Origin of the sequence: Dysgonomonas sp. 521, from assembly GCF_010501055.1 — a bacterium.
GTDB lineage: Bacteria > Bacteroidota > Bacteroidia > Bacteroidales > Dysgonomonadaceae > Dysgonomonas.
Genome location: NZ_QVMO01000015.1, coordinates 1 through 57,671, shown reverse-complemented (window position 1 = coordinate 57,671; position 57,671 = coordinate 1). Strand labels below are relative to the sequence as shown.

Annotated in this window: 49 protein-coding genes and 1 pseudogene (1 of these 50 running past the window's edge); 32 read left to right on the top strand and 18 right to left on the bottom strand. The window is 41.5% G+C overall.

The features are described from left to right. The 4 genes from D0T84_RS06870 to D0T84_RS06855 form a co-directional block, all read left to right on the top strand. On the top strand, positions 1-1,222 hold the 3' portion of the coding sequence (locus D0T84_RS06870) for a YifB family Mg chelatase-like AAA ATPase (RefSeq protein ID WP_163307144.1). 323 nt of this gene lie to the left of the window's left edge; 1,222 of the gene's 1,545 nt are visible here — the last part of the coding sequence; its start codon lies beyond the left edge, outside the window; the stop codon is at positions 1,220-1,222. 67 nt (positions 1,223-1,289) lie between these two features. Beyond that, positions 1,290-1,901, top strand: a complete 612-nt coding sequence (locus D0T84_RS06865) for a DUF4254 domain-containing protein (protein WP_163307143.1) — start codon at positions 1,290-1,292, stop codon at positions 1,899-1,901. A gap of 21 nt (positions 1,902-1,922) precedes the next feature. Further along, positions 1,923-2,960, top strand: coding sequence for a glycosyltransferase family 9 protein (locus tag D0T84_RS06860; protein WP_163307142.1), 1,038 nt, complete (start codon positions 1,923-1,925; stop codon positions 2,958-2,960). Continuing rightward, complete coding sequence (locus tag D0T84_RS06855) at positions 2,957-4,075, top strand: glycosyltransferase (protein ID WP_163307141.1); 1,119 nt, start codon at positions 2,957-2,959, stop codon at positions 4,073-4,075. Before D0T84_RS06860 ends, D0T84_RS06855 begins: the two co-directional genes overlap by 4 nt. 5 nt (positions 4,076-4,080) lie before the next feature. On the opposite strand, the gene D0T84_RS06850 is transcribed toward D0T84_RS06855, so the two are convergent. The 4 genes from D0T84_RS06850 to mutS form a co-directional block, all read right to left on the bottom strand. After that, positions 4,081-4,797 (bottom strand): glycosyltransferase family 2 protein, encoded by a 717-nt coding sequence (locus D0T84_RS06850; RefSeq protein ID WP_163307140.1) that lies wholly within the window; start codon positions 4,795-4,797, stop codon positions 4,081-4,083. Positions 4,798-4,809: 12 nt separating this feature from the next. After that, entirely contained in the window at positions 4,810-5,469 is a 660-nt protein-coding gene (locus D0T84_RS06845; protein WP_185155705.1) for a porin family protein, read from the bottom strand. An 8-nt stretch (positions 5,470-5,477) separates the two neighbouring features. Then, positions 5,478-6,419 (bottom strand): UDP-glucuronic acid decarboxylase family protein, encoded by a 942-nt coding sequence (locus tag D0T84_RS06840; RefSeq protein ID WP_163307139.1) that lies wholly within the window; start codon positions 6,417-6,419, stop codon positions 5,478-5,480. 154 nt (positions 6,420-6,573) lie between these two features. After that, a complete protein-coding gene (gene mutS, locus D0T84_RS06835) occupies positions 6,574-9,156 on the bottom strand; it encodes a DNA mismatch repair protein MutS (protein WP_185155706.1) in 2,583 nt (860 codons plus the stop codon). A 416-nt stretch (positions 9,157-9,572) separates the two neighbouring features. On the opposite strand from mutS, the gene D0T84_RS06830 reads away from it, so the two are divergent. The 3 genes from D0T84_RS06830 to D0T84_RS06820 all read left to right on the top strand — a co-directional run bounded on the left by D0T84_RS06830 (position 9,573) and on the right by D0T84_RS06820 (position 10,992). Beyond that, positions 9,573-9,959, top strand: coding sequence for a DUF6249 domain-containing protein (locus D0T84_RS06830; RefSeq protein ID WP_255495238.1), 387 nt, complete (start codon positions 9,573-9,575; stop codon positions 9,957-9,959). Between the two features lie 2 nt (positions 9,960-9,961). After that, a complete protein-coding gene (locus tag D0T84_RS06825; RefSeq protein WP_163307137.1) occupies positions 9,962-10,507 on the top strand; it encodes an RNA polymerase sigma factor in 546 nt (181 codons plus the stop codon). 128 nt (positions 10,508-10,635) lie between these two features. After that, positions 10,636-10,992, top strand: a complete 357-nt coding sequence (locus D0T84_RS06820; RefSeq protein WP_163307136.1) for a hypothetical protein — start codon at positions 10,636-10,638, stop codon at positions 10,990-10,992. Positions 10,993-11,085: 93 nt separating this feature from the next. On the opposite strand, the gene D0T84_RS06815 is transcribed toward D0T84_RS06820, so the two are convergent. From D0T84_RS06815 to D0T84_RS06805, 3 genes are read right to left on the bottom strand one after another with little or no spacing between them, the layout of a single operon-like run. After that, complete coding sequence (locus tag D0T84_RS06815) at positions 11,086-11,367, bottom strand: GNAT family N-acetyltransferase (RefSeq protein WP_163307135.1); 282 nt, start codon at positions 11,365-11,367, stop codon at positions 11,086-11,088. A gap of 49 nt (positions 11,368-11,416) precedes the next feature. Next, positions 11,417-12,001, bottom strand: a complete 585-nt coding sequence (locus D0T84_RS06810) for an LEA type 2 family protein (RefSeq protein ID WP_163307134.1) — start codon at positions 11,999-12,001, stop codon at positions 11,417-11,419. Between the two features lie 31 nt (positions 12,002-12,032). Beyond that, positions 12,033-13,079, bottom strand: coding sequence for a DUF2027 domain-containing protein (locus tag D0T84_RS06805; RefSeq protein ID WP_163307133.1), 1,047 nt, complete (start codon positions 13,077-13,079; stop codon positions 12,033-12,035). Between the two features lie 98 nt (positions 13,080-13,177). Here D0T84_RS06805 and D0T84_RS06800 point away from each other — a divergent pair, with 98 nt between their 5' ends. The 5 genes from D0T84_RS06800 to D0T84_RS06785 all read left to right on the top strand — a co-directional run bounded on the left by D0T84_RS06800 (position 13,178) and on the right by D0T84_RS06785 (position 16,034). Then, on the top strand, positions 13,178-14,398 hold the full coding sequence (locus tag D0T84_RS06800; RefSeq protein WP_163307132.1) for an S-adenosylmethionine:tRNA ribosyltransferase-isomerase: 1,221 nt from the start codon (positions 13,178-13,180) through the stop codon (positions 14,396-14,398). A 431-nt stretch (positions 14,399-14,829) separates the two neighbouring features. Continuing rightward, the gene (locus tag D0T84_RS06795) at positions 14,830-15,042 is read left to right on the top strand and encodes a hypothetical protein (RefSeq protein ID WP_185155704.1); all 213 of its coding nucleotides are present in this window, start codon (positions 14,830-14,832) and stop codon (positions 15,040-15,042) included. After that, positions 15,035-15,205, top strand: coding sequence for a hypothetical protein (locus D0T84_RS22425; protein ID WP_185155703.1), 171 nt, complete (start codon positions 15,035-15,037; stop codon positions 15,203-15,205). The genes D0T84_RS06795 and D0T84_RS22425 overlap by 8 nt, the downstream gene beginning before the upstream one ends. A gap of 2 nt (positions 15,206-15,207) precedes the next feature. Further along, a complete protein-coding gene (trxA, locus tag D0T84_RS06790; RefSeq protein WP_163307131.1) occupies positions 15,208-15,678 on the top strand; it encodes a thioredoxin in 471 nt (156 codons plus the stop codon). 5 nt (positions 15,679-15,683) lie between these two features. Further along, on the top strand, positions 15,684-16,034 hold the full coding sequence (locus D0T84_RS06785; RefSeq protein ID WP_163307130.1) for a MarR family winged helix-turn-helix transcriptional regulator: 351 nt from the start codon (positions 15,684-15,686) through the stop codon (positions 16,032-16,034). 60 nt (positions 16,035-16,094) lie between these two features. Here the strand turns inward: D0T84_RS06785 and guaA are convergent, their stop codons facing one another. Next, the gene (gene guaA / locus D0T84_RS06780; RefSeq protein WP_163307129.1) at positions 16,095-17,615 is read right to left on the bottom strand and encodes a glutamine-hydrolyzing GMP synthase; all 1,521 of its coding nucleotides are present in this window, start codon (positions 17,613-17,615) and stop codon (positions 16,095-16,097) included. Positions 17,616-18,413: 798 nt separating this feature from the next. On the opposite strand from guaA, the gene D0T84_RS06775 reads away from it, so the two are divergent. The 5 genes from D0T84_RS06775 (at position 18,414) to D0T84_RS06755 (ending at position 22,507) form a co-directional block, all read left to right on the top strand. Beyond that, on the top strand, positions 18,414-18,743 hold the full coding sequence (locus D0T84_RS06775) for a zinc ribbon domain-containing protein YjdM (RefSeq protein ID WP_163307128.1): 330 nt from the start codon (positions 18,414-18,416) through the stop codon (positions 18,741-18,743). A gap of 12 nt (positions 18,744-18,755) precedes the next feature. Then, positions 18,756-19,538, top strand: coding sequence for a DUF4274 domain-containing protein (locus D0T84_RS06770; RefSeq protein ID WP_163307127.1), 783 nt, complete (start codon positions 18,756-18,758; stop codon positions 19,536-19,538). Between the two features lie 3 nt (positions 19,539-19,541). Then, positions 19,542-20,033 (top strand): imm68 putative immunity domain-containing protein, encoded by a 492-nt coding sequence (locus D0T84_RS06765; protein ID WP_163307126.1) that lies wholly within the window; start codon positions 19,542-19,544, stop codon positions 20,031-20,033. Positions 20,034-20,096: 63 nt separating this feature from the next. Next, positions 20,097-20,921 (top strand): MBL fold metallo-hydrolase, encoded by an 825-nt coding sequence (locus tag D0T84_RS06760; RefSeq protein ID WP_163307125.1) that lies wholly within the window; start codon positions 20,097-20,099, stop codon positions 20,919-20,921. Positions 20,922-21,295: 374 nt separating this feature from the next. Next, complete coding sequence (locus tag D0T84_RS06755) at positions 21,296-22,507, top strand: cofactor-independent phosphoglycerate mutase (protein ID WP_163307124.1); 1,212 nt, start codon at positions 21,296-21,298, stop codon at positions 22,505-22,507. A 374-nt stretch (positions 22,508-22,881) separates the two neighbouring features. On the opposite strand, the gene D0T84_RS06750 is transcribed toward D0T84_RS06755, so the two are convergent. Together D0T84_RS06750 and D0T84_RS06745 are read right to left on the bottom strand one after the other, a co-directional pair. Beyond that, positions 22,882-23,487, bottom strand: coding sequence for an FKBP-type peptidyl-prolyl cis-trans isomerase (locus tag D0T84_RS06750; RefSeq protein ID WP_163307123.1), 606 nt, complete (start codon positions 23,485-23,487; stop codon positions 22,882-22,884). A gap of 111 nt (positions 23,488-23,598) precedes the next feature. After that, entirely contained in the window at positions 23,599-25,140 is a 1,542-nt protein-coding gene (locus tag D0T84_RS06745) for a glycine--tRNA ligase (protein WP_163307122.1), read from the bottom strand. A 584-nt stretch (positions 25,141-25,724) separates the two neighbouring features. On the opposite strand from D0T84_RS06745, the gene D0T84_RS06740 reads away from it, so the two are divergent. Beyond that, complete coding sequence (locus D0T84_RS06740) at positions 25,725-28,421, top strand: TonB-dependent receptor domain-containing protein (RefSeq protein ID WP_163307121.1); 2,697 nt, start codon at positions 25,725-25,727, stop codon at positions 28,419-28,421. A 13-nt stretch (positions 28,422-28,434) separates the two neighbouring features. On the opposite strand, the gene tsaE is transcribed toward D0T84_RS06740, so the two are convergent. The 4 genes from tsaE to D0T84_RS06720 all read right to left on the bottom strand — a co-directional run bounded on the left by tsaE (position 28,435) and on the right by D0T84_RS06720 (position 33,708). Continuing rightward, positions 28,435-28,851, bottom strand: coding sequence for a tRNA (adenosine(37)-N6)-threonylcarbamoyltransferase complex ATPase subunit type 1 TsaE (gene tsaE, locus D0T84_RS06735; RefSeq protein ID WP_163307120.1), 417 nt, complete (start codon positions 28,849-28,851; stop codon positions 28,435-28,437). Between the two features lie 94 nt (positions 28,852-28,945). Continuing rightward, positions 28,946-30,490, bottom strand: a complete 1,545-nt coding sequence (locus tag D0T84_RS06730) for a PglZ domain-containing protein (RefSeq protein WP_163307119.1) — start codon at positions 30,488-30,490, stop codon at positions 28,946-28,948. Positions 30,491-30,649: 159 nt separating this feature from the next. Then, positions 30,650-31,783: a glycoside hydrolase family 18 protein gene (locus tag D0T84_RS06725; protein ID WP_163307118.1), complete on the bottom strand. Its 1,134-nt coding sequence runs from the start codon at positions 31,781-31,783 to the stop codon at positions 30,650-30,652. A gap of 464 nt (positions 31,784-32,247) precedes the next feature. Continuing rightward, positions 32,248-33,708, bottom strand: coding sequence for a tryptophanase (locus D0T84_RS06720; protein ID WP_163307117.1), 1,461 nt, complete (start codon positions 33,706-33,708; stop codon positions 32,248-32,250). Between the two features lie 697 nt (positions 33,709-34,405). On the opposite strand from D0T84_RS06720, the gene D0T84_RS06715 reads away from it, so the two are divergent. The 3 genes from D0T84_RS06715 (at position 34,406) to D0T84_RS22420 (ending at position 36,081) form a co-directional block, all read left to right on the top strand. Beyond that, positions 34,406-34,777, top strand: a complete 372-nt coding sequence (locus tag D0T84_RS06715; protein WP_163307116.1) for a carboxypeptidase-like regulatory domain-containing protein — start codon at positions 34,406-34,408, stop codon at positions 34,775-34,777. 1 nt (position 34,778) lies between these two features. After that, positions 34,779-35,834 carry a TIGR04133 family radical SAM/SPASM protein gene (locus D0T84_RS06710; RefSeq protein WP_163307115.1) on the top strand — a complete coding sequence of 352 codons (1,056 nt, stop codon included), beginning with the start codon at positions 34,779-34,781 and terminating at the stop codon, positions 35,832-35,834. Between the two features lie 76 nt (positions 35,835-35,910). Then, complete coding sequence (locus tag D0T84_RS22420; RefSeq protein WP_185155702.1) at positions 35,911-36,081, top strand: hypothetical protein; 171 nt, start codon at positions 35,911-35,913, stop codon at positions 36,079-36,081. A gap of 304 nt (positions 36,082-36,385) precedes the next feature. Here the strand turns inward: D0T84_RS22420 and galE are convergent, their stop codons facing one another. The 3 genes from galE to D0T84_RS06695 all read right to left on the bottom strand — a co-directional run bounded on the left by galE (position 36,386) and on the right by D0T84_RS06695 (position 39,450). Continuing rightward, the gene (galE, locus tag D0T84_RS06705; protein ID WP_163307114.1) at positions 36,386-37,420 is read right to left on the bottom strand and encodes a UDP-glucose 4-epimerase GalE; all 1,035 of its coding nucleotides are present in this window, start codon (positions 37,418-37,420) and stop codon (positions 36,386-36,388) included. 68 nt (positions 37,421-37,488) lie between these two features. Beyond that, positions 37,489-38,034 (bottom strand): hypothetical protein, encoded by a 546-nt coding sequence (locus D0T84_RS06700; protein ID WP_163307113.1) that lies wholly within the window; start codon positions 38,032-38,034, stop codon positions 37,489-37,491. A gap of 351 nt (positions 38,035-38,385) precedes the next feature. Then, a complete protein-coding gene (locus tag D0T84_RS06695; protein ID WP_163307112.1) occupies positions 38,386-39,450 on the bottom strand; it encodes an LD-carboxypeptidase in 1,065 nt (354 codons plus the stop codon). Between the two features lie 202 nt (positions 39,451-39,652). Here D0T84_RS06695 and D0T84_RS06690 point away from each other — a divergent pair, with 202 nt between their 5' ends. The 6 genes from D0T84_RS06690 to D0T84_RS06665 all read left to right on the top strand — a co-directional run bounded on the left by D0T84_RS06690 (position 39,653) and on the right by D0T84_RS06665 (position 49,550). Next, on the top strand, positions 39,653-39,796 hold the full coding sequence (locus D0T84_RS06690) for a hypothetical protein (protein ID WP_163307101.1): 144 nt from the start codon (positions 39,653-39,655) through the stop codon (positions 39,794-39,796). Between the two features lie 168 nt (positions 39,797-39,964). After that, complete coding sequence (locus D0T84_RS06685; RefSeq protein ID WP_163307111.1) at positions 39,965-42,187, top strand: glycoside hydrolase family 3 C-terminal domain-containing protein; 2,223 nt, start codon at positions 39,965-39,967, stop codon at positions 42,185-42,187. Positions 42,188-43,294: 1,107 nt separating this feature from the next. After that, on the top strand, positions 43,295-44,242 hold the full coding sequence (locus D0T84_RS06680; protein ID WP_163307110.1) for an ROK family protein: 948 nt from the start codon (positions 43,295-43,297) through the stop codon (positions 44,240-44,242). Positions 44,243-44,552: 310 nt separating this feature from the next. Further along, a complete protein-coding gene (locus D0T84_RS06675) occupies positions 44,553-45,284 on the top strand; it encodes a 6-phosphogluconolactonase (protein ID WP_163307109.1) in 732 nt (243 codons plus the stop codon). 114 nt (positions 45,285-45,398) lie between these two features. Continuing rightward, positions 45,399-46,712 carry an MFS transporter gene (locus D0T84_RS06670; protein WP_163307108.1) on the top strand — a complete coding sequence of 438 codons (1,314 nt, stop codon included), beginning with the start codon at positions 45,399-45,401 and terminating at the stop codon, positions 46,710-46,712. A gap of 390 nt (positions 46,713-47,102) precedes the next feature. After that, on the top strand, positions 47,103-49,550 hold the full coding sequence (locus D0T84_RS06665) for a glycoside hydrolase family 9 protein (RefSeq protein ID WP_163307107.1): 2,448 nt from the start codon (positions 47,103-47,105) through the stop codon (positions 49,548-49,550). A gap of 50 nt (positions 49,551-49,600) precedes the next feature. On the opposite strand, the gene D0T84_RS22840 is transcribed toward D0T84_RS06665, so the two are convergent. Then, a complete protein-coding gene (locus D0T84_RS22840; RefSeq protein WP_255495237.1) occupies positions 49,601-49,735 on the bottom strand; it encodes a hypothetical protein in 135 nt (44 codons plus the stop codon). Positions 49,736-49,887: 152 nt separating this feature from the next. Here D0T84_RS22840 and D0T84_RS06660 point away from each other — a divergent pair. The 5 genes and pseudogenes from D0T84_RS06660 to uvrA form a co-directional block, all read left to right on the top strand. After that, positions 49,888-50,568 (top strand): annotated as a pseudogene (locus tag D0T84_RS06660) (ThuA domain-containing protein); the annotation flags it as partial. Positions 50,569-50,845: 277 nt separating this feature from the next. Beyond that, the gene (locus tag D0T84_RS06655) at positions 50,846-51,652 is read left to right on the top strand and encodes a ThuA domain-containing protein (RefSeq protein ID WP_163307105.1); all 807 of its coding nucleotides are present in this window, start codon (positions 50,846-50,848) and stop codon (positions 51,650-51,652) included. A 432-nt stretch (positions 51,653-52,084) separates the two neighbouring features. Beyond that, on the top strand, positions 52,085-52,957 hold the full coding sequence (locus D0T84_RS06650; protein ID WP_163307104.1) for a phosphodiester glycosidase family protein: 873 nt from the start codon (positions 52,085-52,087) through the stop codon (positions 52,955-52,957). A gap of 182 nt (positions 52,958-53,139) precedes the next feature. Further along, positions 53,140-53,730 (top strand): bifunctional nuclease family protein, encoded by a 591-nt coding sequence (locus D0T84_RS06645; RefSeq protein WP_163307103.1) that lies wholly within the window; start codon positions 53,140-53,142, stop codon positions 53,728-53,730. A gap of 130 nt (positions 53,731-53,860) precedes the next feature. Next, positions 53,861-56,647, top strand: coding sequence for an excinuclease ABC subunit UvrA (gene uvrA, locus D0T84_RS06640; RefSeq protein ID WP_163307102.1), 2,787 nt, complete (start codon positions 53,861-53,863; stop codon positions 56,645-56,647). The last annotated feature ends 1,024 nt before the right edge of the window (positions 56,648-57,671 follow it).

The window sequence follows — 57,671 nt, the reverse complement described above, 5'->3', positions numbered from 1 at the left end:
TTCCCTCGATGGCAGCATACTACCTATCAAAGGCGTATTGCCCATTGCTATAATGACAAGGACATTAGGCTACAAAGGAATTGTACTGCCAAGTAAAAATGCGCGTGAAGCCGCCGTTGTCAACAATCTGGATGTATATGGAGTGAATAACATTAAAGAAGTAGTCGGCTTTTTTAACGAAGAAGCAGAGCTTGAAAAAACAACCGTAGATACCCGTGCCGAATTTTATAACGCCCAGCAATCTTTCGAATTCGACTTTTCGGATGTAAAAGGACAGGAAAATGTAAAACGGGCACTGGAAGTATCAGCAGCAGGCGGGCACAACTTAATTATGATAGGCCCTCCCGGCGCAGGTAAATCAATGATGGCAAAGCGTATGCCGTCCATTTTGCCGCCATTCTCACTGCAGGAAGCACTGGAAACTACAAAAATACACAGCGTAGCAGGAAAAATAGGCACGGAGACCTCCCTTATGTCGCATCGCCCGTTTCGCAGCCCGCACCACACTATTTCGGACGTAGCGCTGGTCGGAGGCGGAACATATCCCCAACCCGGCGAAATAAGCCTGGCGCACAACGGCGTCCTGTTTCTGGATGAACTCCCCGAATTTAGCCGCAACGCTCTTGAAGTGATGAGGCAGCCTCTCGAAGACCGGAAGATCAGTATTTCACGCTCCAGGTTCAGCGTAGAATACCCTGCCAGCTTTATGTTAGTCTCGTCCATGAACCCCTGTCCATGCGGATATTACAATCATCCCGAAAAAGAATGTGTATGCCCTAACGGAGCTGTACAAAAATACCTGAATAAAATATCAGGCCCATTGCTCGACCGCATCGATATACATATCGAGATAGTGCCTGTTCCTTTCGAGAAAATATCGGATAAGACCCCAGCAGAAGCCAGCAGGCTTATACGTGAACGCGTAATCATGGCACGCGAAATACAAAGAGAACGTTTCAAGGATGAGGAAGGCATTCACTGTAATGCCCAGATGACACCTAAGATGCTTACTAAGTATGCTTCTCCTGATGATGAAGGCCTTAAATTATTGAAAACGGCGATGGACAGATTCAATTTATCTGCCAGAGCATACGATCGCATACTAAAAGTATCCCGAACTATCGCAGATTTAGATAATTCAGAAAAAATTCTGTTAAAACATTTGGCAGAAGCAATAAATTACCGAAATTTGGATAGGGAAACATGGGCTGACAAAAAATAACCATGAATAAGACTTATATAAAGATTAAATAAAGACAAGGAACAATAAAATTAAATCTATCTGAATTATGACTTTCACAGAGTTGAGCAACCGTATTTTTGGAGAAACGATATACAACTATCACAAAACAGATAATGTAGATGCGCCAATTCAGAATCCATACCAAGAAAAATCTATCGAATACTACCTGTATTTAAAGAACTGGATCGATACAGTTCAATGGCATCTCGAAGATATTATCCGCGATCCTGAAATTAACCCTACAGAAGCTCTGGGATTAAAAAGGCGGATAGATAAATCAAACCAGGACAGGACAGACCTGGTAGAGCTGATCGACAGCTACTTTTTAGACAAGTATAAAGACGTTCAAATCGTCCCGCATGCCCGCATCAATACGGAAAGCCCCGCCTGGGCCATTGACCGTTTATCGATTCTTGCATTAAAGATATATCACATGCAACAAGAAGTAGATAGAAAAGATACAGATAAAGACCATCACGAACAAGTATCTAAAAAACTTGATATTTTACTAACCCAGCGTGAAGATTTATCTATAGCTATAGAAGAATTATTGAAGGATATAGAAGCAGGAGAAAAGTATATGAAGGTATACAAACAAATGAAAATGTATAATGACCCTGCTCTTAATCCGGTTTTATATGGAAAGGATTCTAAATAACTAACACAAATTTACACATTTATGGCTAAAGTATTAGTGATACGTATCTCTTCCTTCGGAGATGTTGCAATGCTTGTGCCTGTCATTTTTTCTGTTGCGGCAAAGTATCCTCAAGACCGATTCTCCGTGATGACGCGCAAGGCCTTTGCTCCATTATTTGAGAATCTCGGGTTTAACATTAATGTTATTCCACTTGATATTAAAGGCAGACACAAGGGCGTTACAGGCATATTCAGGATAATAAGGCGAATAGCTACTCTGGGTTTTTCACATGTGGCAGACGAACATGATGTTCTCAGATCGAAGGCTATACGCTTTTTTATGACTCTGACAGGCAGAAAAGTAGCATGTATCGACAAAGGACGAAAAGGCAAAAAAGAACTTATCTCAAAAAAGACATTGGATCATCCTCTGGAAAGTACCATCCAGCGCTATCAGGATGTATTTGACAGACTGGGTTTTCCTGCACCTATGGTGTTTACAAATATCCTGCAATTTATGCCTAAAGATTTTTCCAACCTGAAAGCCATCGCAACCGAAAAAACGGGGAGATGGGTTGGAATAGCTCCTTTTTCTAAGCATAAAGGGAAAATATACCCGTTGGAAAAAATGGAAAAAGTAATTGAGAAATTATCCAGGGACGAAAATATTTCCATTTTCCTTTTCGGTTCAGGGAAGGAAGAGGACAAAGTTTTATCGAAATGGGCTAAGAAATATCCCAAAACAATAAATACAATGGGTAAATTGAATCTGGAGAGGGAACTTCTCCTGATTTCATACCTAGACCTCATGTTATCGATGGACTCTGCTAATATGCACTTGGCTTCACTGGTTCAAGTGCCGGTGGTGTCTATTTGGGGTGCTACACATCCATCGTTGGGCTTCTATGGGTTCAAGCAGGATATTAAGAACGCAGTTCAGGTTGACCTTGATTGCAGGCCATGCTCTGTCTACGGAGACCAGCCTTGCCAGAGAGGAGACTATGCCTGTCTGGAGAGGATTACCGAAGATTCCATCGTTGCGCATATCCATAAAGTATTGGAAGAAAAACATATATGAGAATAGCCATTCTGTCACCTTTTCATCCTTACCGGGGCGGTATAGCCCAGTTCAGTGAACAACTGAGCATTGAGCTGATGAGACAGAACGAGGTGCAGGTTTTCTCTTTTACAAAAATGTATCCCGATTTCTTATTTCCGGGAAAAACGCAGTATGTGCCTGAAGGCGAATCTTCCGATATAGACGTCAACAGGATACTGAACAGTATAAATCCGTTCAGTTATATACAGACCGCTAAAGAAATAAACAGATATAAGCCGGATGTAGTGGTTATCGCTTACTGGATGTCGTTTATGGTGCCGGCTTTTAGTTCTGTCTGCCTGTTACTGGATAAGAAAATTAAAATTATAGCGCTTATCCACAATGCTATCCCACACGAAAAAAGGGTTATAGATAAGCCTCTGGCCAAGTTCTTCTTCAACAGATGCGATGGGTTCATCGTACTTAGTGAGCCCGTCAGGGAAGACCTATTGTCCCTCAAAAAGGATGCAAAGGTTATATTACATCCTCATCCCATTTACAATCACTATGGCGAACCGATAGACAGGAATACTGCATGCGAAAATCTTGGTATCAGGGAAGACAAAAAGAACTTATTATTCTTTGGGCTTATCAGGGAATACAAAGGCCTGGATATATTAATCGAAGCCATGAAAAGCCTCGATGACAGCTACCAGCTAATCATTGCAGGCGAAAGCTATGATGGTTTCAGTAAATATTCGGAACAAATAGAGAAACTGCCCTATAAGGAAAATGTGAGTGTACACGAGCAATATATTCCGGATAAAATGGTATCTACATTCTTTTCGGCGGCGGATGTGCTGGTTTTACCTTACAGGTCGGCAACACAAAGCGGGGTGGTAACGATTGCCTATCAGATGGAAACGCCCATGATAGCGACAAACGTTGGCGCATTGGGCACAAGCGTAGAAACGTCACAAACAGGCCTTGTTGTCGCATCCGTATCAGCGGAAGATATATCAAATGGAATTAAAAAATTCTTTTCGGAGAATGGCCAAATCAATATTTATAAAGAAAATCTGAAAAAAGAAAAGGATCTACTGTCATGGAGCAATTTTGTCAAGTCAGTAAATCCTTTTTTATCTTCATTATAGTTATTCTATTTCATTCGGAATAAGCCGTATTTAAGCATACACACAAAGGCCCTCATGCCGTCTCTCCAGCCGATTTTCTTTCCTTCTTCGTAGGTACGTCCATAATAGGAAATTCCAACTTCATATATCCTTACCTTAGGATATCGTGAAACTTTAGCCGTTACCTCCGGTTCGAAGCCGAAGCGTCTCTCCTGCAGTGGTATAGACTTAATTATATCGGAACGGAATAGCTTATAACAGGTTTCCATATCCGTCAGGTTCAGGTTGGTAAACATATTGGATACAAAGGTTAACAACCTGTTACCAATAGAATGCCAGAAGAATAGTATGCGGTGAGGATTTCCACCCATAAACCGTGAGCCATAAACAACATCGGCAAAACCATTTACTATTGGCTTTAAGAGTATATTATACTCTTCAGGGTCATATTCCAAATCGGCATCCTGTATAATCAGATAATCGCCAGTGGCTTCTTTTATACCCCGGTGCAGGGCCGCCCCTTTACCCATATTCACAGGCTGTTCGAAAAGCTTCATGTCACAACCTGAATGGTTTGCGATATATGCCTGTACAACTTCAACCGTATCGTCCTTAGAGCAATCATTTACTATGATAATTTCTTTTTCAATATTATCAATCAATTGTACTGCAATGACCTTATCTAATATGAGATGTATAGTTCTGGCTTCGTTATAAGCGGGAATAATAATTGAAAGTTTCATTCTTTATATTTTTTAAAACATATATCCTAGCGTTATATACATATTTCTTGTTCTGGCCTTGTCATTATAATCAGGAGTATAATTCCTCAAACCTCGATCATATCCTAAACCAAGAACATACCTTTCATATTCAAGATTTATTCCGCCTCCTAATCCCCAGTCAAATTTGCTGACACCTACACCGAAGAAATCTATGGTTTCTTCCTCTTTTCTTCCGTCGTCATATAAAGACTTCCTGTTAATTTTTCCATTCATGGCGTATGCTATGTAAGGCCCGGCATGGAACATTAGGCGTATATCCCTGTTTATGGGCCACAAATAACCGACATGGAACGGCAACTGCAAATAACCTAGCTTTTCTTTTGAAGTAAAGGTATGATCATCATGATGTACCCCCCAATTATCATCTCCTGCTGGTATAAAGGATTCACTTTTAGCCCCTTTTACCGTATATTCCAATCCTGTCAGCAAATACATTTTATCAGATAACCTAAAATCGGTCGTTATTCCTATATTAAATCCAACTTTAGTCTTGGCATCGGGAGCATTGTCAGTTCCAGAGAAATTTATACCGGCTCTTACGCCAAAAACAGCAACATTATTTTGTCCGCTTGTTATTGTGGATATTAAAAGTAGAAAAGCAACTAATCCCGTTCTTAGAAATACTTTCATAATATTAGCTATTTTAATATTTTATCGAAATAATCAATCGTTTTTACCAATCCGTCTCTCAATTGTACCTGAGGCTCCCAGTTGAGTTTCTCTTTGGCTAAAGTAATATCCGGCTTTCTCTGCTTCGGATCATCACTAGGTAAGGGTTTAAATATCAGTTTCGATTTAGAACCAGTCAGGTCAAGAATCAGGTTTGCCAGTTCAAGCATTGTGAACTCACTCGGATTGCCGGTATTTACAGGGCCTGTAAAAGAGTCATCAGTCGCCATCATACGGATCATAGCTTCCACCAAGTCATCTACATATTGGAAGCTTCTGGTTTGAGTCCCATCTCCATAGATCGTTATATCCTCTCCTTTCAAAGCCTGCACTATAAAATTGGATACAACCCTCCCGTCATCCGGATTCATATTCGGCCCATAAGTATTGAAGATACGTATAATCTTTATCCTCACATTATTCTGGCGATGATAATCCATAAACAAAGTTTCGGCACAACGTTTCCCCTCATCATAGCAAGAACGAATACCAATAGGATTCACATTCCCCCAATACGATTCTGGCTGTGGGTGTACACTTGGGTCTCCGTAAACTTCACTGGTAGATGCCTGCAGTACTTTTGCCTTCAAGCGCTTGGCCAGTCCGAGCATATTGATAGCTCCCATAACAGAAGTCTTGATCGTCTTTATCGCGTTATACTGATAATGAACCGGGGAAGCAGGACATGCCAGATTATAAATCTCATCTACATCCACGTGAAAGGGATGAACCACATCATGCCTGATTAATTCAAAATAAGGGTTATCCAGCAGATGGACAATGTTGTCCTTGGAGCCTGTAAAATAATTATCCAGACAAAGAACTTCATTCCCATCACTCAACAATCTTTCACATAGGTGGGAGCCTATAAAACCGGCTCCTCCTGTGACTAATATTTTTTTACGATTCATTTTTGCCGAAATAGCTGTTTGTTAGTTTGGTTCAATATACAAAGGAATAAAAAAAACTTCAGTAAAATAACTTTATTAACATAAAAACTTATCAAAAGCTAATTCTACCCTTTTCAAGTAAAACTATTCTAAATAATATGATGAGTATTTTGCTCTATTTCCCCGATACTATCTTCTTTATCTCGTTCAATTTATTCAGGGCTTCTACAGGAGTGAGGTTATTTACATCCAGCGATTTTATTTCGTCACGTACCTGGCTGAGTACAGGGTCATCTAACTGGAAGAAATTAAGCTGGTAACCTTCCCTGTTTTCTTTTATATCGGTTATTGGCTTGGATATTCCCTGTCTGCGGTTGTCGGATTCGAGTTGCTTCAGTATCGAATTGGCCCGTTTTACGATACTCTGCGGCATACCCGCCATTTTTGCCACATGGATACCAAAGCTGTGTTCACTGCCTCCCGGAACCAGTTTGCGGAGGAATATCACTTTATTATCTACCTCTTTAACAGAGACGTTGAAATTCTTTATCCGCTTAAAGGATTTCTGCATTTCGTTCAACTCATGATAGTGAGTCGCAAATAAAGTCTTGGCTCTTGCTTTCGGGTGCTCATGTATATATTCTACAATGGCCCATGCTATGGAAATGCCGTCATACGTACTTGTCCCACGCCCCAATTCATCGAACAGAACGAGGCTTTTCGGAGACAGGTTATTCAGTATGTCAGAGGCCTCGTTCATCTCTACCATGAAAGTAGATTCCCCCAGCGAGATATTATCGGAAGCCCCTACACGGGTAAATATTTTGTCCACAAGCCCTATCTGTGCAGACTCGGCAGGAACAAAGCTTCCGGCCTGAGCCATCAGGGTTATCAAAGCTGTCTGGCGCAAGAGGGCGGATTTACCCGCCATATTTGGCCCTGTGATAATAATTATCTGTTGCTTATCACTATCTAGTGTAACATCGTTGGCTACATACGATTCGCCCAACGGCAACTGCTTTTCAATCACAGGATGGCGCCCATTCTTAATCTTCAGCACATCCGTATCATTAATTTCCGGGCGGATATACTTATTTTCTTTGGCCGCTTTGGCAAATGACAGCAGGCAGTCGGTCTGTGCTATCAGATTCGCGTTTACCTGTATTGTCGGGATATATTCTACAAGGCTCAGCACAAGATCATTGAATATAACGGATTCCAACGCCGCTATTTTCTCCTCGGCTCCCAGTATCTTCTCTTCATATTCCTTCAGTTCCTGCGTAATATAGCGTTCGGCATTTACCAGAGTCTGCTTACGTATCCAGTTTTCAGGGACTTTATCCTTATGCGCATTCCTTACTTCGATATAATAACCGAATACGTTGTTAAAGCTGATTTTGAGTGAAGAAATACCTGTCGCTTCGGTTTCCCGTTGCTGGATTTTCAGCAGGTAATCTTTACCAGAATAGGCGATATCGCGCAATTCATCCAGTTCGGCATTCACTCCTCGGCTAATTACATTCCCCTTATTAAGCAAAGACGGAGGGTCGGGCTGCACTTCTTTTTCGATACGCTCCCTGATGACGGGGCATGGGTTCAACTTCTCTCCTATCTCCCGTAAGCTCGGCTCATCCGATGCAAGAAAGGCATTCCGTATCGGCTCTATCGCTTTCAGGGCAACCTTGAGTTGGACTACTTCGCGCGGGCTAATCCTGTTTACTGCAACTTTAGATATGATGCGTTCCAAATCGCCAATCAGCGACAATTGTTCTTCCAGCAGATTTTTCAGTTCTATATCCTTGAAAAAATATTCGACAACCGAAAGACGACTATTAATAGGCTGTATATCCTTCAACGGGAAAACAAGCCAACGGCGAAGCATACGGGCGCCCATCGGCGAAACGGTCTTATCCAGAATATCCAACAGGCTCTTCCCTCCCTCGTTCATTGTGGAAATAACTTCCAGGCTGCGAACGGTAAATTTATCGAGGCGGACATACTTGTCTTCCTCGATGCGGGAAAGGGCTGTTATATGCCCTATCTGGGTATGTTGCGTAACATCCAGATAGTGAAGTATGGTTCCGGCCGCGATTATACCATTTGTAAGATGCTCTACGCCGAATCCTTTCAGGTTTCTGGTTTCAAAATGTTTCAGAAGCCTGCCGCGTGCCGTATCTTCTGTAAATACCCAGTCGTCGAGTTCGAAAATAAAAAAGCGGTTACCGAAATATTCTTCAAACAGTTTCTTCTTGCTTCTTTCTACCAGGACTTCCTTAGGCGAAAAATTAGCAAGGAGTTTATCTACATATTCTTTTGTACCCTCCGCTACAAGATATTCTCCGGTAGAAATATCAAGGAACGATATGCCACAGCCACTTTTAGCAAAATGTATGGCACATACGAAATTATTTTCCTTATGGTTCAGTATATTATCATTGATAGAGACCCCAGGAGTAACCAGCTCGGTAATACCTCTCTTTACCAAGGTTTTTGTTTGCTTCGGGTCTTCCAGCTGATCGCATATAGCGACACGCCTCCCTGCTCTTACCAATTTGGGCAAATAAGTATCCAACGCATGATGCGGAAACCCTGCAAGTTCTACAAACTGGGCTGTACCATTCCCCCGCCGGGTGAGTGTGATCCCTAATATTTCGGCAGCATCGATAGCGTCCTGCGAAAATGTTTCATAAAAGTCTCCTACACGGAACAGCAATATAGCATCGGGATGTTTGTCCTTGATTTCGAAATATTGCTTCATCAGAGGAGTTTCGGCTATCTTTTTTGACACAGTCTGTATTTTGTTTAGATGAATTCTTAATAATAACTACAAGAGAACAAAGATAGAAAAAAATAAGTGAACGTCTTTAAGGAGCGAGAGCAGAATTGAATTGAAAATCGACGGAACCAAATATCTTTTGAGATTCGTGTTACTTTTTCAATGGCAGTATTTGGTAGATATTTGGTAATTAGTGTACTTTTGGTATTTAGAAGCTGTTTGAATTATATTGCCAGCCTGTTTTGAGCAATTTTAGGATAGATTTGCTATAAAATTTAAACAGTTTTAGAATACTTCGATAATATTTTCCGAAAAAATATCAGAAAATCTGTAACCGAATGAAACTTTGTGTAGTCATATATTCGAAAACAGATTATTAACAAAATAAATAATAGATTATGGAAGAGTTTATGACATTATTGATCCCTATTTTAGGAGTCATTTGTATATTTGGTTTACCTGTCATTTTGGGTGCTTATGTCCTTGTGAAGTTTATAAATTCGAATTCAAATGAACGCATGGAACTTGCAAAGCACGGGATCGTTCCTCCGGTAAGGTCGAAGCCCGCACCCAATAAGTACCGGTCGTTGCGCAACGGGATTCTCTGTATAGGAATAGCCCTAGGTCTGGTAGTCGGAATCATTATCGCGATGTTTATCCATTTCGAATATTACATGGAGTTTCTGGTAATAACAAGTTCTACTATCCTGTTCCTTGGGTTGTCATACCTGGCATTTTACCTGACAGTGAAAGATAAAGAGGATCTGAACAACGACAACGAATAATAATGGATGAAAAGCTACTGATACGCAAGGTGCTGGAAGGAGACACATCTGCTTTCGGCTACTTTGTAGACACCTATCAGGATATGGCCGTTACCATAGCCTACCGTGTCTGTGGCAACAAGCAGGACGCAGAAGATATTGTGCAGAATGCCTTTGTCAAAGCTTTTCACAATTTACATACTTTCAGGGCTGACAGTAAATTCTCGACATGGTTCTACAGGATTGTCTACAATACGGCAATCACGGAAACACGGAATACGGCTTATAATACCGAGTTTGTAGATTATAAGCAGATAGATATGGATAATTCCTACTCAGAATGGGACACTATGGCTCAGGTTGAAGAAAATGAGAGGAAGGCAATGGTAAATGAGGCAATGGACAAAATGCCTAAGGATGAAGCTTTGTTACTTACATTGTACTATCTGGAAGACAATCCGGTAAAAGAGATTGTACAGATTACCGGGCTGACGGATACCAATGTAAAGGTAAAGCTGCACAGGGCGCGAAAACGGTTTGCCTATATTCTGGAACAGATGAAGACTTAGACAGTTAGCAGTCAATAATAAACAGTTAGCAGTTAGTTACTATAATTAATTCATAAACACTTTTACCAGGCTTTGCCTACTCCTCCCATTTGGGGAGGTCAGGAAGGGTGTTATAATATATAACTCAGATGAATACGCAAGATGATAAAATAAGGGAACTTCTCTCGGGAACGAAGATGACAGCCGGAGAGAATCTCAAATACAGGATCATGCACCAGATAGAAGCGGAGAAGGCTTTGACCCGTCAAAAGAAAAAGGTAGTGAGCTCAAACCCGTTTATCGGGAATATGATCGCTATTTTCGGGGTAATGTATGCTCTGATTGCCTTGGTGGCTTTCGGCACATACTTCATAGGTGGAAAGAGCGCACTGGAGTCGCTCCAGGTTCTTGCACCGATAGCGCTTATCGCCTCTGCCTGCGGCATATTCTGGATGATTTCGGTGTATGACGACCGCAGAAGGAGCAAGCAGAAAACTAAAGGATAACCGGATATGAAAAAGACCTGCTACCCCCTGCCTGCCAAGGGATAACAAGGATACTTTTTTATTTCCGGGAAAACTTGTTTCCTTTTGCTGCTTTTATAGTCCGGCTACAATATCATTATATTCGGGATGCCGCTGTATATACATCTTTGTATAAGGACATACAGGCCTCACTTTTAGTCCGTTGTCGCGGACATAATCCAGCAGGGTCTTAGTAAGCGCGGCTGCTATCCCTCTACCCTCCAACTCTTCGGGCACTTCGGTATGGGTTACGATAAAGATATTATCCCTTTTGCGATAGTCTACAAGCGCTAGTTTGCCTTCTACTTCTGTTTCGAAGCGGCTCTCCGGTTCATTATGGCTGATATTGTATTCCATATCCGTTCTTGTTAGGTTCATATAGAGGTTAAACAACTACAACCGTTGTTTAGTTCCCTCCAAAGCTGAAACTTACAGGTATATAGACTGGCGATGTGACCGGAACACTACCTACCATAAATGTAGGCTTCAACTGTACTTTGACATTCGACTTCTTGCTGCCAACACCAATGAAGTTTTTGGCGATATCTAACACAGCGTCCTTTGAGTTGTTCTTCATTAAGGAAACAAGGTCTACGCCTATAGTCAGGGGCAATGTCTGCGATTGTCCTGCTCCGATGTTCAGAGCCTGATTTACCGAGCCGGTAGTGAACTGGATATCGTCGATGCTTATGATATATTGCATACCGTTCAGAGCGGCCGCAGACTGGTTCGGGTTCTTTACATCCAGATTCAGCGTAAAGTTTAAAGGTATGGATGATGCCGAGCCGGAAAGTATCGACGTGATTTTAGGTATAGAGGTTACTGACAATCCATTAGACAGGTTCATGCCGGAAACGGTCAACCCTGATATGGATTTGTAGTTGTATTCACAGTTTATCATATTGTATGTACTTGATAAACTCTGCTGAACAGTATCGCAACCCATTAGTACTGTTGCGATAGCAAGTAATGTAAGTATCCTTTTTTTCATGTAAATAATGTTAGTGTAGTTCTTTAAAATATTATTTAATAGTGACCATCGTTGCCCCGTAGCCGTATTCACGGAAAGAAGCGTCCTGATAGTATGCGGTTTTATAGTTTGTCTTTAATTCCTTTAGGATAGCGTTCTTTAATACGCCGTCTCCTTTTCCGTGTATGAACACGATCTTCTGTTCCCTGTTTTTCCGGTTCTCATCCATGACCTCCCTGAATTTTTTGAGCTGGTATTCGAGTATGTCAGCCGAAGAAAGCCCATTGGTATTGTCCAGCAATTCATCGATGTGCAAGTCTATTTCCAGAATTGGCTTTTTCTCTTTTTTAGCGATTGGCTGTATACGCGGACGCTGACCCGATTCCTTTTCCTTCATTGCTACGGCGATTTCTTCGGGCGAAATAGTCAGCTCTTTCTCTCCCAAGTCTCTCCGCACGATAGGATAAAGCATAGCATCGTCTTCGAAGTAATCATTCTCCTTGAAGCTATGGAGTTTATAGAATTTGACGGTATCGATACGGACCTCCACAGAGTAAGCGTTTTTTAAAGAGTAAGGTTTATCTTTTTTATAGGCGAAGAATTGCAGGCACACTTTTTCTATATCATTCAGTTCAGACTTTTCGAATTCTTCCAGAAAAAGCCTGGTATTCGGTTCTATTGTCCCTGTCGCACGGCTTACCCAACCGGCATCTGTCCGGCTCATATAGTTGTATGACAGATAATAGTTGCTATCGTTTATCAGGTAACATTCGAAGCTGGTAGAACTAAGGTTCTTTATATCGATGGGTAAATATGAGAGCAGTACGGTAAGCAATTCGCCTTCTTTGGTCTCTTCGGGTTTGTATTCTTCTTCGGGTTTTGCTGACGGGCGTTGCTGTATCTCTACTTCCCGGGATGGCTTTGCTGATTGCCTTACCTGTATATCGTTTACCGGTTCTATAACTACTGTTTCGCGGATAAGTACAGGAATGTCAAATCCTTCCTCATCTTCCACCAATACGATATCCTTTCCCTGAAACCCTTTTATTATTCCGCCCCCGGTAGTGTTGAGGAAGCGCACCTTATCTCCAATCTTCATAAATCTTAATTATTCTTGTCAAGCTATCCAAACAGATTCTTTCCAGCTTTTTTATTCACACAAAGTTCCTTATTTTTGTCGGATAAAAAAAGTGAAAAGTGAAAATATCAAATCCCCGGCAGATACATATTCAGGATTATAACTACGAGCTACCCGATGAACGTATCGCTAAGTATCCTTTAATTAAACGGGATAATTCGAAACTTCTTGTATACCGGAACGGGGAAATTACAGATGCAATTTTCAGAAATCTGGAGAACTTCCTGCCCGACAATAGTTTACTTGTATTCAATAATACAAAAGTAATACAGGCCAGGCTTCATTTCCGAAAAGCGACAGGAGCACAGATTGAGATATTCTGCCTGGAGCCCCATTCTCCAAATGATTATCTGCTTAACTTCCAACAGACAGAACGATGCTCCTGGGTTTGCCTGATAGGTAACCTGAAAAAGTGGAAAGAAGGAAGCCTAATAAAGCAGATTGACAAAGACGGGGAAACGATAAGCTTAAAAGCCTCAAGGAAACAGTCGCATGGAGATTCGCATATAATAGAGTTTGAATGGGATAATCAAGATGTTACATTCTCCGAATTGCTCGAAATAGTTGGAGAATTGCCAATCCCACCCTACCTGAACAGGGATATGGAGGAGCAGGATAAGCAAACCTATCAAACTGTATATTCTAAAATAGACGGTTCGGTCGCTGCTCCTACTGCAGGATTGCATTTCACCCCCGCAGTTATGGAATCCCTGAAAGAACGGGGTGTAAAGCTGGCCGAATTAACATTGCATGTCGGAGCCGGTACGTTTCGCCCGGTAAAATCCGAATTGATCGGAGAACACGTGATGCATTCCGAATTTATTTCGGTAAGAAAAGACTTTATCCAGGGATTACTGAGCCATGAAGGGAAAATAATCGCAGTGGGAACTACATCTGTACGGACACTGGAAAGCCTGTATTATATAGGCGTTTTACTAGAGGATAAAACGACTACCCGTTTGCATGTGCCGCAATGGATGCCTTATACTGATTCGAACAATGTGCTATCTGTAGCCGATTCTTTACAGAATATTATAGCATATCTGGATCGGAATTCGTTGAATACATTGATTGCCGATACACAGATTATCATTGCTCCCGGATATAAATTTAAGATTGTAGACGGTATAGTGACTAATTTTCATCAACCGCAGAGCACGCTTTTATTGTTGGTATCCGCTTTTGTAGGGAGTGGTAATTGGAAAAGTATATATAAGCATGCTTTGGATTCGGGCTATCGTTTTTTAAGCTATGGCGACAGTTCATTATTATTAAAGTGAGTCGATAGTTGAAAATATGACTAATGAGATTGTTCTTTAATCATTTTCCTGCGCGCAATCACAGATTGCTAGCCCTCCTTTTGCCCGAAGCTCCAAAAGGAAGCAAAAAAGCATTGCGCCCCGCTTCGCTGTACGATAGTGAAGGATCCCTTTTATTAAAAGCACTTTGCCTACACGGGATGCTTCGTCCCTCAGCATGACAAAGAGGAAAAAAGCCTGACTTAATGACATTGGGGTCTGTTCTCTGTCTTGACATTGCGTTGCGACTCCGTGGATCTGTCCCGCCTAGGGACAAAGCACTAGTCTTTTACTTCCTTTTGGGAAATGCCAAAAAGAAGAACAGCTGTAAAATGGAAAATTTCTTTTGAAGAAATTTGTTCCAATGGAAAATAAATATTACTTTTGTATTGTAATAATTAATTTAGACGTAAATGAACAAGGTAATTAATATATTAAAGAAAAACTGGACATATCCGGTCGGGGCTTTGGCTGGTGGTACCGGTGGTTATCTGTACTGGTTCTATATTGGCTGTGCAAGCGGCACATGCCCTATTACGGCATCTCCTACAATGAGCGTGATATGGGGTGCTGTGATGGGAAGCTTGATATTCAGTCTTTTCAAAAAAGAAAAGAAAAATGAATAAATATGTAAAGAATAGGAGGGTAATTCGTTTTATACGGTTGATTTTAGGTATTTTTGCCGTGATGATAAATACATCGTGCTGTATAACGGGATACTGTCAAACAACGGATAGCCCGCAGCAAGGTATTTATAAAGACCAGATAAAAGAATATAATACAAATTGATAATGAGACAATTCGCATTAATATTATTCATCGCAGCTTTTTCGCTGACAGCTTGCGGACAAGCAAAAAAAAGCACAGTGGAAGAGCCTGCTAAAAAGGAGAACAAAATGAAAACAATACATCTGAACAAAATAGATTTTTTGAAAAAGGTGGCTAACTATGAAGCTAATCCTAAAGAATGGAAATATCTCGGGGACAAACCTGCCCTGATAGATTTTTATGCCGACTGGTGCGGCCCGTGTAAGGCTGTGGCACCTGTGTTGGAAGAACTGGCAAAGGAATATGACGGCCAAATCTATATCTATAAGATAGATACGGAAGCGGAACAGGAATTGGCGGCGATGTTTGGCATAAGAAGTATACCGAGCCTTTTATTTGTGCCTATGGATGGTGCGCCGCAGATGGCACAGGGTGCGTTGCCTAAGAATGTTTTGAAAGAAGCTATCGATAAAGTATTACTGGAAAAGAAGTAAGACCGATGGAAGAAACATTGTGTTCTATCAGGGATATATACCGCTCCATCAGGAATTTTGAAGCGGAATTCCAGAAAGAGCATGCGCTTTCCCTGAATGAAGGGATGCTTCTTTGCAGTTTGAAAACAGGTAAATACTCTTCGGGGGAAATAGCTGATATGCTTGGGCTCACTTGTTCGAATGCATCGAAGGTTATCAAATCTGTTGAAGATAAAGGGTTAATAAAGCGTATGCTTGGAGAAGGAGATAAGCGGCAGATGTACTTTTGCATCACAAAGGCAGGGGAGGATAAGCTCCTTGAGATAAAGTGCGAGAATGCAAAAATGAAAGCCGTGCTTATGGAAATAAGAGGATAAGTGTATGTTATACTATAACAAAGGGCGGATAATTTATCCGCCCTTTGTATTATATATTGTTTACTCCCACTCGATAGTTGCAGGTGGTTTTGAAGATATATCATACACTACGCGGTTCACACCTTTTACTTTGTTGATAATCTCATTGGAAACCTTTGCCAGAAATTCGTAAGGAAGATGCGCCCAGTCGGCTGTCATCGCGTCTGTAGAAGTTACGGCGCGTAAGGCAACTGTATTTTCATACGTGCGCTCGTCTCCCATTACTCCTACCGAACGGATAGGCAGCAATATAGCACCGGCTTGCCATACCTGGTCATACAACCCATATTCGCGGAGCATACGGATATATATATCGTCTGCATTCTGAACAACTTCCACCTTTTCGGGAGTGATATCTCCCAATATGCGAATACCAAGTCCCGGACCCGGGAACGGATGACGCTTGATAAGTGTTTCTTTCATTCCAAGCTCAAGCCCTACACGGCGTACCTCGTCTTTGAATAACAACCGGAGAGGTTCTACCAGTTTGAGGTTCATCTTTTCAGGGAGCCCGCCTACATTGTGATGCGACTTGATAACATGCCCTGTGATGGAAAGCGATTCTATAATGTCGGGATAGATAGTACCCTGTCCCAGCCATTTAATGTCGGTCAGTTTGTGGGCTTCTTCATCAAATACATCAATGAAGCCCTTGCCTATGATCTTACGCTTTTGTTCAGGATCGGTAACACCTGCCAGCGCTTTATAAAAACGCTCTTTGGCATTAACGCCCTTCACATTAAGTCCCAGATGTTCATAATCTCTCAGGACATTCTCAAATTCATTCTTGCGTAGCAGTCCGTGGTCAACGAATACACAGGTCAGGTTCTTTCCTATTGCCCTGTTTAATAAGACAGCTGTGACGGATGAATCGACACCGCCCGAAAGAGCAAGGATCACTTTATCATCTCCCAGTTGCTCTTTGAGAGCAGCAACGGTAGTATCGATAAATGAGGCCGGAGACCAGTCGCGGCCTATTTTACATATGTTCAGGAAGTTGCTCAGCAGACGTGTGCCATCTGTGGTATGGAAAACTTCCGGATGAAACTGTACAGCCCATGTGCTTTCTCCTTCTACCTTGTATGCGGCAGCCTCCACATCACTTGTGCTTGCTATGATGCTGAAGCTATCGGGAAGGGTGGTGATGGTATCGCCATGCGACATCCACACCTGAGTGCCTTCCTGTATGCCATCGAACAGAGCTTCCGAAGAGTTGATTTTAGACAGGTGTGCCCTTCCATATTCGCGGGAGTCACTCTTTTCAACCTTTCCACCGGAGGTATAGGCTAGATACTGCGCACCATAACAAATACCTAATACAGGATATTTCCCTCTTATCTGGCTCAGATCCGGCTTGAACGCACTCGCGTCGTTTACCGAAAAAGGGCTTCCCGAAAGGATAACCCCCTTAACTGTCTCATCGCCAAAAGGGAATTTATTGTAGGGAACTATTTCGCAGTATGTGTTGAGTTCTCTCACTCTGCGACCTATAAGCTGGGTGGTTTGCGACCCGAAATCAAGGATAATGATTTTTTCGTGCATAAATGGTAAGTATGGGATGTTTATTTAATGCGCACAAAGATACATCATTTTTTGATCTTACTAAGTAACTGTTTAAATTTTATACGAATATTTTATTATACTTTTTCTTCGTTCATTTTTAGTCTGTTTTCGGCTGTTTTATTTTTTTGAACAAGATATATACTTCCGTTTGTAGTAGAGTATTCAATCTCCATATATTTAACAGAGGTTTCACTTGTTTTTGAAAGTTTATATTGTACGAATGAATATATTATGATTAAAATATATAACATTCGCTATTATAATTAAAGAAATACGTTATGATTAATATATTTGAGACATATCGAAATTTTTCATTTAATGATACGAATCAGGGGGGGGGTGAAAAACCACATCTTCATAACCTTAGGTAAGCAAAGTGTTGCCTACGGAAGTAAAAAGGCCTATTCTACAGCCCGTAATGTCGTGTTGGTAGTGAATAGTATTAGCATTGTCCTTCTCCTATGCTGATTTTCACAATCAGCATAGGAGAAGGGGGGCTAACAGAAAAGATTGTCCGGCCATTCACACTTATAAGCGCCTTGTTTACAATTCAATATATCCGAAAGGGTAAATAAGCGGTTTTTTATTGTAACAGAGTCTCTCATATTATATTTTACGTAGAAAGACGTTTTTTATGAAATGATTTTTGTCCTACATGCCTTCGATAGGGGTTAAATAATTTGTGCGTTTGCGCTAGCTTTGCTACTAATGCGATTTGCATACCCCTTCTATTTGCCTTATCTTTGCAATTAACACTAATAAAAAATTTGACGCGAAATGGGAGATACTCCAAATTGTCCTGTATGTGGTATGGAAAATACATATTTTGACGGGACTGCCTTTATTTGTCCGGATTGTTTTCATGAATGGACAGGCCATGCATCCGAAGAAACAGAAGATACAACACCCAGAGACAGTAATGGCGCAGAGCTGATGGATGGCGACGCCGTTACGGTAATCAAAGACCTGAAAGTAAAAGGTTCCTCAATGGTAATAAAGAGAGGGACAAAAGTGAGAAGTATCCGCCTTACGGAAGAACCGACCGAAGTGGATTGTAAAATTGACGGCTCAAGTATAGTACTGAAAACCTGCTTCCTCAAAAAATAGAAGTCCCTGCCAATGGACGAGCAACGCGGACTTTATATAGAACAGACTTTCAGAGAAGACCCAAACCTTGATATAGGGGCATTGTCAAAACTGGATACTTACGACCTGCATTATCTGGCGGACATTGTTAATTGGGATATTCAGGTTCCACACCTGCAATGGATTACAGAGCAGCCATTATGTAGTAAGGCTACAGCCTTGATGATATTCTGGCGGGCATACCCTCAGGAATACCAGCGTTATAAATGGGATGCAAATGCAAAATCTGATCAGGATGTTTTTGACCTGATAAAAACAATTATTACAAACTACGAAAAAGGTTTTTATTCGGAATCAGATATTCATTACAGTCCACAAGACGATATGGGAGAGCCTGAACTTATCCCTGATATTATGTTTCAGGCAGTATCGGGAGAAGAACCTTACAGCCTCTACGAATCACTGGAAGTCTTGTCATGGTTTGGAGAATATCTGGAAACGCGCATCGAGCGTTGCCATTCGGCAATGGAGTTATATGGCATAGCCTGTCATATAACGAAGCCCGAAGCGGCTGAACATATACTGAAACATCCGATGTGTGACAAAGGTATTGCCTTGATGATATTCTGGCGGCTAAATGCCTATGCCAATATATTCGCAGCCAGTGACCTTTTGCAACAGGAAATTATAACCAAAATTCAGAATGACCAATATCCTGAAGTGATTGCCTACAACCCCAAAAAGGACAAAGAGGTAAAGGTTGTCAAGGCTAAAAATAAATGGGAGATACCTGAAATAATGAAAAATAAAGTATAGCTTATGTTTATAGATAAATGGTGGGGAAATTACATTGGAAGCTCTGATGATTCCTTTTTATTATTAGACTATTTTGGCACTCGGAAAACCTCAGATTTTGAACTGTGTACAATTTTAGAAGATACAGGCCTTGCTTCGCTACTCAAAAACGGAGGCCTGGAGAACGGAGACTTATCGTTTAAAATAGATGAAGGATATGTCCCGCACTTTGATATAGCTGTCGATGTTCTGACAGACTTGTCCGCTATTGTTCTGGAGTGTTTACAGAGCGGGAAAGTAGCAATCAAAGATTTGGATTCTTCCTCCAAATATTCGCAAACAATTACCATTGATTGCCGGAAGGAGGATATAAAATTATTAGCTGACGGGTTGGATAAGTTTATCAGTAATCCTGCAAATTTTGAACTGGCCGATATGATGGATGAAGATAGTTTGGGGGAATTAGTAAATGATTGCAGGGAAGTTTATGTATCGCTCATCGCTTTTCAGCATTAAGTAAATTATTTTAACTCAATAAAACTCTTTTTTCTTCGCAGACTACATACCTTTGCACCCATTATGCAATATAGTTTATTCACTCAATATAAATACAAATTTTTTAGTCTTGGTAGCGGCAGCAGTGGTAATTGCTACTATCTGGGAACCAATGAATATGGTATTCTTATTGATGCGGGTGTGGGTATTCGCGCTATACAAAAGGCCTTGCGCGAATATGGAGTCTCTTTTGATAAAATTATAGCCGTATTGGTTACCCACGACCATGCAGACCATATAAAAACTGTCGGGTGCCTTGGCGACAAATACAACATCCCGGTATATGCTACAGAAACTGTTCATAGCGGTATACTGCGCAACAGGGCCGTGCGTGCCAGCCTGACACAGTCGCGCCGGGTTATCGAAAAAGAACAACCCTTCTCCATCCGCGAATTTCAGATAACGGCATTTGAAGTGCCACACGACAGCATCGACAATGTCGGTTATCATATCCAATTTGACGGACAAACATTTGTACTTGTAACTGATGCAGGATGTATTACAGACAAGATTCGCGAATATGCCAGCAAAGCCAATCATCTGGTAATAGAAGCCAATTATGATGAATATATGCTTCAGGCGGGCAAATATCCTTATTACCTGAAACAACGCATCGGTAATGGTATGGGGCATCTCAGCAACCGCCTGTCCGCCGAATTTATAGCCAGTATCTACAACGAAAATATGCAAAACATCTGGCTTTGCCATCTCAGCCAGGATAACAACCATCCCGAAATAGCTTTCAAAGCAGTAGAGCAAGCCCTGTCGGCAAACGGTATAGCAGCCGGAAAAGATGTAAAAGTGGAAACATTGAGCCGTTTTAAAGTATCAGGATTGAGAGAATTCTGAATATAACTGTCATTTTATTTCTATATATTTATCTGTTATAGAGAGGTAATTAGTTATGAATTAATGGAACGCTGAGATAACCCGGTGTACTCTGTAAAAACAACACGGAGCACCTCCGTGATTAAATGAAATTAATCAACGTTACAAGAAGAAAAGTTACACAGGAAAAAGAACAAAACAGATTTCACTTATGACTTTAGCATACGCTTCGCTCCTGTGACCTTTTTTTGTCATGTACTGCCCATAATGGTCATTTATATTAGTAGAGATAAAATAACAATTTGTACACCACAAAGCATCAAAAATGAATAAAAATTGCTTTTCAAATAAATTATAACGAATTTTGTACTTCAAAATGAATTAGAAACATAAATATGAAAACTATTATAATTTTAGCGGACGGAGCAGCTGATGAGCCTATTGCCGCATTGGGAGGAAAGACTCCGTTGCAGGCTGCTAAAAAGCCTTATATAGATATGTTGGCAGCTAAAGGAAAAAGCGGGGAACTGGACACAATACCGGTCGGATTCAAGCCCGGAAGCGAGATTGCCAACCTCTCGGTTATGGGATATGATGTGCCCAAAGTATTCGAAGGAAGAGGCTCTCTGGAGGCTGCCAGTATGGGTATAGATATACTTCCCGGAGAAATGGCCATGCGCTGCAACCTCATCTGCATAGAGGATGGCAAGATAAAGAACCATTCTGCCGGACACATCTCGAGTGAAGAGGCCAAAGAACTGATCCTGTTTTTGGACAAAGAGCTAAATGACGGGAAAGTAAGTTTCTACCCCGGAGTTTCGTACCGCCACCTGCTGAAACTGAAAGGCGGAAACAAACATCTGGACTGCACAGCCCCGCACGATGTTACAGGTACACCATTCAGGGATGTACTGATAAAAGCTGACACACCGGACGCGCAGGAGACTGCCGCCTATCTGAACCAATTGATTCTGAAATCACAGGAATTGCTGAAAGACCATCCGATAAACAAAAAACGGATAGCGGCAGGAAAAGACCCTGCAAACAGTATCTGGCCTTGGTCGCCGGGATACCGCCCTCAAATGCAAACCCTGCAGGAATTGTTCGGTATCAAAAGCGGCTCTGTAATTTCGGCTGTAGACTTAATCATGGGCATCGGCGTGTATGCAGGGCTTAAACTAATCCATGTGGAAGGAGCAACAGGCCTTTACGATACAAATTATGAAGGGAAGGCGCAGGCAGCCATAGACGCCCTTAAAAACGACGATTTCGTATATCTGCACATCGAGGCAAGTGATGAGGCCGGACATGAAGGGGATTACGAACTAAAAACACGGACAATCGAGTATCTAGACCACCGTGTGGTAAGGACAATATATGAGGCTACTAAAGACTGGGATGAGCCTGTCACAATAGCCATTTTACCCGACCACCCTACTCCATGCGCCATAAAAACGCATACAAACAAGCCTGTTCCTTTCCTTATCTACCGTCCGAACGGAGACGCGGATAATGTACAGGTATATGATGAATTCGAATCTCCGAAGGGAGCTTACGGACTTATCAGGGGAAAAGAGTTTATGGAATTACTATTCAGCGGGAAATAACAATTAATGCCGCGCTTTTCGTTACAGATGTAGTGGCAGGCCTATGTGTCTGCCCGAAAACTGCCTGAAATATATCAATAAATAATGCCAATCAAGGGTTAAATGTGCCGTTAGGCACATCATATTGGTAGAAGCATGAATGAAATTCGTTTTTTTGTGCCGTCAGGTACAAAATGTGAATTGTTCTGTAGATATTGCGTACCTGACGGCACGCAATTAACCGGTTAAAGCTTCTTTCTACCAACAATTCAGTCCCTAAAGGGACAAAAAACAGCACATTTAACCCTTGATTCGCATAAATATTTGATTAGTAATTAATAAAACAAAAGAGGGAAGTAAATTACTTCCCTCTTTCATTATATCGATACAAATACTTACTTATTCCATTCATCCGGATTATTAGGATAAATATCCATCAATTTCATCCTGAACCACAAAGTCGTATAACCGGGGATAACCTGTACGCCACTATTATAGAAACCTGAAGTACCGTAACCGAGCAGGTAAGGAATACAAACCTCAACCTGATCTCCCTTTCTCATGTACTGCAACATTGTGACAAAACCATCAACTAACCCGCTATTCACTCTGGTGCGGAATGGAATACCATTCTTATCTCCTTCTGTAGAATCAAACGTATATTTTGTCCCATCCAGCAGGTAGAACCATCCCTCATACCTGATAGCTACGCTGTCTGTCATGTAAGGCGTCCCGCTTTCGGTAATTTTAGTAGAGGGGGATGCTGTTGATGTTTCATCTTGTATAAAGTCATCCACCGATTTCCAGTACACACTCCCGTTGCCGCTCATCGAAGCACGGGCTGAGTATACCGAATTGGAAGCTACTTCATTTACCAGCTTATTATTATATGTTTTCCATTCATCACTTACATTATCATCATCGTCCTTGTCATTCATACACGCAGTGAAAGACATTATAGTGCAAAGGAAAACAGCTAATGCTAATAGTTTTTTATTCATATTTTCTATTATATGGAGTTCAAAGATTTAATGATTCAAAAATTTAAAAATTGCTGTTTTTTAATGCTTACCCCTAAATCTTTGAATCTTTAAACTTTAAATTTTTAAATATTACGACCCAATTGTCTTCAATAAATTTTTCATGCTTACCTTATCGGAGATAATATCCGAAAGCTTATCTATAGCTACACGTTCCTGCTCCATCGAGTCGCGGTAACGGATAGTCACGGTATTATCTTCCAGCGACTGGTGGTCTACAGTCACACAATACGGAGTACCGATTGCATCCTGACGGCGGTAACGTTTACCTATACTGTCTTTCTCATCATACTGGCATTTGAAGTCAAATTTCAATGCGTCAATAATTTCACGAGCCTTTTCAGGCAGCCCGTCTTTCTTTACCAATGGTAATACTCCCAGTTTGATAGGAGCCAGAGCCGAAGGTAATCTCAACACAACGCGTGTTTCGCCATCTTCCAGCACTTCTTCCGCATATGCAGCAGAAAGTACCGACAAAAACATGCGGTCTACCCCGATAGACGTTTCAATAACGTAAGGAGTATACGATTTATTGAGTTCAGGGTCGAAATATTGTAATTTTTTACCGGAATATTTTTCGTGGCTGCTCAGGTCGAAGTCGGTACGGGAATGGATTCCTTCCACTTCTTTAAACCCGAACGGCATTTCAAATTCGATATCTGTAGCCGCGTTCGCGTAATGCGCCAGCTTGTCATGATCGTGAAAACGGTATTTTTGGCTGCCGAATCCAAGAGCCTGATGCCATTTCATACGTACTTCTTTCCATTTGGCGAACCAGTCTAATTCTTCTCCCGGACGAACGAAGAACTGCATCTCCATCTGTTCGAACTCACGCATACGGAAGATAAACTGACGGGCAACGATCTCGTTACGGAAAGCCTTACCTATCTGGGCTATACCAAAAGGTATTTTCATACGTCCTGTTTTCTGCACATTCAGGAAATTTACAAAGATACCCTGTGCCGTCTCGGGACGAAGGTATACTTTCATAGCTCCATCGGCAGTAGACCCCATCTCGGTAGCGAACATCAGGTTAAACTGGCGTACTTCCGTCCAGTTACGCGTTCCGCTTATCGGATCCGCAATTTCGCAATCGAGTATTATCTGGCGAAGTTCTTCCAGATTCGTGTCATTCAACGCTTTTGCGAAACGGGCATGTACCTCGTCGCGTTTTTTCTGGTTTTCCAGTACACGCGGATTAGTCTGGCGGTACATAGCCTCATCGAAACTCTCCCCGAAGCGTTTCGCCGCTTTTTCCACTTCTTTGTTTATCTTATCGTCAATCTTTGCCAGATAGTCTTCGATGAGGACATCGGCACGGTAACGTTTCTTGCTGTCTTTATTGTCAATCAAAGGGTCGTTGAAGGCATCAACGTGTCCTGATGCTTTCCAGATGGTAGGGTGCATAAATATAGCTGAATCGATACCTACAACATTTTCGTTCAATAGCACCATACTGTCCCACCAGTATTTTTTGATGTTGTTTTTCAATTCCACACCCATTTGCCCGTAGTCGTACACGGCACTCAATCCGTCATAGATTTCGCTGGATTGGAAAACAAAACCATACTCTTTACAATGCGAAACTATCTTCTTAAAAACATCTTCTGACATATACCTTTGACTCTTTTTTACGTTTTCTTTTATATGTAACTAAATAAACTGCACAAAGTAAGCATTTTTTTTTGATATAGAAGTAAACCGATGCTCTCCATATTGAAGATATTATGATTCAAATATTCATCATTTTGTGTATATTTAGTTTTGTTTCGATGCATTAACATCTTTCCTGTCACTCATTCCGTTAAGAGCCTGTTTTAAATTTTAGCGAAAATTTTTATTACAGGTTCAGGTCAATAGTTCTTAGCAATTTTTTTATGCTCTTTTTGCCGTATTTTACCCTTTTTACTCTTGGTTTAGCCCGCTAAACCGGCTAGCAAAAATGATAAAATCCATCTAAAAACAGCTATAAAAAAGATTTGCTATAAAATTTAAACAGACTCTAAATAGTTATGGAATTTTATTATTTCCGGCATCTATAGAATAAACCGAACCGAAAAACTAATAATTGTCCTAACCCATACTATAAACCTTTTTATCAGCATGAGATTAATATATTTTATGAAGGGGAATGATTAAATATCCGCCGGATAACCAAAAAGCACTTACCTTTGCAACCGAATATATCCAAATCCCTAATGAAACACCTGTATATCATCTTATTGCTTTCTGTACTCCCTTTTGCTACCCTACAAGCACAGCAAAAGAACGGCTATATACAAGGTGTTGTATCCGATTCTACAACAAAAGAGCCTATCCCATACGTGACCATAAAGCTACTGAATCAGACCGATAGCGCTTACATAAAAGGTATAGCCACTGATGAAAAAGGAAGCTTCAGGCTGGCAGCTCCCGCAGGGAAATATATACTGGATGTATCCTTCATCGGGTATAAGAAATTTCTGAAAGAATTTGAAACTTTTCCTAAAAATCCGGATTATTCATTCGGGGATATTTATCTGGCAGAAGACGTAGTACAGCTCAAAGAAGCAGTAGTAGAGGCAAAGGTGCCGGATATATTGGTAAAAGGGGATACGATAGAATATAACGCCAACTCGTACAGTTCGCAGGAAAGCGATATGCTACAGGATATGATGAAGAATATACCCGGTGTAGAAGTAGATGCTGACGGGAATATCACGGCAAACGGCAAACCTGTGAAAAAGATACTGGTAGACGGCAAGGAGTTTTTCGGCAACGACATACCAATGGCGCTTGCAAACCTGCCTGCCAATATGATAAAGAAACTACAACTCTATAAAGAAGAATCGGAGACAGCCCAGGTAACAGGCTTCAAAGATAAAGACCCCGACCAGGTACTTAATCTGGTAGTGAAGGAAGAGCTGAAACAGAGCATATTCGGGGAGGTAAAAGCCGGATATGGGAGTGACGACAAGTATGCCAATAAGGTACTGGTAAACTATATGCGAAACGACAACCAAATGTCGGTAGTAGCGGATTTAAACAACATCAACGATGGCGGTGGCTACACGCTGGATATGAACAATGGTATTGATAAAAACAAAAACCTTGGAGCTAATGCCTATATCCAATCATCCGACAAATTCAGGATAGGAGGAAATGTCAGGTATTCAGGCAACGATAACCTGATGGAGACTAAAACCAATACCCAGACCTTCCTTTCGTCAGGCGACCGTTTTTCCAAACAGGAAGCCTCATATCGTAGCAAAAGGGAAAATATGAACTTCGGGATGAATATGCAATGGAAGCCCGACACACTGACCACTATCTTCGCACGTTCATATATCAGCTTTAGTAATACTAATAACCGGCAAAATTCGACAAATCTCTCTTATGTAGCCGAGAAAGACACGACTTCAGGATATTCGAACAGCCAGACCAAAGGAGATGGTTACAGCATAAACAATTTTATAACCATCGGGCGTAAGCTGAATAACAAAGGCCGTACGATCAGCCTGACCCTCAACAATTCGATACGGAAAGACAATAACAAAGGGACAAATTACTCATACACTACCTACACAGACGATACGGAGGACAAAATTATAGACCAGCGCAACAAAACGGATAACCGGACGAACAGTTACAACCTTTCCATGTCTTACGTTGAGCCTCTGGGAAAAGATCACAGGCTGCAATTGTCCTATTCTTACGGGTTAAATGATTCGAAGCGCATACGCGATGTCCGCAAAAAGGATGACGCAGGGGAATATACGATTTTGGACAGTGCGTATGCCCGCAATACGAATAACAAATATATCAACCAGAATATCAGCCTCAATTTTCAGACTACAAAAGAAAAATACAATTATACCATCGGATTCAGCATAGACCCGTCATATTCACGCAGTAAAGTAAGTATCGGCGACTCTATTATCGAAAATGTGAAACAGAGTGTAGTCAACTTCTCTCCCAGCCTCAATTTTTCGTACCAACCGAACGAACAGACCAGTCTGGACCTCAGTTATTCCGGCTCTACAAGCCAGCCGGGAATAACCCAGTTGTCGGCAGATACGGTTATCACAAGCGCTTTGTCTAAATACTATGGTAACCCTGACCTGAAACCAAGCTATAGCAACAATTTCAGCGTATATTACCGGAAGTCGGATTATGAGACGAATCGTTTCCTTATGCTATCAGGAGGATTTAATTACATATTCAATAACATAATCGATTATACTACAATTGACGATTTGGGAAACAGTGTCAATACCTACAGGAACATGAGCGGCAACATGGGGGCTAATATCAACTTCATGTTCAATACTCCGCTACGGAACAAGAAATTTACTATCGACAACAGCACGTACACCAATTATTACAAAAACATCGGATATACGAACGCGGAAAAGGCGATAACCCACAATATAGTGATAGGCGAAAAAGTGTCGGGAAAATTCAAGGTTGACAAATTTGAAACACACCTTCAACTGGGTATGACATATAATATCACACGAAATAACCTCTCCAGTGCGCAAGACAGGAATACATCGACATACACCGTCCAACACTCCTTTCTGTGGAAATTACCTTACGATTTTTCGGTACAAAACGACCTGAATATGACCTACTATGCGGGTTATGGGGATGACTTCAAGAAAAAAGAAATTCTTTGGAACGCGTCCATATCAAAGTTGTTCCTGAAAAAGAAAAAGGGCACGGTCAAACTCCAGTTGTTCGATATACTCAACGACCGCAACAATATCGTCCGTTATGTAAGCGGCAACTATATGTCCGACTCGCGTTCGAATAGTATAAGCCGGTATTTTATGCTTAGCTTCTCTTACAAATTTAATATTATAAAGAGTAAAAAAGGCGGTGGTCAGGATGATGACTATGATGGGGAATTCTGATCTTTTTTGAGTATCAAAAATCTACCTCCACATCCCTGCTCCCATCTTCCTGCACCTTGATACTAACATTTACCGTATCATTCGGCAACAGGCTTTCAACCTTCTCTGGCCATTCGATGAAGCAAAGGCTGCCACTGTAAAAATAATCTTCATACCCGAAATCGAAAGCTTCCTCTATCTTATTTATACGGTAGAAATCGAAGTGATAGATAAGTTCCCCGCTATCGGAACGGTATTCGTTTATAATGGCAAAAGTAGGACTGTTGATAGTATCCGAAACGCCCAGATTTTCACATATAGCTTTTATAAAAGTCGTCTTTCCGGCTCCCATTTCTCCATGAAAGGCAAAAACGGTATTGTCGCCCATAGCCTTTATAAACTCTATAGCGGCTTCGTCTATGTTATCTAATGATTGTATTTTAATGTTCATCCGGTTTTTAATTTATATGTTTACTTGAAATCTTGGATAATTGACATGCAAAGATATATTTAATATTGGCACATTGACTTATCGGCATATTGGTTTACTTCCCCGTCAGCGTAATAAAAGGCACGATCATCTCTTCCATCGAGATGCCGCCATGCTGGAATGTATCGGCATAATAAGATACATAGTAGTTGTAATTGTTGGGGTACACAAAAAAGTCATCGCCTGTGGCGAAGATGTATTTCGTGCTGATATGCGGAGTTGGCAGCCCCACTTTATCGGGCGAATGTATATCATAAACTTTCTTCCGGTCATAGTCCAGATTACGCCCTACCTTGTAGCGTATATTCGAGTTGACGGTTTTATCCCCTATTACCTTTTGCGGATTTTTCACCCGTACAGTACCATGATCGGTAGTCAGTATAATCTTGTACCCCATGTCCTTAGCCTTGCGCAGGATATCCATTGTGCTTGAATGCTTAAACCACGAACGGGTCAGGGAACGGTAAGCCGCCTCATCGGAGGCAAGTTCGCGTATCATCTTCGATTCGGTGCGGGCATGGGAAAGCATATCCACAAAGTTGATAACCACCACATTCAGTTGCTTATTAGCCAGCGCGCTCATATTCTGCACCAGTTTTTCGCCTGAGGATGAAGACAGTATTTTATTGTACGAGAAAGTATATTTGCGCCTGAAACGCTCTATTTGTGTTTGCAACAAGGCTTCCTCATTCATATTCTTGCTCTCGTCCTCTTCTTCCTCCACCCAGAGCCCGGGGTATAACTTCACTATCTGTGCCGGCATCAGCCCTGCAAAGATCGCATTGCGGGCATATTGTGTAACTGTGGGCAGTATGCTAAAGTATTCATCTTCCGAAAAGGAAAAATCATTCGCCAAAAGGTCTTTTACATCCCACCACTGGTCGAGACGAAAGTTATCGATAAGGACAAAGAATACTTTTTCTTCCTTTTCGAGCAAAGGGAAAACCTTTCTGGAAAATAGTTCGGGACTGATTAAGGGGCGATTGTCCGGATTCTGTATCCACGACTCGTAATTCCGTTTGACATATTTGCAAAAACTGTCATTTGCCTCATTCTTCTGAATCTTGAGCAGGTCAATCAAAGGGCTGCCCGATGCCGTAAGTTCAAGTTCCCAGTAAACCAGCCGTTTATAAATGTCCACCCAATCGGTGTAAGTGAGGGAATCGTTTATACGTGCGCTGATCTTACCAAATTCTTCGCGGTAACTTTCAAGCGTCATTTCCGAAACGATATCGTCTTTGTGCAGGTTCTTCTTAATAGAGAGCAGTATCTGGTTCGGGTTGACAGGTTTTATCAGGTAATCGGCTATTTTCTTTCCTATGGCATGTGTCATAATCCCTTCGTCCTCGCTTTTGGTAATCATAATTACCGGTATATTCGGGTTAAGGTCCTTTATCTGCCCCAGCGTATCTATACCGGACAATCCCGGCATATTCTCATCCAGAAAAACAATATCGAACGAATCTTCCCTGATGCTGTCAATAGCATCCTGTCCGCTGTTCACAGGGGTAACCTCATATCCTTTTTCTTCGAGAAAGAGAATATGCGAACGCAACATATCTATTTCATCATCTGCCCAAAGTATCCGTTTTTTCTTCATGTATAGTTTATTGTAAAACAAGCCACATTATCTTGCAATAAAGTGGCTTGTTATTTTGTTTTGCACTTTAGCCTGAAATCAAAAGTACAAACAGATGGTCAATCTAAGAATTCGTTCCTGTTAAAATACATTAAGCAAAACAAACAGGACTGTGTGACCCTATTTCAGATTCTTGTTTATTTCATTTAGCAGGTATTCTTTCGGGTCGGAGCTATATTCCCAAAACATTACTCCCGCCATCTTATTTTCCAGTACATACTGGCATTTTTCTTTTACGGATTCCTCATCATCGTAAGTCAGGAACAGCCCTTTGTAGAAATTGAACAGATATGGCGCACGGGCAGTCTCGTCCCAATACCTGTAATTTTCATTTTTATTGACCAGGCTGTCTTTTATATATGTATATCCGGCACCACGGATTTGCTCTACAACAGGATCTCCAATTCCTTTCGAAGAACTTTTTTTCAATGTATATGCCCTTCCGTAAAAAGCGATGCCCATCACTAGTTTTTCGGCGGGAACTCCGGCTGCTATATAAGCTTTTACCGCTATATCGGCGCTTTGCTTCAACTCATATTTGCCGGAAGCATACAGGTTGGTATGGTGTACTGCTTGTTTTTCGGGATGATAATCATACGTCATTATATTCACATAGTCCAGATACTGTTGGGCTTTAGCCATTTCGGTGTTATCAATAAATTTCTGGAAGCCCCCAACCGCGGTAGTCAACAGATATTTTTTGCCTGTTTCGTTTCCAAGCACATCCAGTTCGGCCCTGATGGCTTCGAACATCAATGTATAGTTCTGCTTATCTTCGGGACGGTATACATTTCCCTTATCCCCGGGTATGGCAGGATATTCCCAGTCTATATCCACTCCATCCAGATTATTGTTTTTCATGATTTCAACGGCAGATTTAGCAAATGCTTTTTGCCCTTCGGAGGTAAGAACCGCGTCTGAGAAGTTGCGGCTCCATGTCCAGCCTCCTATCGAAATCAGGATTTTGAGATCAGGATTTTTTTGCTTTAGTTCATTTAGCTTTCTGAAGTTGGTAGTATCTGTAGCCTCATTTGTCAGAAAGGCTTTTCCGTCCTTTACATCAACGAAAGCATAGTTGATATGGGTAATTTTGTCCGGCGATATTTTATTTACATCGACCAAACCATTATAGCCTCCTACATAAGCTATAATAACAGGTTTCGGCGCCTCCTCCGTTTTCTTGGCTTGTTTGCACGATGCCATGCCTAAAATCGCTATACATAGAATAGCACACTTAAAAAGATTGTTTTTCATGGTTTATAGTTTATTAGATAAAGTACAAAACTAAGAAAATAAATGTAGATTAAGAATTTAGCATGGGATTTAGAGCAGAAGTAGTTCGACTTTTTATTTTACCACGGAGTAAAAGGAGTAACACGGAGTTTCTTTTTATAAATATACTTGTATATTCACTGCATACTCCGAGGTAAAGATAAAGATGAGTTCAGAAACTGTTTAAATTTTATACGAATATTTTATTATACCTTTTTCTTCGTTCATTTTTAGGCTGTTTTTGGCTGTTTTTTCCTTTCTCTCAACTCAACCAGCGGTCACAGGAGCGAAGCGTATGTAAATAGCCCGCTATTATCGTTTCAAGAAAGAAAAAAACATCTCTAAAACATCTCTAAAAATTTGAACGAATAAAATTTAAACAGTTTCTCAATATAAAAACGGCACAAGCCAAAGCCCATGCCGTCATATTATCATTTGGTGTTGTTTTACAAACTATCTCCGAAATCTTCACGGAATTTTTCCATCAACCGCTGTGGCCAGTCGTTGACAGGTTCAAGCCCGCCCATAAAGAAGCGGAGCACAGGCGGTTCGTAAACAAATTTAAGCCCGCCTATCAGATGACGGTTCTCATATAGCCACGTCATACGGTCTTCTACATATTTAATCTGCGAAAGGGTAAACACACGGCGTGGAATAGCCAGACGAAGAAGTTCCATGTCGGCGTATGTTTCGTTTCCGTACTCGTCGCGCTGATTAGACACCGAACCTCTTTCCATACCACGTACACCCGAGATCAGGAAGAATGCCGCAGCCAGCGACCCTGCCGGATATTCCGTTTGAGGGATATGAGAACAGATTTCCATCGCATTGACATGCGCACCCAATACCCCCGGAGGTGTTACCATCGGGACTCCTTTCTTATCAAGGGAGTTTACCAGATATTCAATAAACTGAGGGCTTTGGCAAATCATGCTTTCATCCAGTGTTTCGTACAACCCTACAGCTATAGCTTCTATTTCGCGTACCGACATCCCCCCGTAGGTAAGGAATCCTTCGAAAAGAGGAACAAGCGGTTCCAGTTCTTTCATAATGGCGTAGTCGTTGGTACAGATACCGCCGCCACGGGATGAACTTAACTTACGCGCAGAGAAGTAGACCAAGTCGGCAAGACCTGTCATAGTAAGGATAATCTCTGCCATTGTACTGTTCTTGAACTCCTCCTCACGTTGCTTAATCAGCCAGGCATTTTCGCCCAGCAAACTGGCATCGAGCACAAGGCGGATTTTATATTTATTGGCAATAGCACGTACCTCTCTCAGGTTTTCCATTGAGAAAGGCTGCCCACCTATAAGGTTGGTAGAAGCCTCCATACGGATATACGGAATATTGGCCGCACCATGCTTATTGATGCACTTTTCCAGTTTTTCGAGGTTCATATTTCCTTTGAACGGATGCTTGCTATTGATTACATAAGCCTCGTCATACAGTAATTCTTCTATTTTACCTCCGTATTGTGTGATATGCGCCATTGCCGTAGTGAAATGGTAGTTCATCGGCACAATACTTCCTTTACGAATATAGGCATTGGATATAATGTTTTCGGCGGCGCGCCCCTGATGTACCGGAAGCAGGTATTTCTTACCCAGAACCTCTTCTACGGCTTTCTGGTAGCGTACAAAGCTCTGCGAACCCGCATAAGCGTCATCTGCTATCATCATCGCTCCAAGTTGCCTGTCGCTTAAGGCATTCGTCCCGCTATCGGTAAGCATATCCAGGAATACATCTTTTGTATCCAGTCTGAATGTATTGAATCCGGCTTCGTAAAGAGCTTCTAATCGACGTTCGATCGGTACTAAATGGAGTTTTTGCACAACACGCACTTTGTGTAATTCCAGTGGAATATCCTCCCCACTGTAAAACTTAATCTTTGAAGAATTCTCTGACATGATATTAGTTTATAATAATGTTAAATTAAGATGCGCAATTTATAAATAATTATTCAATAAGCAAGCAAAACAGTTCATATTACGACAATTTTTATCCAATATTCATTCTTTTTATTTCATTTTGAAATAAGTGATGCGATTATTGAATATGAATTACGCTGATCAAGGGTTGAAAAAGACAGTAGTTCATTGTCCCGATGGAACTGAAAGAGTATAAGTGCGTTTTTTTACCTGTGGTAACTGTTTAAATTTTATACGAATATTTTATTATACCTTTTTCTTCGTCCATTTTTAGTCTGTTTTTTCCTTTCTCTCAACTCAACCAACGGTCACAGGAGCGAAGCGTATGTAAATAAGCATCTCTAAAAATTGGAACGAATAAAATTTAAACAGTAGAGTTTATATTCAATAAAAGAATAAGATACATGTTTTCAGGGGTTTTAATTGCCACGACTTTCAAGTCGTGGATAATATTGGAAAAGGAATCGACTTTAGTCGAAACTGTTTTGGCTAAAGCCTTTTATTATCTTATTCATTGATCCCCCAGCTAAAGCTGGAGGCAATTAAAACACAGAAAATAATATATATATAATCTTATGGAATATAAACCCTAGTTACTTAGTTAAATAAATCATTTTCTTCCTATCTTGCAAAAAATATCATTTTATACCAATAAACCATACAAAACTAAATTACAATGGATACAACTTTACCAAGAAAATGGTTCAGCCGTATATTTAAGGGAGCCTCACTGGCCACGGTAGCTATCGCCTTTCAGGCATGTTACGGAGCCCCTCGCGATTTTGGTATGGATCAATACATTGAGGGTGTTGTTACAAATGCCGAAGGAGAACCTTTAAAAGACATTTTTGTTTCGGTAGAGGTTAGCTCAGACTCGATACAAGGCACACTGTCAGACGATGAAGGACGATTCCGTTTATATACCGAAAGAAGAGATGAATACAAGCTTTCTTTTAGCGATAAAAACGGTAATATTCAGAATAAGGATACAACGCTGACCGGACGTCGCGGCGGCATTTTCTTAACGATGAATCTGGATAAGAAATAATATGTTCTTAAACCGTATCAGGCAATCTATTCATATAAAGGCGAAAGAGGTCGAACATAAGCAGCACAATCTTTTTTATCTTTTTTGGGAGTGTACACAACGCTGTAACCTCTCATGCCTGCATTGTGGCAGCGACTGCGTTTCCGATTCCCGATACAGGGATATGCCGAAAGAAGATTTCCTGCGAGTACTCGATAATGTCAATCAACATCCTCGCGACCATATCACGGTCATTATCACAGGAGGAGAACCTCTCCTGCGGAAAGACCTCGAAGAATGTGGATTTGAGATTCGTAAACGAGATATGCGGTGGGGAATTGTAACGAACGGATATGCTTATACCCGCGAAAGGCATATTTCGTTGTTGAATGCCGGTATGGGCTCCGTGACCCTTAGTCTTGACGGGCTGGGAGATACCCACAACTGGTTGCGAAACAGCCCAAAAAGTTTTGAAAGAACGCTGAATGCCTTGCAGCTTATATCTTCTTCCGCGCGGCTTACTTCCGATGTGGTTACCTGTGTGAATAAGCAGAACATTTCACAGTTGGAAGATATATACAGGCTGATAAAGGAAAACGGAGGCAAAGCATGGCGGATATTTACGATTACCCCGATAGGGCGTGCCAAAGAGAATGAAGATATGCTGCTGGATGCCGATGAGTTTACTTATCTGATGGAGTTTATCAAAGAGAAACGGAAATCAGGAACGCTCAATCTGAAATTCAGTTGTGAGGGCTATGTAGGCCGTTATGAAGGAGAGGTACGCGAAGAATACTTCTTTTGCCGTGCAGGGATAAATGTGGCTTCGGTACTGATAGACGGCAGCATAGGGGCATGCCCGAATATCAACCGTAGCTTTGTACAGGGAAATATCTATAAAGACAACTTTATGGATGTGTGGAACAACCGATACCAACTCTATCGCAACCGCAACTGGACAAAAACAGGGCAATGCGCATTGTGCAAAGAATATAAATACTGTAAGGGTAACGGTTTGCATTACTGGACGGAAGACCGGAAAAACGTATTGGCTTGCCATTGTGGCCTGATAAAATGACCGACCCGGAACATTTTGGTATTAAATATTGTTTATCAATAAGATAGAGTATTGTAACCCCTAAAAAAGTACTGCTATGGATGATAAAAATAACAAGGAACATGATTCTGTACTGGATAACAGGCTGGGTACACCCATGAAGAAAGTTGACGGGTTGAGCAGTGACATGAAGAAAGCTGAATCGGAGCATTTACATGCATTTCGTGACGATGTGAATATAAATGATATTAATGAAGATAAGCTATAATATTATTTATAGGTAGGATTTTGGTAATAAAAAGTGAGGCTCTATGAATAACCATAAAGCCTCATATTTTGGGACTGTGTTTTTCCCCTTAATCAGCGATGCACTATGCTCCTGCACTAGAATAATTCCCGCTTCCTTGTAGAATTATTCTACAGGCGCGTAATCAAAGGCTGATCTCACTTTCAAAATCTCACCTTTTCTGCTTCCCGGCGGGCTATTGTTGTACCAATCATCAATACTTATTTATAGGAAACGTTTTCTCAGCCATTCCCTTACTGGCAGATCATAGAATCGCATAGATAAATCACATAATTCCCTTTTCTCTCAGTTTCAACTGCCATTTCCATGCCGATGCCATTGTATCTTCGATATTTTCCTTAGCTGTCCATCCCAGTACGGTATTGGCATGTTTAGGCTCAGCCCAAATCTTTTCTATATCTCCTTCGCGGCGGCCAACTATCTTGTAGTTTAGTTTTGTACCCGAAACTTTCTCGAATACTTTGATTAGTTCAAGCACCGAAACACCACGTCCTGTACCCAGGTTGAATATTTCTACCTTTTCAGGTGATTTGTTCTCTACCATACGGTCGATAGCTACCACGTGCGCCTTGGCAAGGTCTACCACATTGATAAAGTCGCGGATACACGACCCGTCAGGTGTATCGTAGTCATCACCGAATACACTCAGTTGCTCGCGTACACCGATAGCTGTCTGTGTGATGTACGGTACAAGGTTCTGAGGTACACCGTTAGGCAGTTCGCCTATCTCGGCAGTCGGATGCGCGCCTATCGGGTTGAAGTAGCGCAGGATGATGCTTTTCACATCGGCTCCCGAACGAACCACGTCTTTTATGATTTCTTCATTGATTTGTTTTGTATTACCATAAGGCGATTCAGCCGGTTTGATAGGTGCTGTTTCGTCAATCGGATTTTTGTCCGGCTCTCCGTAAACGGTGCATGATGAAGAGAATACAATATTTTTTACGCCGAATTGGGGCATCAGGTCGAGCAGATTCATCAGCGAGTTCAGGTTGTTCCTGTAATACAACAGCGGCTTTTGCACCGATTCGCCTACAGCCTTACTCGCCGCGAAGTGGATAATTCCCTTAATATCGGGATGAGTAGTAAATAGTTTTCTCAATCCTTCAAGGTCGTTACAATCCAGTTTTTCAAAAACAGGGCGAATACCTGTGATGCGCTCTATACCGTCTATAGAGTCGGCTGTGGAGTTAGACAAGTCATCGATGATAACTACAGAATAGCCGGCATTCTGTAATTCTACTACAGTGTGGGAACCGATATATCCGGCACCACCTGTGACAAGAATTTTACCTTTCATTTTTAGTGTTTTTAAATTGAGCCTTAAAGATACGAAATATCGGTCTACAGTTAGCAGTCAACAGCCAATTAATCAACAACAATTATTGTAAAATTATCAATCATATATCTGCCTGTTTCTTTACTTTTGAAACTCATAATTGTTTTTGGCGGACCATAAGTATCCTTCTCATAACGATTTTGCCCTCCCATGCCATCAGGCTCAATGACCCATACCTTACGAAGAGCTGAAAGAACAATAGGGGATTCTCCCATTAATCCAATCTCCGGAGGAATCGTCATGGATTTTTTTATCGAATTTAATACTTCAATACTAAAGTATTCTCCTTTTTTTATAAATAAAGAGGATTTCTCCGTTAGATATGGAGGATCGAAAGAGTCATGCAACTTTATTTTTGTACCCGTAATGCTTACTAAATTATTAAAAATTCGCAGATAAAAATCTACCGAAACAAAGACTTGATTATCTATTGTATCTACAGGTTCGCATAATGTATAACGGTCATTATTGTAGGTAACCTCATTGCCGCAAAACTTAAATTTCGAGATATCTGCTCCAAAGATAGCTTTATCAAGTATTTCAGCAACAGGAGTCATAGGCATACCATTTTTCATGTATATGGGAACTATTATATTAATATCACCTATACCCTCCACGCTGTATGGTATGCTTTGCCCGCTACAATAACTACACTTCAACAACATACATAATATAAGAATCGGATAATGTATTTTCATTTAATTATAAATATTAAATTTCACAAGCTGTAAAATCAACATTAGAGTTGTGCATAATAGCGTTTTTATAATAGAGTATATTTTAACAATATTGCATAATCTTACTGTCAGGCAATTGAAAATATTCAATTTGCGAACCCGAAAGAATGATGCGAAAACGCAGAAAGTGGGCAGGGACAAGCCACTGCACCTACGAATTCAAAAATCATTAAACGCATATAGACTATATTATCTTACCGCCTTTTCCAACAGCTTTATGGTCATACTCACCGTATCCAGTTCCGCTTCTATCCCTATCGGGAATGTAAAGTTATTACCAATATGCCCGAATGATAAACCATGTACTGCCGGAATATTCAACGGCTTGATCCTGTCTTCTATCACTTCCCTGAGGGTAAAAGAGTTTGCTGTCCTGGTCTTTTCCGATATATCACAGTCATTATTTACTCCGAATACGATACCTCTGGCTTTTGCCAGTTCGCCGGAGGCTATCAGTTGTGTCAGCATCCTGTCCATCCGGTAAGGCTCTTCCCCGACATCCTCTATCATTGCAATTTTGTTCTTAAAACTGATCTGATGAGGCGTGCCTGTCATAGCCGAGATTAACGAGAGATTGCCGCCTGCCAGTTCTCCCCGCACTTTGCCGGGGGTTATGGTATACCGTTCATATATCTTTTCGTCAACTGCTTTCAGTAAATCTTCGGCAGAATTCTCGATTGTGTAGTTATCAGTCGGATACATTACTACATCCATAAACTGTTTCCGGCTGTATTCACTCTCAAATATTTTGGCAACTGGCCCGTGAAATGTTATCAGCCCCGTCTTTCTGTATATGGCATTGATAGGGGCGGTATCGTCACTGAATCCCATAATGACTTTAGGGTTCTTCTTAATAGCTTTATAATCAATCATATCAAGAATCCGTGTGCAACCATATCCCCCGGCGGCAAAAATAATCCCTTTTATTTCGGGATTCTTTATCATATTGTTGAAGTCATCAGCCCGTTCTTGATCCGTGCCGCTGAAATATCCGTGCCTGCCCATAATTTTATCAGAATAAACAGGCTCAAAACCTAACTGCGTCAGGTTTTCGATAGACGATTGCAACGCTTTTTCACTTAACAAAAATCCGGGAGCTGTCATTCCGATTTTATCGCCTGGCCGTAGTCTGGCAGGCTTTATTGTTCTTTTGTTCATTTCCTCTGCCCTATTGTTTTTTGCCGTCATTTTTGCAGGAATTAATGAAGCCAGTGATAACGCGATTCCGGTATTCAGGAAATTTCTTCTGTTCATATTTGAATTTTAATTTAAAGTCTGTTTAAATTTTACCAAAATATTTTATTATTGATTCTTTTTTCGTTCATTTTTATTTTTCATGAAAAGTCTTTTGGTTAGCAAAAAAAGGAAAAATATCATTCATAAAAAACAAGAAACTGAAAATAATTCAATAAAACAGGTAAAGGATTCAACGACAACAACCAGACAAACAAAGGCAATGGAAAAAGATTCCACGGCGCTGCTTACAATAGTATTGCAGAATGATACGCCTATGCAACGTACAGTAACGGTACAGCAGGGCGAGAAATCATTTAGCTACGATGTTCCGGCAAGTTCGGTAATATCCTGTATTTGGGAATGATCCTTCCCTACACGGAGAGCCTGTTTAATTTTTACCAAAATAGCTTAAAAAAATTTGAAAGAATAAAAATTAAACAGGCTCTGAGCTTCAACAACAAAAAGAGTGTTATCTTTGCTAGTGAATAGTTCCAGCACAACTACAATATTAACTTTTATCAATTAATAAATTATGCTGAAACCAGTTAAAACGCTGTTTAGCATCCTGTTAGCGGGAGCTATAAGTGTCAATCTGGCAGGTCAGAGTAATCTGCCTGTCTATCTGAACGAAAACAAACCTATCGAAGAACGGGTAGAAGATGCCCTCTCCCGTATGACTCTCGAAGAAAAAGTTGCAATGTGCCATGCCCAATCCAAATTCAGTTCGGCAGGCGTGCCTCGTCTGGGTATCCCTGAAAACTGGGCTACAGACGGCCCTCATGGTATCCGCCCCGAAGTATTGTGGGACGAATGGGATCAGGCAGGCTGGACAAATGACTCCTGTGTTGCTTTTCCTGCGCTTACATGCCTTGCCGCCACATGGAATAAAGACATGTCGGCCCTTTATGGAAAATCGATAGGCGAAGAAGCACGTTACCGCAACAAGAATATATTGTTGGGCCCCGGAGTGAATATATACCGTACACCACTAAACGGACGTAACTTTGAGTATATGGGCGAAGACCCGTTTCTGGCTTCAAAAATGGTCGTTCCTTATATTCAGGGAGTACAGGCCAACGGAGTTGCCGCCTGTGTGAAGCATTATGCGTTGAACAATCAGGAGATCGACCGCCATACAGTGAATGTAAACGTAGACGACCGCACCTTATATGAAATCTATCTGCCTGCGTTCAAAGCCGCGGTACAAGAGGGTAACGCATGGGCTATAATGGGCGCGTACAACAGATATAAAGGCCAATGGGCTTGCCACAATCAATACCTGTTGAATGATATTCTCCGTGACGAATGGGGATTCGACGGTGTTGTTGTTTCCGACTGGGGTGGTGTGAATAACACGATGCAGGCGATATACAACGGACTGGACATGGAGTTTGGTTCGTGGACAGACGGACTGAGTGAAGGCGCAAGTAACGCTTATGACAACTACTATCTGGCTAATCCATTCCTCAAGCTTTTGTATTCGGGAGAAGTAAAAGTAGAAGAGGTGGACAAGAAAGTACGCAATATCCTCCGTCTGGCATTCCGCACTACGATGAATACAAAACGTCCTTGGGGTTCGTTCGGTACTCCCGAACATGCTGCCGCAGGACGTAAGATAGCCGAAGAGGGCATCGTTTTATTGAAAAACAACGGTGTTTTGCCTGTCGACCTGAATAAGACAAAGAAAATACTTGTTGTAGGCGAAAATGCCATCAAGCCGATGACAGTAGGAGGAGGTAGCTCTTCCCTGAAAGCAAAAAATGAAATAGCTCCGCTGGATGGAATAATGAACCGCGTAGGCAAACAAGCGGACGTCATTTATGCCCGTGGTTATGTAGGCGATCCTACCAGCGAGTATAACGGAGTAAAATTGAAAAGAGACCTCCATGACTCCCGTTCTGCCGCGGAACTGATTGAAGAAGCTACCCGTCTGGCAAAAGACGCTGATATTGTAATTTTTATCGGTGGATTGAATAAAAGTGATGGACAGGACAGCGAAGGAAACGACCGTAAAGAGCTGAACCTTTCGTATGGACAGGACAATGTAATCGCTGAACTGGCAAAAGCAAACAAAAACCTTGTAGTAGTTAATATTTCGGGTAACGCGATAGCAATGCCGTGGATCAACGAAGTGCCATCCATCGTTCAGACATGGTATAACGGAACAGAATCGGGTACAGCTCTGGCTTCCATCTTGATGGGGGATGCTAACCCATCGGGCAAGCTGCCGTTTACCTTCCCTGTGAAACTGGATGATAACGGAGCGCATAAGCTAGGCGACTATCCGGGAGTAGATAAAGAGGAAACATATAAGGAAGGCCTCTTTGTAGGCTACCGCTGGGCAGATAAGGAAAATGTTAAACCGTTGTTCCCATTCGGACACGGGCTTAGCTACACCACTTTCGAGTATGGAAAGGTTGCTGCCGATAAAAAAGAAATGACAGCCGATGGCAAAATCTCATTTACCGTAAATGTAAAGAATACCGGAAACAGGGATGGCGCAGAGGTTGTACAGTTATATATCAGCGACCTGAAATCTTCACTGCCACGTCCTGTAAAAGAACTGAAAGGTTTTGAAAAAGTAACCCTGAAAGCGGGAGAAGAAAAAACAGTAACGTTCACTGTCGACAAGACTGCTTTGAGCTACTTCGATGATAAGAAACATGACTGGGTAGCCGAAAGCGGAGACTTTGAAGCGATAATCGGTGCCTCAGCTACAGATATAAAATCGAAGGTAGGATTTAAACTGAAATAATCTATTCGACTGTAATATACAGCGTTTTATCTAACGTTGTTTCCAATAAAGATGAAGAATCCTGACTCTTAAACCGGGATTCTTCATCTCCTTTTCCTTTTTCCCCGTTTTAATAAAGAATTTAATGGGTGAAAAGGTAAGTAACTGTTTAAATTTTATACGAATATTTTATTATACCTTTTTCTTCGTTCATTTTTAGTCTGTTTTCGGCTGTTTTTTCCTTTTTCTCAACTCAAATAGCCCGCTATTATCGTTTCGAGAAAGAAAAAAAGCATCTCTAAAACAGCTCTAAAAATTTGAACGAATAAAATTTAAACAGTTTCTAAATCTTGAAAATATAAGAATCCGGACGAAAAAGAATATATCCTAAAATATTTCAGTAAAATGTAAATAATGCGAATCAAGGGTTAAATGTGCCGTTAGGCACATCATATTGGTAGAAACATGAATGAAATTCGTTTTTTGTGCCGTCAGGTACAAAATGTGAATTGTTCTGTAGATATTGCGTACCTGACGGCACGCAATTAACCGGTTAAAGCTTCTTTCTACCAACATTCAGTCCCTAAAGGGACAAAAAATAGCACAGTTAACCCTTGATTCGCATAAATATGTTCTTATTAGATGAAATGATTATATCTACAAAACCCGGAAAAGGAATTACATTCCTGCCGGAACCTTATATCTGAATAACAAGAGCCTGTTTAAATTTTAGCGAAAATTTTTATTACAGGTTCAGGTCAATAGTTCTTAGCAATTTTTTTATGCTCTTTTTACCGTCTTTTACCCTTTTTACTCTTGGTTTAGCCCGCTAATTAGCTCCGCTGACCGTTGGTTCGGCTAGCAAAAATGATAAAATCCATCTAAAAATAGCTATAAAAAAGATTTGCTATAAAATTTAAACAGACTCTAAAATTAAGAACATACACTCGCAACGGCGCAAATCATGAGAACATTCATTCATAAAACATCTATTGTGTTTTATCCTATTTTTTGTTTTTCCTGTAGCTTTTTTGCAGCAGAACCCTTGTACAATCACATGTTCAGATAACATGGGTACACTTTTGATGCCGCTAATCCTGAAATATAAAACCATGAAACTTAACTTATATGAAACAAACTTATCTTGCACTCGACTTAGGAGGAACAAAACTCCTGATAGGAGAAGTAGACGAACAAGGCAAAATTCTGAATCATAAAAGGTATGAAACAGGATATATCGACCAGATCACCGCTTTTTCTATCATCAAAACATCCCTCGATGATTACATCAGCACTGTAGGCTGGGCTACCGGAGAAAAACCGGCCAGTATGGGGGTCGGGCTCATCGGTCGCGTTGATAATGCCAGTGGCATCTGGCTGCAAATGGACCCGAAACGGAATCAGCCGACACCTTTGGCAAAAGAATTATCCGGAGCCTATGGCATACCCTGCTATATAGACAATGATGTGAAAAGCGCCACCCGCGCCGAAAAGGAATGGGGCTACGGCAAGCAATCCAAAGATTTTATCTACATCAATATAGGTACAGGCATTGCCGCCGGATTTATTATAAACGGAAATCTGGTAAGAGGTAGCCACTTCAATGCCGGAGAGGTAGGGCATACAAATGTAGGCGTAAACATCGGCATAAAGTGCGGATGCGGACGCGATAACTGCGTGGAACTGATCGCCGCAGGTGTAGGGTTCGACCGTTCTGCCCGCTTATTGAAGGATAAATATACAACCCAACTTACTATATCTGAAGATGAAAACATCAAGGTGGATGTAAGGGAAGTATACTCCTTATACGAAAAAGGCGATGAACTTTGTGTCCATTTAGTAGACAATGCGGCTGAAGGTATAGCCGGGCTTATAATGAATCTGGTGCGGGTAAGCGACCCCGATACAGTTGTTTTAGGTGGAGGAATCGTTTCCAGCGGATTTATTTACCCGAAGGTTTTAGACAAACTGAATAAAACCACCATCCGTTTTGTATCCAATGGCGTGGTACTGACTAAACTTGACCCTGCTTATATCGGATTAATTGGGGCGGCAGCCGTAGCAATGAATAAATAATTTAAAGATTTAAAGTTTAAAGAATTAAAGATTCTTTTCAGTCTTAAAATTTTTAAATTATTAGAGTTTATATTCAATAAAAGAGTAAGAAGCATATTTTTAGGAGTTTTAGTTGCCACGACTTTCAAGTCGTGGATAATAATACAGATAGAAAACGACTTTAGTCAAAACATTTTGGCTAAAGCCATTATCTGATTAGACTATTATCCTCCAGCTAAAGCAGGAGGCAATTAAATCACAGAGAATAAACCATATATAATCTTATTGAATATAAACTCTATTAAATCTTGAATTTTTAAATAATAAACATATGAATCTAAAAATTACAATTGCCAAAGACGAAAAAGAGTTTGACCGCATAGCCGCATGGCGGATTATCGGGGAAATGCTAAATAACGCAAAAGCAGTTATAGGCCTTTCCACCGGACAAACGACTAAGAATATGCATGCTCTTGTCAGCGAAATCTATCAATCTCATCCATTCGATGTTTCGGATATTACACTTTTCGGGCTGGATGAAATCACCAATGTTCCCCGCGAATATGATGGAGCGTGCTATACCATGATAAAAACACAGATAGCCGATGCACTTGGCATCAAAGAAGAAAACTTCATTATGCCGCCTACTTATTCGGATGATTTTGAGAAAGAATGCTATCTGTTTCAGAAAGCACTGGAAGACCGCGGAGGTGTCGATTTGCAAGTCTTGGGACTTGGAACAAACGGGCATTTGGGATTCAATCAGCCGGATACGCCTTTCGAGCAGGAAACATGGGTATCCAAAATGGACGAAGTGCTTGAAGTACGTGTCCGTAAGGAAACGGGTATTACAGACAAAGAACTTGGGGGACTTACCTTAGGTATAAAAAACATTATGCACTCTCGCAAAATACTGCTAGTAGCAAAGGGCGACAGCAAAGCTGAAATTGTAAAACAAATGCTCGAAGGGCCGATTTCAACGGATATTCCGGCATCTATCCTGCAATTGCATCCTAATTGTGAGTTTCTGTTGGATACGGCATCGGCTAAATATATTATATGATAGGATAATATGTAGGGGCAGACCTATGTGTCTGCCCGGATAAAACGGGCGGACACACAGGTTCGCCCCTACGGCATTAAATATTTGAAATTATTAATCTTAAATCATATTTTTATGACACAAAAACAAATTAACTATGTAGGCCCATTTATTACATTGGTGTTCCTATTCTTTGTTGTAGGATTTTTAACAACAGCAAACGGCCAGTTTCAAGGCCCATTGAAAGCGGCTTTCCTGCAAAATGCGGGCGACCTGAAAAACACATTTGCCACACTCATTACCTTTTCGTGGTTCCTGGCTTATCCGCTTACAGGCGGTATAGGCTCATCATGGGTAACCAAATACGGTTATAAAGGGACATTAGTCCGTGGATTGTTCATTATGATTGTCGGGCTGTTTATCTTCTTCCTTTCTTCCTGGTTTACTGTAAAGTTCCCAGACTCTAGTGTACAGATAGCGTCAGCGACCGTGCCTTCGGGATTCTTTATTTTCCTTATAGGTTCGTTTGTGGTAGGTGCATCTGCGACTATCCTGCAAGTGGTTATTAATCCGTATCTGGTAGCCTGTACCGTAAAAGGAACACAGCCTATCCAACGACTGGCTATCGGAGGTTCGTCCAATTCGATAGGTACTACCATTGCGCCATTCTTTGTTACAGGTATTGTCTTTGGCGGTTTGTCGATGGAACAAGTACAGGTAAGCCAGCTGATGACTCCTTTTATCGCATTGGTTGTGGTAATGTTTATTGTAGCTTTGGTAGTAATGAAACTGTCCCTGCCTGACATCGAAGGAACAAAAGCAGAAGCAGGTGAAAAACTGGAAAAAAGCGTCTGGTCTTTTACCCACCTTACATTAGGCGTTATCGCTATTTTTTTCTATGTGGGAGTTGAAGTTGCCATCGGTGCAAATATTAATCTATATGCCATCGAACAGGAAGCCTTAAACGGGCCATTCTCATTCTTCGGCAGTAGTTCGCTTACCATCTTCGGTATCAACTTTGCCATTCCGGCACTGATGGCTACCCTCTATTGGGGCGGTATGCTGATTGGCCGTCTGGTAGGAAGTTCACTGAGTAAAGTTCCGCCACGGGTACAGTTGGTGGTAACGACCGTTTCTGCTACTACACTAACTATTCTGGCTATTGCAATGAATAGCCCGTGGTTACTCGTTGCTGTAGGTTTATTCCATTCCATAATGTGGGGAGCCATATTTACTCTTTCCGTTGCCAAACTTGGAAAATATACATCTGTTGCCTCCGGCGTATTTATGATTGGAGTTGTGGGTGGTGCTATTCTTCCGCTCTTGCAAGGTATGCTTGCAGATGCAATGGGTGGCTGGAGATGGACATGGCTGATTGTTATTTTCGGCGAAGTATACATGTTATATTATGCGCTGTTAGGTTCGCGTGTACGCCAGTCGGCAGAATAACACCCCTCCCGTCCTCCCCAAAAGGAAGGTGGACAAAAAATAAATAATATGAGGGTGTGTCAAAAGTAAAACATCTCTATCAAATTGCTACTCTCTTTGTCACTGCCTCGCCTTCGCTTCGGCGAACGTTGTTTCTGAGTGCAACGAAGAATCTCGACCTACTAGATACGAGATGTTTCACTCCGTTCAACATGACAACCAACGGTCACAGGAGCGGAGCGTATGTAAATAGATATGAAAAAATACTTTTGACACACCCTCGTTAATATCATTATATTTCATTTTTATCTATTACAAGATAATATGAATGGATAGATTATAAAAGGTAACAATGAAAAAGCAATACAAAACCTGTTACTTCTGTTACTTTTTAACATTACCTATTACTCTATGAAAAGATTATCAATATACCTACTCACAATGTCATGCTTTATCAACGGCATGGCTCAGATATCACTGGCTTCCGATAAACAACTGGAGAAAGAGATTATCCGGTCGGGAATCATTCACAGCCCTCTCCCTCTCGATTTTTCGAGGTCGGCAGAAGCAAAGGGTTTGCAGAAAAAAGTCCTCTATTCTGAACCAATATCGACTTCTGACAGCGACTGGAAAGCTACAGGATACGGAAAAGTCTCAAGCATGAACACTTTTGACGGGAAAAAGATATTAGCCCTACATTACCCGGCATCCACAGGAAAAAGAGCCACAGGCTCAGCCTCCGACCCCGACTATGCCGTATATGGCAATGCAGGAATGACCCTTGAAATAAATGGGGAAAACTGGGAAAAATATAACCGGATAAAATTTGATATATATCCAGTATCACCCGGAGCACGCGTGGTTAATATCAACTTTATTATTGAGAATGGAGACTCACCTAAAAAAGAAGGTTATAACAGGCAATCAGGTTCACATCTGATCAATCTTAACAATTGGAAAGACGGTTCTTATTATCTGGACTTAGGGGAATACCAGCGGGACAAAGTACAGAGGATCAGCTTTAATGTAAGCATCAAAGGGAAAGACCGCACAAACGGGGATATGTTCAGCTATTTTTTCAAAGACTTTGAACTCCAGCAGATAGAAGACCCCGAAATAATAAGCGGATGGGTACCCGGCAACAACAAGATTGTATATTCCACCACAGGTTATATGCTGAATGATAACAAAACAGCCATTGTAAATATAGCCAATCACAATAACCAGTTCCAATTGATGGATGCTCAAAATAATGGAGTTGTATTTAATGGACAGATAAAGAAAGCCCAAACAACTATCGGTGAATTTGATGTAGCTGATTTTTCTGATTTCAATCAATCCGGCACTTTCAGGTTGAAGGTAGGGAATATTACAACCGAACCTTTTGTAATAGGAGCAAATATCTGGGATAACTCCCTCTGGCGGGTACTGAACTATATCTTCTGCCAGCGTTGCGGATATCCTGTTCCGGGTAAACATGGCACATGCCACATCGACCTTTGCTCTAAGCATGATGGCAAGATGATTTCGTTTGCCGGAGGCTGGCACGATGCGGGCGACCTCTCGCAACAGGTGCTTCAGACGGGGGATGTGACCTATGCCCTTCTGGAAGCGTATAATAAGCTGAAAGATAAAAATGAAATATTAGCAAGGCGTATGCTCGAAGAAGCCGAATGGGGGATTGAGTTTATGCTCCGCAACCGTTATGGCGACGGATACCGCGCCAGCAGCGTAGGACTGCTTATCTGGACAGATGGCGTATTTGGCACACAGGACGATATAACAAGTGTACGGGTGCATAATTCTGCTTTCGACAATTTCCTGTTCTCAGCTTACGAGGCGTTTGCAGCCATGTCTGTAGCTGACCATGACCCGATGCTTTACGAGCATCTGATGAATGTAGCAATGGAAGATTTCGAATTTGCTTTGAAAAGACATGCAGAGGTTGGTTATGGAGAATTTATCCATTTCTATGAACATAGTTACAATACATCCGAGAGCCAGTATATGGCGACCATATCGTGGGCGGCAAGTATGTTGTATAAATTGACGACAAGTGAATATTATGCCAAAAAGGCTGTTGAATATATCAATTATGCACTCGACTGCCAGCGCAAAGAGCCATTGAATGATAAGGATAAGACCAAAGGCTTCTTCTATCGCGATAAATCGAAGAAAGTGATTGTACACTACAACCACCAGTCGCGCGAACAGGTATATATGCAGGCCATGACCCTGCTTTGCGAAACACAGCCACAGCATGCGGATTATAGCAGATGGGCGGAGTCAATCCGGCTGTATGGCGATTATCTGAAAGGACTGATGCAGTATACTGCCCCTTATGGCATGATTTCGAGCGGGGTTTACCATATTGATGAAGCAAAAGACGAAGTCAGTTTTCAGCATTCGCACCTATTTGTAGATGGCACTGAAAAAGACCGGTTTACTGTCCAACTGAAAAAAGCTGTAAAACTGGATGAAGAACATTACCTGAAACGCTTCCCTGTATCTTTCGGTATCTTCAACGGGAATACGGCCGTACATCTGTCGATGGGCAAGGCTGCCGCTATTTGCGGGAAATTCCTGAATGATGAGCAACTGCTTCAAATAGGACGCGAGCAATTATATTGGACTGTAGGCAAAAATCCGTTTGGGCAATCACTCATATATGGTGAAGGGGATAATTATCCGCAAATGGATACGTTTTCGTCGGGTGAAATGACAGGCGAGATGCCCGTGGGTATCCGCGCGCTGGATGATGAAGACTTTCCTTACTGGCCACAGACCAACAATGCGACTTATAAAGAAGTATGGGTGACTTCTGCGGGCAAATGGATTACATTGGTTTCGGAATACTAGGCACCTCACCCCAACCCTCTCCAAAGGGCAACATAATAAAGCTTTTAGATCTAAGTATATGACAAAATTTTATATCCTGCTGTAGGGGCATCCCCTTGTGGGTGCCCGTAAACGATGACAAGCGGGCAGGGACAAGCCACTGCCCCTACATCGTCTCCAAATCGTGTTTGAATAACTTTTGTCATGTATTGTGGTATTTAGATTAATAATAATAAATATGAAAAAAATATATATTATAGTAACTTTAGCTATCGCACTTATCAGTTGCAACAGTACAGGTAAGAACCAAAACGAATCTTCTGCTAAGACAGATGACAGTAAAAATACAAATCCGTTCAAAGCCCTTGTCCTCACCGAAAGGGGTGGACAGCACGGCAGTTTTACCGATGCCTCGTTCAAATGGCTGGACACATTTTCTAAAGAGAATAGCTTTGAATATACGGAGATAAACAATACCGATAAAATCAATGAAGAATTCCTGTCGCAATATCAGGTGATAATACAGCTCGATTTTCCACCTTACACATGGACGAAGGAGGCGGAAGCAGCCTTTATCAAATATATAGAAGAAGGTAAAGGCGGATGGGTAGGCTTCCACCATGCAACCCTGTTAGGAGAATTTGACGGCTACCCGATGTGGCAGTGGTTCTCCGACTTTATGGGCGGTATCCGCTTCAAAGGCTATATTGCCGAAAAAGCTACGGCAACCGTGTATGTAGAGGATGCTGAGCACCCGGTGATGAAAGGCGTTCACGACTCGTTCCTCGTACCGAATGACGAGTGGTACACATTCGACAAAAGTCCAAGACCGAATGTGCATGTATTAGCCCGTGTAGACGAAGCGAGTTACCAGCCGGAAACGGATATAAAAATGGGTGACCATCCGGCCGTCTGGACAAACCAGAAAGTAAAAGCACGCAATGTATACTTCCTGATGGGGCATGAGAATACGCTCTATGCTTCGGAAGATTTTAAGAAAATGTTTGCAAATGCTATCTTATGGGCAGCCGACAGATAGGGATATTTTGTATTTTCTTGCGGAAAATTTATCTTGTTATAGGAAGTAGAAAGCGATGAATGGTACTGTTGTAAGGGTGGGGTTCGCCCAATAATAGTCATCATAGAAAGTGGATTTTGACACAGCCCCCTACAACAAAACAGCGGATTGTAAATCCGCTGAAAAGATAAAAAGGTAACATAAAAAAACAAACTAAAAGGTGTCACTTTTGTCACTTTTTCAATATGAACAAATAATTAAAACTCTCATTATCTGTATAATATAAAGCAATAGAAATATGAAAAAATTAAACACAATCCTACTATTCTTATTTGGCATAATCGTTTTCGCTCAAGGTCAGGAAAAAGAATATCCGGCAAATTATGCCAGCGCTCCACGCTTCAAAGCCTTAGTGTATTATACCATACATGCCGAAGAAGCACATGTGGAATTTGGTAAACAGGGGGTCGAGTTTTTCAGAAGGTTAAACTATGGAGACGGCTTTTATCTGGATGTGACAACAGACTTCTCCGAGTACCCTTACGAAAAACTGAAAGAATACGACATTGTGGTCATGCTCAACACCTCCCCTTCATCGAAGGAAGAGCGCGAAACCTTCCAAAAGTACATGGAGAACGGCGGCGGATGGATGGGTTTCCACGCAGCAGCCTATAATGACAAGAATACCAACTGGCCGTGGTTTGTTGATTTCCTCGGCGGTGGTGTTTTCTATTGTAACAACTGGCCTCCCCAGCCTGTAAAGCTTGATATAGATAATGCTAATCATCCTGTTACCAAGAACCTGCCGACATCGTTCATCGCACCCGAAAGCGAATGGTATCAGTGGAATCCCAGTCCAAGGGAAAATAAGGATGTAGATGTATTAGTCTCGTTGTCGCCAGATAATTATCCACTGGGCATCAAGGATGTAGTCAACTTCGGGGATTTTCCCATTGTATGGGCAAACAAGAAATACAGGATGATTTATCTGAATATGGGGCATGGCGACGACGAATTTACAGATGCCGCCCAAAAGCTGTTGTTTGTCAATGCATTCAGATGGGTGGTAAGTCAGGATAAGAAGGGCGACCCGTTCAGGAAATAGCAGGATCAACTCACTGTACATGACGAAAAATATTTATATGTTAAAGGCTTATTATGTTGCCCTTACAGGGCGCAGTTCCTTGAGTTTATCACTACCCGGGGCGTTGCCCCGGGCTGGAATATATCAGGCCTTCAGCCTGTTTTCTTTCCAATGCCCTGAAGGGGCTACATAATATAGCCCAATGGCAACGCCTTGGGTAAAATAAATATACCCTTTTAAGTCGCGCCCTGTAAGGGCAATATAAGACTATATCTTATTTTCCGTCATATACTATGGTTAACTACTATCCTGTAATAATATCTTTATAAGTAGTCAATTCGTACAGTAGAAACTATATTTGATACATATATTTGTGCTTTCAGCCTCAAAAGAGGCACTGAGGGCTTTAAAAAATGTATTAGAAGAAAGTTTAAAGAACAGGAGGGTAGAAAGATGAGCAAAAAAAATATAAAAGCTGATGACGATGTCTACTTTCTTGGGGCAAAAGAAGGGGACGAGAAGAAACCCGATTCTAAAAGGATATGGATTATACTTGCCTGCTGCCTTGTTGCTATAGTAGTTACTCTTGCCTTGATATTCGGCTTAGGCAAAGAAGAGCCGGATTATTATTTTGAACCTGAGATGACTAAATTGGTTGCAATCGAAACGCCTTCAAAGCTTGAACCGCTAAGAAAAGATACAATAAAAGGCTATATCGAAGTACTGGAAGAAACCGTGAACGATGTCCCATTGTTTGTCTATGTACCCCATCAGGCTGAGATGTCTTTATCGGTAGGCCGTCCGGATAAGACCGACCCACAGATCGTATTTATCACTCAGGCCGCCGATATCAGAGGGGATAATCTAGAGATTGTCGGCGACTTTGTCCTCAAAGGGCAACAATTGTCCAGAGGTGTGGCAAAAACGGGATTCTGCGCCATTATCGACGGGAAGATTTCAATTGGTGTCAGTGACGAAACCCCGCTTCTACAAAAGGCGATTGATAAAGGAGGGTATTTTTTCAGGCAATATCCGCTGGTAGACGATGGAGTCCTGGTCGAAAATAACCCTAAGAATAAATCTATACGCCGGGCTCTGGCCATGAGGTCAGGAAAGGTTGTTATGGTAGAAAGCCGCAGTTCCGAATCATTCCACGATTTTGCCCAGGCGCTTATCGATATAGGAGTAAGTGACGCCATATATCTTGTCGGTTCGGGTATTACTTTCGGCTGGTATTACGATAAAGGACATAATAAGACCGAATTTGGCGTGGAGCAGGAAGAATTACCGGAGAATACCTCATACATTGTGTGGCGGTCAAAATAAGAGTAACCTCAAAGGGCTTATAATAAAATATTTTGATAAAATTTCAACAGGTTCTAAACAGGCTCAAAAAATGGAGAAAAAATGGAAAAAATATAAAAACAGAACTCAAATTGAAGCAAAGTGTTTTAAAACAACGGATATTTTGATAGAGATAATAAAATAAATATATACTTTTGATGTATATGGAAGATAGGATCAAATTATCAGTATTAGGTTTTTCTTTTAATCAGACCCAATCCGGGACATACGGGCTGGTACTGGCTGAAGAAGATGGCTTGCGGCGTCTTATGGTTGTTATAGGAACACCGGAAGCCCAGTCGATTGCCTTCAAGCTGCAAGGATCTATTCCTCCAAGACCCTTAACACACGACTTGTTTCAGATGCTGCTCTCCCAATTCGCGATTCTTCTGCTCGAAGTGAATATTTACAAATATGAGAATGGCGTATTTTTTTCCAAAATGATATTTCGTCAGGGAAGCGAGATTATCGAAATAGAATCCCGTACATCCGACGCGATTGCCATTGCCCTGAGAACCAAGTCTCCGGTATTCACCACAGAGGCTATCATGCAAGATCAGGCCGTTGTTTTCGATGAAAGTACTGCAAGCGAAAACAGCCTGGAGGATGAAAGGGATAATCTGGCCTTAGACTACTCATTGCTGAATAAGGAAGAACTGGAAAGCCTCCTTAAGGATGCCATTGACGGTGAGGATTACGAACTGGCTTCACTTTTAAGGGACGAATTACTTCGAAAAAAAGGACGGTCATACTGAATCCGGAAGGAACATGTAAGCTAAAGTATGCTAAACTGACATTGGCAGACGATGAAGGTAATATCAAAGTTTGTAATGAGTATAAATATGCGCTTATTTTTTCGTATTTTTGTATCCATTTTTTAAAACTATGTCAGAAGGAAAAAATATTTTTATAAAAGGGGCTAGGGTTAATAACCTGAAAAATATAGATGTTGAGATTCCACGCAATAAGTTTGTGGTTATTACAGGTTTATCCGGTTCGGGTAAATCTTCTCTGGCTTTCGATACGCTTTATGCCGAAGGCCAGCGAAGATATGTAGAAAGCCTGTCCTCATATGCCCGTCAGTTTCTGGGCAGGATGAACAAGCCCGAAAGTGATTATATAAAGGGTATCCCCCCGGCAATCGCTATCGAACAAAGGGTAAGCGCACGCAATCCGCGCTCTACGGTAGGGACTTCCACAGAAGTATACGAATACCTCAGGCTTTTGTTTGCCCGTGTAGGAAAAACGATTTCTCCGGTTTCGGGGCAGGAGGTAAAAAAGCATCAGGTAAGTGATGTTGTAGATAAAATGCTCTCTTATCCCGAAGATACACGCTTGGTTATCCTGACAAAGGTCATACTCAGGGATGACCGCTCACTGAGCGAACAATTGGAAATACTATCCAAAGAGGGTTTCTCCCGTGTTGAAGTTTCAGGAAAATTTGAAAGGATAGAGGATATCCTCGCATCCGGTAGCCAATTGGATGCCGGCGATTTACTCTTGCTGATAGACCGCCTTACATGTGATAAGGATGCAGCGAATATCAGCCGTTTCTCTGAATCTATTGAGACCGCGTTTTTCGAAGGCAGCGACGACTGTATTGTCCGCTTCTATGTGGGCGATAAGGTAGAGTCATTTGACTATTCGAGGCATTTTGAGGCAGATGGTATCCGGTTTGAAGAACCATCCGACCTGATGTTCAGTTTCAATAGTCCCGTTGGGGCTTGCCCTGTTTGCGAAGGATTCGGAAGGGTAATGGGTATAGACGAAAATCTGGTTATTCCCAACAAGAGCCTGTCTGTATACGAGGATGCTGTCGTTTGTTGGAGAGGAGATAAAATGAGCGAATGGAAAAATGAATTTATTCACTCTGCCGGCCGGCACAAGTTTCCAATCCATCGACCATATTTTGAATTGACCGAAAAAGAGCAGGATCTGCTATGGCATGGCGCACGCGGATTGCATGGCATCGATGATTTCTTCAAAATGGTAGAAGAAAATCAGTATAAAATCCAGTATCGCGTAATGTTAGCCCGTTACCGCGGTAAGACCACCTGCCCTGCCTGCAAAGGGGCACGCCTGAAACCGCAGGCGCTTTATGTAAAAGTAGGAGGTAAGACAATTGCCGATTTGGTACTGATGCCTATTACGGAATTACAGGAATTCTTTAAAGGCCTTGAGTTGAATGAAACCGATGCTGCAATAGCTAAACGCCTTCTCACAGACATAGATATACGTATACAATATCTTGTAAATGTAGGATTGGGCTATCTTACGCTGAACCGCTTATCAAACACCCTGTCAGGCGGGGAAAGCCAGCGGATCAATCTGGCTACTTCGTTAGGCAGCAGCCTTGTAGGTTCGCTCTATATATTAGACGAACCAAGCATAGGGCTTCATTCCAGGGATACGGACTTATTGATAAATGTATTGCAGGAGCTGAAATCGATCGGGAATACGGTTATAGTAGTAGAACATGACGAGGAGATAATCAGAGCTGCCGATTATATAATAGATATAGGCCCTAAAGCAGGACGTTTAGGCGGGGAGGTCGTCTATCAGGGAGACGTGAACGGATTGCAGAGGCATACCGAAAGTTATACGGTACGTTACCTGAACGGCGAAGAGAAGATCGAAGAGCCCAAGGCGCGGCGTAAATGGAACAACTATATTGAAGTGAAAGGTGCGAGACAGAATAACCTGAAAAATATAAATGTAAAGTTCCCGCTGAATGTAATGACCGTAGTGACAGGCGTCAGCGGATCGGGTAAATCTTCCTTGGTTACCGATGTGCTTTACACTGCCTTGGAACGGCATTATAAGGGAAAAGGCGAACAGATAGTACAGTATAACGACCTCACGGGCGACCTTAACCTGATAAAAGACATCGAAATGGTCGACCAGAACCCGATTGGCCGTTCATCCCGCTCCAACCCCGTAACCTATATAAAGGCTTATGATGAAATACGCAAACTGTTTGCCGACCAGCCGTTAGCGAAGCAGATGCACTTTACTCCCGCTTATTTTTCCTTCAATGTGGAAGGCGGGCGTTGCGAAGAATGCGCCGGAGAAGGGAAAATCCTTGTTGAAATGCAGTTCATGGCGGATGTGTTGCTCGAATGCGAAGTTTGCAAGGGAAGGCGGTTCAAACAAGATATACTGGATGTATTGTACAGGGGGGTAAATATCTACGATGTACTGGAAATGACAATCGATCAGGCGATAGAATTCTTCGAAGGAGGAAAAGGCAGTACGGAGAAGAAAATAGTGAAGCGGTTGAAACCTTTGCAGGATGTAGGTCTGGGATATGTAAAACTGGGGCAGTCCTCCTCATCTCTGTCGGGGGGTGAAAACCAGCGTGTAAAGCTGGCATTCCACCTTGCGGATGAAAAGCCGGAGCCCACATTCTTTATATTCGACGAGCCTACCACGGGATTGCACTTCCATGATATAAAAACGCTCCTGAAAGCCTTCGATTCTTTGATTAAAAGAGGGCATACAATCGTAATTATAGAGCATAACATGGATGTAATCAAATGTGCCGATCATATTATCGACATAGGCCCCGAAGGTGGCAAAGAGGGAGGCTACGTAGTGTGTGAAGGTAAGCCGGAAGACATAGTAAAATGCAAAAAATCATATACAGGTAAGTTCCTGAAAGAGAAGCTTTGATGTTATTTATTCTTCAGAGCTTCTACTCCCGATAGCCAGAAACGGATAAGGATAGAACACGAATTAACTTGTACAGCACATTGATTTCTCCACCCCTAAATGTTAAATTATCCAACTCCACCTCCAAATACCAATACTTTTACTTACATTTGCCTCTAGTATAATAACTGAGAAAAAGTCTGTCACTATATAAGCGACAGACTTTTTGTTTTGCAATACTCCTATACTTCTGGTATATAGTTGTTTATGCCTTTATTCCGAAAAAAACAGCAATCTTCCGACCCTCTTTTATATCGTTGTTTATCAATTACTTATAAAATGTTTGACAATTGTTTGACAAATCAATTTCGGGGAGAGATTCTCAGGAATTAATATATCCTTATAATACAATGACTTAACCCTCGGCAGATACCCTCTGCCGGGCTTCCGTGTTTAACAAATTGTTTGACACGTGTTTTCATTTTTTTATTTTCTCACTTACCGACCTTATTATAAAGGAGTTACAAAACACCTTTTCTGCTGTCTGTCACTTATATAGTGACAGACCGGAAAGATTAAACAGGGTAAAGTAACTATAATGTATTCACAACTACATCAGAAACAAAGATACATGAATTTTTTTAACATCCGGGGAGGCGATATTACCGTCTTGTTGTCTTCAACAATGTTGTCTTATTTGTCTTCACTTATTCTGCCCGCCGCTTGCGAAAGTAGTAGGGCGGAGCCTCCCCGTAATACACCCCTTCCTGCCTCCCCCGATAGGGGAGGTAGCGCGAGGCGGTTAAAGCATCCTAGCCCCTGCAAGCGGTCAACATATTCTATCTATCTGTCTAACCCTTCCCCCTTCGGGTACTTCCCTTTATCAAAAGGGAAGAGCGCGAGGCGGTCAAAGCAACTCAAATTTAAATATAATAAACAGAGCCTCTGCTTCCCCCTCTCCTGTGGAGAGGGTTGGGGTGAGGTGTATTATTCATCTTTCCATCTCTCCAGCCTCCTCCCCTTTTTGGGGGAGGCCGGGAGGGGG

What these genes read in the sequence shown, in the direction of transcription:
- D0T84_RS06785 (WP_163307130.1), top strand. Translation starts at nt 15,684, where the DNA reads ATGGAAGAAACATTGTGTTCTATCAGGGATATATACCGCTCCATCAGG.
- D0T84_RS06760 (WP_163307125.1), top strand. Translation starts at nt 20,097, where the DNA reads ATGCAATATAGTTTATTCACTCAATATAAATACAAATTTTTTAGTCTT.
- D0T84_RS06670 (WP_163307108.1), top strand. Translation starts at nt 45,399, where the DNA reads ATGACACAAAAACAAATTAACTATGTAGGCCCATTTATTACATTGGTG.
- D0T84_RS06715 (WP_163307116.1), top strand. Translation starts at nt 34,406, where the DNA reads ATGGATACAACTTTACCAAGAAAATGGTTCAGCCGTATATTTAAGGGA.
- D0T84_RS06725 (WP_163307118.1), bottom strand. Translation starts at nt 31,783, where the DNA reads ATGAAAAACAATCTTTTTAAGTGTGCTATTCTATGTATAGCGATTTTA.
- D0T84_RS06680 (WP_163307110.1), top strand. Translation starts at nt 43,295, where the DNA reads ATGAAACAAACTTATCTTGCACTCGACTTAGGAGGAACAAAACTCCTG.
- D0T84_RS06655 (WP_163307105.1), top strand. Translation starts at nt 50,846, where the DNA reads ATGAAAAAATTAAACACAATCCTACTATTCTTATTTGGCATAATCGTT.
- D0T84_RS06825 (WP_163307137.1), top strand. Translation starts at nt 9,962, where the DNA reads ATGGATGAAAAGCTACTGATACGCAAGGTGCTGGAAGGAGACACATCT.
- D0T84_RS06740 (WP_163307121.1), top strand. Translation starts at nt 25,725, where the DNA reads ATGAAACACCTGTATATCATCTTATTGCTTTCTGTACTCCCTTTTGCT.
- D0T84_RS06645 (WP_163307103.1), top strand. Translation starts at nt 53,140, where the DNA reads ATGGAAGATAGGATCAAATTATCAGTATTAGGTTTTTCTTTTAATCAG.
- D0T84_RS06770 (WP_163307127.1), top strand. Translation starts at nt 18,756, where the DNA reads ATGGACGAGCAACGCGGACTTTATATAGAACAGACTTTCAGAGAAGAC.
- D0T84_RS06745 (WP_163307122.1), bottom strand. Translation starts at nt 25,140, where the DNA reads ATGTCAGAAGATGTTTTTAAGAAGATAGTTTCGCATTGTAAAGAGTAT.
- galE (WP_163307114.1), bottom strand. Translation starts at nt 37,420, where the DNA reads ATGAAAGGTAAAATTCTTGTCACAGGTGGTGCCGGATATATCGGTTCC.
- D0T84_RS06830 (WP_255495238.1), top strand. Translation starts at nt 9,573, where the DNA reads ATGGAAGAGTTTATGACATTATTGATCCCTATTTTAGGAGTCATTTGT.
- D0T84_RS22425 (WP_185155703.1), top strand. Translation starts at nt 15,035, where the DNA reads ATGAATAAATATGTAAAGAATAGGAGGGTAATTCGTTTTATACGGTTG.
- D0T84_RS06855 (WP_163307141.1), top strand. Translation starts at nt 2,957, where the DNA reads ATGAGAATAGCCATTCTGTCACCTTTTCATCCTTACCGGGGCGGTATA.
- tsaE (WP_163307120.1), bottom strand. Translation starts at nt 28,851, where the DNA reads ATGAACATTAAAATACAATCATTAGATAACATAGACGAAGCCGCTATA.
- D0T84_RS06665 (WP_163307107.1), top strand. Translation starts at nt 47,103, where the DNA reads ATGAAAAGATTATCAATATACCTACTCACAATGTCATGCTTTATCAAC.
- D0T84_RS22840 (WP_255495237.1), bottom strand. Translation starts at nt 49,735, where the DNA reads ATGACAAAAGTTATTCAAACACGATTTGGAGACGATGTAGGGGCAGTG.
- D0T84_RS06850 (WP_163307140.1), bottom strand. Translation starts at nt 4,797, where the DNA reads ATGAAACTTTCAATTATTATTCCCGCTTATAACGAAGCCAGAACTATA.
- D0T84_RS06840 (WP_163307139.1), bottom strand. Translation starts at nt 6,419, where the DNA reads ATGAATCGTAAAAAAATATTAGTCACAGGAGGAGCCGGTTTTATAGGC.
- D0T84_RS06650 (WP_163307104.1), top strand. Translation starts at nt 52,085, where the DNA reads ATGAGCAAAAAAAATATAAAAGCTGATGACGATGTCTACTTTCTTGGG.
- mutS (WP_185155706.1), bottom strand. Translation starts at nt 9,156, where the DNA reads ATGAAGCAATATTTCGAAATCAAGGACAAACATCCCGATGCTATATTG.
- D0T84_RS06685 (WP_163307111.1), top strand. Translation starts at nt 39,965, where the DNA reads ATGCTGAAACCAGTTAAAACGCTGTTTAGCATCCTGTTAGCGGGAGCT.
- D0T84_RS06765 (WP_163307126.1), top strand. Translation starts at nt 19,542, where the DNA reads ATGTTTATAGATAAATGGTGGGGAAATTACATTGGAAGCTCTGATGAT.
- D0T84_RS06690 (WP_163307101.1), top strand. Translation starts at nt 39,653, where the DNA reads ATGGAAAAAGATTCCACGGCGCTGCTTACAATAGTATTGCAGAATGAT.
- D0T84_RS06775 (WP_163307128.1), top strand. Translation starts at nt 18,414, where the DNA reads ATGGGAGATACTCCAAATTGTCCTGTATGTGGTATGGAAAATACATAT.
- D0T84_RS06810 (WP_163307134.1), bottom strand. Translation starts at nt 12,001, where the DNA reads ATGAAAAAAAGGATACTTACATTACTTGCTATCGCAACAGTACTAATG.
- D0T84_RS06750 (WP_163307123.1), bottom strand. Translation starts at nt 23,487, where the DNA reads ATGAATAAAAAACTATTAGCATTAGCTGTTTTCCTTTGCACTATAATG.
- D0T84_RS06845 (WP_185155705.1), bottom strand. Translation starts at nt 5,469, where the DNA reads ATGAAAGTATTTCTAAGAACGGGATTAGTTGCTTTTCTACTTTTAATA.
- D0T84_RS06815 (WP_163307135.1), bottom strand. Translation starts at nt 11,367, where the DNA reads ATGGAATACAATATCAGCCATAATGAACCGGAGAGCCGCTTCGAAACA.
- D0T84_RS06695 (WP_163307112.1), bottom strand. Translation starts at nt 39,450, where the DNA reads ATGAACAGAAGAAATTTCCTGAATACCGGAATCGCGTTATCACTGGCT.
- guaA (WP_163307129.1), bottom strand. Translation starts at nt 17,615, where the DNA reads ATGCACGAAAAAATCATTATCCTTGATTTCGGGTCGCAAACCACCCAG.
- D0T84_RS06700 (WP_163307113.1), bottom strand. Translation starts at nt 38,034, where the DNA reads ATGAAAAATGGTATGCCTATGACTCCTGTTGCTGAAATACTTGATAAA.
- D0T84_RS06720 (WP_163307117.1), bottom strand. Translation starts at nt 33,708, where the DNA reads ATGTCAGAGAATTCTTCAAAGATTAAGTTTTACAGTGGGGAGGATATT.
- D0T84_RS06710 (WP_163307115.1), top strand. Translation starts at nt 34,779, where the DNA reads ATGTTCTTAAACCGTATCAGGCAATCTATTCATATAAAGGCGAAAGAG.
- D0T84_RS06675 (WP_163307109.1), top strand. Translation starts at nt 44,553, where the DNA reads ATGAATCTAAAAATTACAATTGCCAAAGACGAAAAAGAGTTTGACCGC.
- D0T84_RS06730 (WP_163307119.1), bottom strand. Translation starts at nt 30,490, where the DNA reads ATGAAGAAAAAACGGATACTTTGGGCAGATGATGAAATAGATATGTTG.
- D0T84_RS06820 (WP_163307136.1), top strand. Translation starts at nt 10,636, where the DNA reads ATGAATACGCAAGATGATAAAATAAGGGAACTTCTCTCGGGAACGAAG.
- trxA (WP_163307131.1), top strand. Translation starts at nt 15,208, where the DNA reads ATGAGACAATTCGCATTAATATTATTCATCGCAGCTTTTTCGCTGACA.
- D0T84_RS06755 (WP_163307124.1), top strand. Translation starts at nt 21,296, where the DNA reads ATGAAAACTATTATAATTTTAGCGGACGGAGCAGCTGATGAGCCTATT.
- D0T84_RS06865 (WP_163307143.1), top strand. Translation starts at nt 1,290, where the DNA reads ATGACTTTCACAGAGTTGAGCAACCGTATTTTTGGAGAAACGATATAC.
- D0T84_RS06795 (WP_185155704.1), top strand. Translation starts at nt 14,830, where the DNA reads ATGAACAAGGTAATTAATATATTAAAGAAAAACTGGACATATCCGGTC.
- D0T84_RS06805 (WP_163307133.1), bottom strand. Translation starts at nt 13,079, where the DNA reads ATGAAGATTGGAGATAAGGTGCGCTTCCTCAACACTACCGGGGGCGGA.
- uvrA (WP_163307102.1), top strand. Translation starts at nt 53,861, where the DNA reads ATGTCAGAAGGAAAAAATATTTTTATAAAAGGGGCTAGGGTTAATAAC.
- D0T84_RS06860 (WP_163307142.1), top strand. Translation starts at nt 1,923, where the DNA reads ATGGCTAAAGTATTAGTGATACGTATCTCTTCCTTCGGAGATGTTGCA.
- D0T84_RS22420 (WP_185155702.1), top strand. Translation starts at nt 35,911, where the DNA reads ATGGATGATAAAAATAACAAGGAACATGATTCTGTACTGGATAACAGG.